At 57.5% G+C, this 52988-nt stretch carries 47 protein-coding genes; 35 read left to right on the top strand and 12 right to left on the bottom strand.

What is annotated here, in order from left to right; all coding sequences use genetic code 11:
* From BF12_RS22240 to BF12_RS0113335, 5 genes are all read left to right on the top strand, one after another.
* Positions 1 to 1575 (top strand): Ig-like domain-containing protein (locus BF12_RS22240; RefSeq protein ID WP_035160148.1); only part of this gene is annotated, 1575 nt, incomplete at its 5' end.
* The gene (locus BF12_RS23205) at positions 1572 to 3842 is read left to right on the top strand and encodes a calcium-binding protein (RefSeq protein ID WP_024952710.1); all 2271 of its coding nucleotides are present in this window, start codon (positions 1572 to 1574) and stop codon (positions 3840 to 3842) included. The genes BF12_RS22240 and BF12_RS23205, both read left to right, overlap by 4 nt.
* A gap of 122 nt (positions 3843 to 3964) precedes the next feature.
* Positions 3965 to 5332: a TolC family protein gene (locus BF12_RS0113345; RefSeq protein WP_084488118.1), complete on the top strand. Its 1368-nt coding sequence runs from the start codon at positions 3965 to 3967 to the stop codon at positions 5330 to 5332.
* Entirely contained in the window at positions 5329 to 7593 is a 2265-nt protein-coding gene (locus BF12_RS0113340; RefSeq protein WP_024952708.1) for a type I secretion system permease/ATPase, read from the top strand. The genes BF12_RS0113345 and BF12_RS0113340 overlap by 4 nt, the downstream gene beginning before the upstream one ends.
* Positions 7590 to 8777 (top strand): beta-barrel domain-containing protein, encoded by a 1188-nt coding sequence (locus BF12_RS0113335; protein ID WP_024952707.1) that lies wholly within the window; start codon positions 7590 to 7592, stop codon positions 8775 to 8777. Before BF12_RS0113340 ends, BF12_RS0113335 begins: the two co-directional genes overlap by 4 nt.
* A gap of 29 nt (positions 8778 to 8806) precedes the next feature.
* Here BF12_RS0113335 and BF12_RS0113330 read toward each other — a convergent pair whose 3' ends face one another.
* Complete coding sequence (locus BF12_RS0113330) at positions 8807 to 9418, bottom strand: ACP phosphodiesterase (protein ID WP_024952706.1); 612 nt, start codon at positions 9416 to 9418, stop codon at positions 8807 to 8809.
* Positions 9419 to 9707: 289 nt separating this feature from the next.
* Between BF12_RS0113330 and selD the strand changes: the two genes are divergently transcribed.
* Complete coding sequence (gene selD / locus BF12_RS20130; RefSeq protein ID WP_282705506.1) at positions 9708 to 11954, top strand: selenide, water dikinase SelD; 2247 nt, start codon at positions 9708 to 9710, stop codon at positions 11952 to 11954.
* Positions 11955 to 12097: 143 nt separating this feature from the next.
* Here selD and BF12_RS0113320 read toward each other — a convergent pair whose 3' ends face one another.
* Complete coding sequence (locus tag BF12_RS0113320; RefSeq protein WP_024952705.1) at positions 12098 to 12820, bottom strand: DUF3581 family protein; 723 nt, start codon at positions 12818 to 12820, stop codon at positions 12098 to 12100.
* Positions 12821 to 13222: 402 nt separating this feature from the next.
* Here BF12_RS0113320 and puuE point away from each other — a divergent pair, with 402 nt between their 5' ends.
* Positions 13223 to 14182 carry an allantoinase PuuE gene (gene puuE, locus BF12_RS0113315; RefSeq protein WP_024952704.1) on the top strand — a complete coding sequence of 320 codons (960 nt, stop codon included), beginning with the start codon at positions 13223 to 13225 and terminating at the stop codon, positions 14180 to 14182.
* Positions 14183 to 14223: 41 nt separating this feature from the next.
* On the opposite strand, the gene BF12_RS0113310 is transcribed toward puuE, so the two are convergent.
* From BF12_RS0113310 to BF12_RS0113280, 8 genes are all read right to left on the bottom strand, one after another.
* Positions 14224 to 15453, bottom strand: a complete 1230-nt coding sequence (locus BF12_RS0113310) for an amidase family protein (RefSeq protein WP_024952703.1) — start codon at positions 15451 to 15453, stop codon at positions 14224 to 14226.
* A 276-nt stretch (positions 15454 to 15729) separates the two neighbouring features.
* The gene (locus tag BF12_RS20125; RefSeq protein WP_248623716.1) at positions 15730 to 16875 is read right to left on the bottom strand and encodes a helix-hairpin-helix domain-containing protein; all 1146 of its coding nucleotides are present in this window, start codon (positions 16873 to 16875) and stop codon (positions 15730 to 15732) included.
* Entirely contained in the window at positions 16764 to 17225 is a 462-nt protein-coding gene (locus BF12_RS22950) for a hypothetical protein (protein ID WP_248623715.1), read from the bottom strand. Before BF12_RS22950 ends, BF12_RS20125 begins: the two co-directional genes overlap by 112 nt.
* A complete protein-coding gene (locus tag BF12_RS0113300; protein ID WP_024952702.1) occupies positions 17218 to 19065 on the bottom strand; it encodes a PP2C family serine/threonine-protein phosphatase in 1848 nt (615 codons plus the stop codon). The genes BF12_RS22950 and BF12_RS0113300 overlap by 8 nt, the downstream gene beginning before the upstream one ends.
* Complete coding sequence (locus tag BF12_RS0113295) at positions 19062 to 20123, bottom strand: TerY-C metal binding domain-containing protein (RefSeq protein ID WP_024952701.1); 1062 nt, start codon at positions 20121 to 20123, stop codon at positions 19062 to 19064. Before BF12_RS0113295 ends, BF12_RS0113300 begins: the two co-directional genes overlap by 4 nt.
* A 41-nt stretch (positions 20124 to 20164) precedes the next feature.
* Positions 20165 to 20812 carry a vWA domain-containing protein gene (locus tag BF12_RS0113290; protein ID WP_024952700.1) on the bottom strand — a complete coding sequence of 216 codons (648 nt, stop codon included), beginning with the start codon at positions 20810 to 20812 and terminating at the stop codon, positions 20165 to 20167.
* Between the two features lie 11 nt (positions 20813 to 20823).
* Positions 20824 to 21468, bottom strand: coding sequence for a vWA domain-containing protein (locus BF12_RS0113285; protein ID WP_024952699.1), 645 nt, complete (start codon positions 21466 to 21468; stop codon positions 20824 to 20826).
* A gap of 155 nt (positions 21469 to 21623) precedes the next feature.
* Positions 21624 to 22847 (bottom strand): TerD family protein, encoded by a 1224-nt coding sequence (locus BF12_RS0113280; RefSeq protein ID WP_024952698.1) that lies wholly within the window; start codon positions 22845 to 22847, stop codon positions 21624 to 21626.
* 341 nt (positions 22848 to 23188) lie between these two features.
* Between BF12_RS0113280 and BF12_RS0113275 the strand changes: the two genes are divergently transcribed.
* From BF12_RS0113275 to BF12_RS0113205, 14 genes are all read left to right on the top strand, one after another.
* Positions 23189 to 23653, top strand: coding sequence for a tellurite resistance TerB family protein (locus tag BF12_RS0113275; RefSeq protein ID WP_024952697.1), 465 nt, complete (start codon positions 23189 to 23191; stop codon positions 23651 to 23653).
* 14 nt (positions 23654 to 23667) lie between these two features.
* Positions 23668 to 24672 carry a TerC/Alx family metal homeostasis membrane protein gene (locus BF12_RS0113270; protein WP_024952696.1) on the top strand — a complete coding sequence of 335 codons (1005 nt, stop codon included), beginning with the start codon at positions 23668 to 23670 and terminating at the stop codon, positions 24670 to 24672.
* Positions 24673 to 24771: 99 nt separating this feature from the next.
* Positions 24772 to 25344, top strand: a complete 573-nt coding sequence (locus tag BF12_RS0113265) for a TerD family protein (protein ID WP_035160145.1) — start codon at positions 24772 to 24774, stop codon at positions 25342 to 25344.
* 91 nt (positions 25345 to 25435) lie between these two features.
* Entirely contained in the window at positions 25436 to 26014 is a 579-nt protein-coding gene (locus BF12_RS0113260) for a TerD family protein (protein ID WP_024952694.1), read from the top strand.
* A gap of 56 nt (positions 26015 to 26070) precedes the next feature.
* A complete protein-coding gene (locus BF12_RS0113255) occupies positions 26071 to 26499 on the top strand; it encodes a hypothetical protein (RefSeq protein WP_024952693.1) in 429 nt (142 codons plus the stop codon).
* Complete coding sequence (locus BF12_RS20120; protein WP_024952692.1) at positions 26496 to 27695, top strand: phosphoribosyltransferase domain-containing protein; 1200 nt, start codon at positions 26496 to 26498, stop codon at positions 27693 to 27695. Before BF12_RS0113255 ends, BF12_RS20120 begins: the two co-directional genes overlap by 4 nt.
* Positions 27692 to 28447 (top strand): hypothetical protein, encoded by a 756-nt coding sequence (locus BF12_RS0113245; protein WP_156941180.1) that lies wholly within the window; start codon positions 27692 to 27694, stop codon positions 28445 to 28447. The genes BF12_RS20120 and BF12_RS0113245 overlap by 4 nt, the downstream gene beginning before the upstream one ends.
* Positions 28444 to 29598 (top strand): cysteine protease StiP family protein, encoded by a 1155-nt coding sequence (locus tag BF12_RS0113240; RefSeq protein WP_024952690.1) that lies wholly within the window; start codon positions 28444 to 28446, stop codon positions 29596 to 29598. Before BF12_RS0113245 ends, BF12_RS0113240 begins: the two co-directional genes overlap by 4 nt.
* Positions 29595 to 30470, top strand: coding sequence for an aldolase/citrate lyase family protein (locus BF12_RS0113235; RefSeq protein WP_024952689.1), 876 nt, complete (start codon positions 29595 to 29597; stop codon positions 30468 to 30470). Before BF12_RS0113240 ends, BF12_RS0113235 begins: the two co-directional genes overlap by 4 nt.
* A 17-nt stretch (positions 30471 to 30487) precedes the next feature.
* Entirely contained in the window at positions 30488 to 31219 is a 732-nt protein-coding gene (locus BF12_RS0113230) for a hypothetical protein (RefSeq protein ID WP_024952688.1), read from the top strand.
* A 77-nt stretch (positions 31220 to 31296) separates the two neighbouring features.
* Entirely contained in the window at positions 31297 to 31911 is a 615-nt protein-coding gene (locus BF12_RS0113225; RefSeq protein WP_024952687.1) for a TerD family protein, read from the top strand.
* An 84-nt stretch (positions 31912 to 31995) separates the two neighbouring features.
* Positions 31996 to 32358 (top strand): hypothetical protein, encoded by a 363-nt coding sequence (locus BF12_RS0113220; RefSeq protein WP_141103648.1) that lies wholly within the window; start codon positions 31996 to 31998, stop codon positions 32356 to 32358.
* 744 nt (positions 32359 to 33102) lie between these two features.
* Positions 33103 to 33459 carry a hypothetical protein gene (locus tag BF12_RS0113210; protein ID WP_024952684.1) on the top strand — a complete coding sequence of 119 codons (357 nt, stop codon included), beginning with the start codon at positions 33103 to 33105 and terminating at the stop codon, positions 33457 to 33459.
* Complete coding sequence (locus BF12_RS0113205) at positions 33456 to 34031, top strand: hypothetical protein (protein WP_024952683.1); 576 nt, start codon at positions 33456 to 33458, stop codon at positions 34029 to 34031. Before BF12_RS0113210 ends, BF12_RS0113205 begins: the two co-directional genes overlap by 4 nt.
* 92 nt (positions 34032 to 34123) lie before the next feature.
* Here the strand turns inward: BF12_RS0113205 and BF12_RS0113200 are convergent, their stop codons facing one another.
* The gene (locus BF12_RS0113200) at positions 34124 to 34807 is read right to left on the bottom strand and encodes a TetR family transcriptional regulator C-terminal domain-containing protein (protein WP_024952682.1); all 684 of its coding nucleotides are present in this window, start codon (positions 34805 to 34807) and stop codon (positions 34124 to 34126) included.
* Positions 34808 to 35121: 314 nt separating this feature from the next.
* On the opposite strand from BF12_RS0113200, the gene BF12_RS0113195 reads away from it, so the two are divergent.
* The 8 genes from BF12_RS0113195 (at position 35122) to BF12_RS0113160 (ending at position 45226) form a co-directional block, all read left to right on the top strand.
* Positions 35122 to 36681 carry a xanthine dehydrogenase small subunit gene (locus tag BF12_RS0113195; protein ID WP_024952681.1) on the top strand — a complete coding sequence of 520 codons (1560 nt, stop codon included), beginning with the start codon at positions 35122 to 35124 and terminating at the stop codon, positions 36679 to 36681.
* Entirely contained in the window at positions 36659 to 39133 is a 2475-nt protein-coding gene (xdhB, locus tag BF12_RS0113190; protein ID WP_024952680.1) for a xanthine dehydrogenase molybdopterin binding subunit, read from the top strand. The genes BF12_RS0113195 and xdhB overlap by 23 nt, the downstream gene beginning before the upstream one ends.
* Entirely contained in the window at positions 39130 to 40119 is a 990-nt protein-coding gene (gene xdhC / locus BF12_RS0113185) for a xanthine dehydrogenase accessory protein XdhC (protein WP_024952679.1), read from the top strand. Before xdhB ends, xdhC begins: the two co-directional genes overlap by 4 nt.
* Positions 40116 to 41705 (top strand): guanine deaminase, encoded by a 1590-nt coding sequence (gene guaD, locus BF12_RS0113180; protein WP_024952678.1) that lies wholly within the window; start codon positions 40116 to 40118, stop codon positions 41703 to 41705. Before xdhC ends, guaD begins: the two co-directional genes overlap by 4 nt.
* A gap of 202 nt (positions 41706 to 41907) precedes the next feature.
* Positions 41908 to 42567, top strand: coding sequence for an oxygen-insensitive NAD(P)H nitroreductase (gene nfsB, locus BF12_RS0113175; protein ID WP_024952677.1), 660 nt, complete (start codon positions 41908 to 41910; stop codon positions 42565 to 42567).
* Between the two features lie 127 nt (positions 42568 to 42694).
* Positions 42695 to 43006 carry a putative quinol monooxygenase gene (locus BF12_RS20110; RefSeq protein ID WP_024952676.1) on the top strand — a complete coding sequence of 104 codons (312 nt, stop codon included), beginning with the start codon at positions 42695 to 42697 and terminating at the stop codon, positions 43004 to 43006.
* A gap of 259 nt (positions 43007 to 43265) precedes the next feature.
* Positions 43266 to 44684 carry a uracil-xanthine permease family protein gene (locus BF12_RS0113165; protein ID WP_024952675.1) on the top strand — a complete coding sequence of 473 codons (1419 nt, stop codon included), beginning with the start codon at positions 43266 to 43268 and terminating at the stop codon, positions 44682 to 44684.
* Between the two features lie 89 nt (positions 44685 to 44773).
* Positions 44774 to 45226: an Lrp/AsnC family transcriptional regulator gene (locus tag BF12_RS0113160; protein WP_024952674.1), complete on the top strand. Its 453-nt coding sequence runs from the start codon at positions 44774 to 44776 to the stop codon at positions 45224 to 45226.
* Here the strand turns inward: BF12_RS0113160 and BF12_RS0113155 are convergent.
* Positions 45195 to 46106, bottom strand: a complete 912-nt coding sequence (locus BF12_RS0113155) for a hypothetical protein (protein ID WP_156941179.1) — start codon at positions 46104 to 46106, stop codon at positions 45195 to 45197. The genes BF12_RS0113160 and BF12_RS0113155 overlap by 32 nt on opposite strands.
* Before the next feature lie 740 nt (positions 46107 to 46846).
* Here BF12_RS0113155 and BF12_RS0113150 point away from each other — a divergent pair.
* From BF12_RS0113150 to BF12_RS22070, 6 genes are all read left to right on the top strand, one after another.
* Entirely contained in the window at positions 46847 to 47938 is a 1092-nt protein-coding gene (locus BF12_RS0113150) for a TRAP transporter substrate-binding protein (RefSeq protein ID WP_024952672.1), read from the top strand.
* A 90-nt stretch (positions 47939 to 48028) separates the two neighbouring features.
* Positions 48029 to 48556, top strand: coding sequence for a TRAP transporter small permease subunit (locus BF12_RS0113145; protein ID WP_024952671.1), 528 nt, complete (start codon positions 48029 to 48031; stop codon positions 48554 to 48556).
* A complete protein-coding gene (locus tag BF12_RS0113140; RefSeq protein WP_024952670.1) occupies positions 48553 to 49881 on the top strand; it encodes a TRAP transporter large permease in 1329 nt (442 codons plus the stop codon). Before BF12_RS0113145 ends, BF12_RS0113140 begins: the two co-directional genes overlap by 4 nt.
* Positions 49882 to 50054: 173 nt before the next feature.
* A complete protein-coding gene (locus BF12_RS0113135) occupies positions 50055 to 50894 on the top strand; it encodes a sulfite exporter TauE/SafE family protein (RefSeq protein ID WP_024952669.1) in 840 nt (279 codons plus the stop codon).
* A 105-nt stretch (positions 50895 to 50999) separates the two neighbouring features.
* Positions 51000 to 52709, top strand: coding sequence for a gamma-glutamyltransferase family protein (locus BF12_RS0113130; RefSeq protein ID WP_024952668.1), 1710 nt, complete (start codon positions 51000 to 51002; stop codon positions 52707 to 52709).
* A 120-nt stretch (positions 52710 to 52829) separates the two neighbouring features.
* A complete protein-coding gene (locus BF12_RS22070) occupies positions 52830 to 52988 on the top strand; it encodes a hypothetical protein (RefSeq protein ID WP_156941178.1) in 159 nt (52 codons plus the stop codon).

The raw sequence follows: 52988 nt of genomic DNA, 5'->3' as shown, positions 1-52988 counted from the left end.
GTCCAGATTCGTCAGACCGATGTCGCCGGCAACGTCAGCGATGAGGTCAGCCTCGGGCCGGTGACCGTCGATGTAACCATTGCGAACCCGACCCTGGAACTCACCACGGATACCGCGATCAACGATGACGGCATCACCAGCAATGGTGAGGTCACCGTATCGGGCCTCGAAACCGATGCGACATGGGAATACACCGTCGATGGCGAGATCTGGCTCGACGGCACCGGCACCACCTTCTCTCTTGATGAGGGCATCTACGCCGAAGGTGATGTCCAGATTCGTCAGACCGATGTCGCCGGCAACGTCAGCAATGAAATCAGCCTCGGGCCGGTGACAGTGGATATGACCGCACCGGCCGCGCCAGTCATCGTCAGCATTATTGATGATGTCGAGACATCGACTGGCCCTCTTACCGATGGTGATAGCACCAATGACACAATTCCTCTCATTGGGGGTACAGCGGAAGCCAACAGCACTCTGACTCTCTACAATGGGTCAGATGTGGTGGATATTATAAGTGTCGATGACCGTGGTAACTGGACATTCATGCCAGATGAGGCACTCGCCGATGGTGACTATACCTTCAGCGCTGTTACAACCGATATGGCTGGTAACGTCAGCAATTCCTCAAATACGTTCTCAATTACAGTGAGTACAATACCCTTCGTGGAGTCTGGGAGTTCAGCGGTAACAGAAGATGGTATTGGAGCAGCCCCTGCTGCAGGAAGGATGTTCAGAAGCTTTGCTATCGCACCTGCATCTGATAGCGATTCAGATATTACTTCTGCTACTGATAGTGGTGTATTGTCTTTCGGCAATGTATCGACCGGTGCTACTTTCACACTAGTGAAGCCTACAACAGTTGATATTGAGGCAAAAAGCCAGCTACTTATCTGGAGCCTGTCTGCGGATAGCAAGACTCTGCAGGCGATTTATACCGATGAAGATACCGGTATTGAATCTGCTTTCATCACAATCACTATCGATGATAACGGCAACTACACAACGACTATCCAGCAAGGAATTGATCATCAACTCGAAGGTGCTGATAGCCTTACCTTTGACGTTGGCGTCCAACTGGACGATGGGGCCACTAGTCTCTCCAGCAATATCAACATCAAGGTTGTGGATGATATCCCAACGGTTAAAGCGAACCAGTTCGTTGTCGTATCTGCTCTCAGTACTGACTATGACGGCTCAGCCCTCGGTGATGATGGTGGATTCGGTGCGGATGGTGGTTATGTTCAGCAGACCACTATTCATGGTGTCACCTTCACTGTATCCGATGACCTATCAAGCGCCACTGTGAGTGGTAGCTCTGAGCTCATAGATATCGATGTCAGTAATACGATTGCTATCACCGATGGTATTCTGACGATAGAAACGGTGCTTGGTGAGACTCTCACGATCAACGTCGAGACAGGTGCCTACACCTATAACAATAGTGGTAGCTCCACTATTGCCGATAGTCCGAATAGCGCACCAGAAGCTACGATAAGTGGCCAAGGCGGCTTGCTGGGCATCGTCGATATTGAAGCGCTAGGCTTATTGACCTGGCAGGCACTCAAGACTTGAGTGTCAGTGACGCCAACAATAACATCACTGAAGTCGTGATCGAGAAATCCGCACTTCTTGGACTCAACGTATTGTCACCCAATGTGACACTCGGCTATTCACAGGAGCTTGCCGACGAACTTGGACTCATGGTCACGCTTGATACCACAGGTATCGAACTTGATCTTGGGATCGGTTCTATTACTTTAATTGGAGCCTCTACCCTAACGATAAATAAAGTGGGTGGCGGGATAATTGATCAGCAGGTGCTCAATGAATTCTTGGCTACTGTTGTCATAACGTCAGATGGTACCATAGACGTTGATGCACTTGGCGAAACAACTCTCACAGTCAAGGATAGTGGTGGGCTCAGTGACACTGCCGATGTCAGTGGTTTGCTTGGCTTGAGTGTTTTAGGCGGTAGCAACAGCACCACTGCTACTGTCATTGAAGATACTGAGAGTACAGGAGAACTGACTGCAGCCTCAGAAACCGGCAGTGCCCGTCTCTATGGCTTCGCTGGCGACGATGAGATCACCGGCAGCGCACAGGCAGATATTCTCCGCGGTGGAGAAGGAAATGACATACTCAATGGCGGTGGTGGTAGTGATCTGATCATCGGTGGAACAGGTGACGATACACTTACCGGCGGCGCTGGGGTTGACGTCTTCCGCTGGGAAGCAGGCGATGAAATCACCAGCGATGGCAGCATCGAGACCGACACCATCACCGATTTTGATACCAGCCTGCCCCTGAGTGGAGCCGGCGGCGATATCATCGACCTTTCCGGCATGTTGCAAGGAGAGTGGCGTCTCGGCAATGCTGCCAATAACCTCACCAGCTTCTTGCACATCACTTACGATGCTGGCCTGGATAAGACCATTATCGCCATCAGTACCGGCGGTGGATTCTCTTCTGGGTACGATGCAAGCCAAGTCAATCATTACATTGACTTGGCAGGAGTGGACCTTGTTGCCGACAGCACCACTGATGAAGAAATCATTGCTGGTTTGCTTGAGCAAGGCAAGCTAATCGTTGATGAGGCCAACTCCTCTACGGTCTTTGGTGATATCAGCTCCGATGTAAACTTCACGGTCACTGATGGCGACGGTGATACCGCTAGCAGCAAGGTCACCTTCAATGGCCAAGGTGGTACAGAGCCGGACACAACGACAAACTCTGCACCTGAAGTCACCGCCAGTAGCAGCAAGTTACTTGGACTTGTTGGGCTCGAAGCGCTTGGGCTCATCGATTTCTCACAGAACGATGTATTCGTCACGGATGCTGACGGAAATCTGGCATCTGTCACGATCACCTTCGAGCCATTGTTGAGTGTCGAGGTGGGGAGCACATTACTTACCGGCCCAGAATTTACGGCTAACAGCGAACTCGCTGCAGAATTGGGACTGCAGTTCACAACCACGAGTCGTGCGGGACTACTGGGGCTGGTGGCTCCCGAAGCCAGCATCACCATCACAGCCGTGGACGGTGGCGATATCGACAATCTCGCCATCAATGAACTGCTATCGACAATAGCGCTAAACGATGGCATCGCTAATGTGGAGGTGCTCAACTCCATCACCATCACTGCCACTGATTCCGATGGCGCCAGCACAACACAAAGCCTGGCATCTCTGGCTGACATTGGAGTGCTGGACGGTAATGATGACTCAGTCTTTGATGGCGATACGACCGGCAATACCATCGATCAAAGCTCTGCCTTGATTGATGTGCAGCTCTACGGCTATGCCGGCGATGACACTCTCACAGGTGGGAGCGGCAATGACCTTCTCCGAGGTGGGGACGGTGACGATACCTTGATCGGCAATCAAGGTAATGACCTGCTGTTCGGTGGCGATGGTCGCAATATCTTCACCGGTGGCGAGGGAGACGATGTCATCGTGACCTCCACTCTCGAGTTTGAAATTGATGGAGGAGTAGGTACAGACGCCGTGCGCTTCGATAATACCGGTGAGAGTATCGACCTGACGACACTGCTGGTCGCCGGTGTCGATGCCAACCTGATGACCAACATCGAAGTACTGGATATCAGTGCTAGCAGTGATACCGGTACCACCTTGACTATCGATGAAGCAACGGTGCTCAACCTCACCGATGTTGACGATATCCTGCGTATCGAAGGTGATGATGACGATACCGTAGCGGCTGACGGTGCGACATCAACAGGGGCGGAAGTCGTCAACGGCACGACCTATGATACTTATGAACTAGGAAGCGCCACCTTGTATATCGACCAAGACATTACCGTTAACACCAGTAACGGTTAAGCCCTGTAATGCGCCTCTTCGGAGGCGCATTCTATTGGTCGGGTCATATGAAACACGAACCACATAATGAAGCGTCAGGACGACGCATCTTCAGGGCTTGATCCCTGGGGCCAAGGAGCTACATGATGCCCACCCTTTTCAGTCATCGACCTTCAGCGAGGTCGGGGCCTCCTCGCTATCCGCGGCTTTCTGCACTCACGCTCTCCATCTCCGTTACTGTCATGGTGGCAGGTTTTACAACACCTCTATCAGCTAACGAACAAGCCTCACGTTCTTTGGCACAAGTACTTGAGAACGTTATCGAGCAAGACCCTCGTCTGGCCTCGGCACGCGCTAACATCCGCACTGCGAATACTGAAATTGATATTGCTGAAGATGGATATCTCCCGCGTCTCGAGGCCAATGCCGGTACCGAAGACAACTTCAGTGGTAGTGGTTATCAAATCACTCTCAGTCAGATGCTCTATGACTGGGGACAGGTGGAGGCTGAAGTCAATCAGCGCGAAGCCGAGCGAGACCTCGAACATGAACGGCTGGATCAAACGCGTATGGAAGTCGCGCAAAAAGCCATCGCCGCCTATATCAACCTCGGTGCCAGTCGCGCCATGATTCGTCGCGTACGTGATTACATCACCTCACTGGAAGATTTGGAGCGATTAGCCAATGACCGTACTTTCTCTGGCTACGGTGATCGGGTTGAGCTTGATCGTGCCGCTGTTGATCTCGCTAGCGCTCGCGAATGGCTAGCGCGTATCAGAGGAGACGCTGATACCGCCAAGCAAGAGCTCGAGATACTCAGTGGTCGCTCCTTCGATGACGTGCCGCTTAAAGCCCCTGATGCACTACCTATCGTGGCTGACTTGGAACGCGATCCCACCATTACGGATACTGCCATCACCAATGCACCGGCCTATCGAAGCAACGCCAGTCAGCAGACAGCAGCAAGACATGCCTTGTCGCTGTCTGAAGCCGAACGTTGGCCCGAGTTGCGGCTAGAAGCCTCAACGGCCCGCCGTGAAGTCGACGATGAGATCGTGACGGATAACAGTATCGGGCTACGCATCGAGGCTCCGATTTTCCAAGGCCTCACCCCCCTGCGTCAGCCTGATGCCGCCCGTGCACGCCTGCTGGCTGCAGAGTTTGAAACTGCTGCCACTGGCCGAGAGCTTCGCCGCCAGATCAAGCGCCTATCTGCCAGCCAACCTGCCGTAGAGGCCCGCATCAAGGCGCTTGATCAACAGGCCCGCAGCGGTGGTCAGCTACGCAGTAGCTATCGCGATCAGTTCATCACCGGCACGCGCAATATCGAGGACTTGCTGACCATCGAGAAGGAAATCTTCACCGCACGCCGCCAGATGATTGAGCTCAATACACAGCTGCTGATTGATCAATACGACCTTGCCAGCCAACTCGGTGCATTGCCGTTGGTCAATGGTTCAACTGCACGACACGACGCCAACGTGAAGATCAATGCAGGAGTCAGTCCATGACAGTCACTGCGCAGACATCATCAACAGCACGGGTCACCGATGCGCCAGACTCTCTTCTCGAAAGCGTCAGGCAGCTGCTGCGCATGCAGGGTCACGGCATCGATATCGAACGGCTCTGCCACGGCATGCCGCTCACTGGTGGACGGCTAGCGCCACAGAACCTCGAACAAGCGCTCTCACGTCAGGGAATTGCTGCCCGCCTGAGCACCGCGCCACTCGAAGAGATTCCCGGCAGCCTGCTGCCGTGTGTCATCTTGATGGAAGACGGCAGCAGTCGCGTACTGCTCGCCCACGACGAAAAGCATCAATTCGACAAGCCCGAAACGCCACAGGATCCCGATGATGCACATTCGCCTCGAGTAGACGACGGCGAGACTCCAACGCCTGCATCGAGCACTGGCCCTGCCCTCAAGCTATTGGACCCATTCTCGGGAGGCGAGTATTGGGAGCCCTTGAGCAAGCTGACCTCACATTACGCTGGCATGGCACTCTTTGCCCATGGCGAGATCTCGTTGGATCGTGCCGAAGGCTATAGCCAAGCAACTCAGGGCCACTGGCTGACCTCACGCCTCAAAAGGCACTGGCGCGTATTTGTCGAGGTGGCGCTGTCATCGTCGCTCGCCGCGCTACTCGCCGTCGCGACCGCCCTGTTCGCCATGCAGGTCTATGATCGTGTCGTACCAACAGGCGCTGTCGATACCCTGTGGGCACTGGCCATCGGCGTCATGCTGGCCATTGGACTGGAGGCGTTGCTGCGTGCGCTACGCGCCCAATTGATCGAGAACTCCGGCAAACAGATCGATCTCGAGCTCAACGATCATATCTTCCGTCATACCGTGCAGATGCGGCTGGCCTCCAAGCCACGCTCTACCGGTGCAATGACCAGCCAGATTCGCGACTTCGATGCGATTCGTGAATTCTTCACCGCCTCGACTCTCGGGGCCTGTGGTGACCTCCCCTTTGCCCTGCTGTTTCTTGGGCTGATCGCCCTGCTGGGCGGGCCGGTGGTTTGGGTGCCGATCGTCGCCATTGTACTGATGCTGATCCCGGTCTTGCTGGCCCAGCCGTGGCTAGCGCGCCTGTCGCGGGAAGGCATGCGTGAATCGGCGGTCAAGAATGGCGTGCTGCTGGAGACGTTGGACAATCTCGAGAATCTGAAGGCTTGCCGAGCAGAGGGTCATGCCACCCGTCAGTGGCAACGCCTCACTTCAGAGCAGACACATCGCGGCGTCACCTTCCGCCATGCCGTGGCCTGGCTGACCAGTTGGGGCACCGGCATGCAGCAGCTAGCTTACGTGGGTGTGATCATTGGCGGTGTCTATCTGATCATGGCCGGCGAGTTGAGTGTCGGTGCCTTGATCGCCTGCTCCATCCTTTCGTCCCGTGCTATCGGCCCGACTCTTCAGATCAGCGCACTCCTGAGTCGCTGGCAGCACGTCAAGGTAGCCAAGGAGGGACTCGACAACTTGATAGACACGGATATCGAGCGTCCGGCTGACCGACGTTTTGCGCGTCTGGCCAATGCCCATGGCCGTTATCAGGCCGAGAACGTGCATTGGCGTTATGACGAGGAAGCGCCTGAAGCATTGGCGCTGGATCGTCTGAACATCGCGGCCGGCGAACACATCGCGCTGCTGGGCGGCAACGGTGCTGGCAAGAGTACCTTGCTGAGGTTACTGGCGGGTTACTTCACCCCGACCGCTGGTGAGCTGACGCTGGACAATCTGTCTCTGACGCAGATTGATCCGGTCGACCGCCAGCGCGCCATCGGTTATCTCCCACAGGACATCAGCCTGTTCAGTGGCACCCTGCGCGACAATCTGTGCATCGATGGTCGAGATATCAGTGATAGTCGCCTGCTTGAAGTCATCGAGATGACCGGCCTGGGCGACCACGTCCGCCGCCATCCGTTGGGCCTCGACATGATGCTGCACGATCGCTACAGCCTCTCCGGCGGCCAGCGTCAGAGCCTTGGCCTCGCACGGCTGGTGCTGCAAGACCCGAGCGTGGTGCTGATGGACGAACCCACCGCCTCGCTTGATCAAGCCACTGAACTGCACGTCATCAAGACTCTCGCACCGTGGCTTGAAGGACGCACGCTGGTGCTTGCCACACATCGCAAGGCATTGCTGAGTTGGGTCGGCCGCGCCGTCGTATTACGTCACGGTAAACGCATCATGGATGGCCCGCTGGATCAAATCATGGCCAAGCAGCAATCTGCTGACGCCAAGCCCTCCGCTTCTCGTCAGGAGGCCTCATGAGCCAGCGCTTCGATCCTGAACAACTCAAACGTGAACTGGGCACACCTGATCAGCGTCTCGAGAGTCACTGGTCACGCCCACTGCTATGGGCCAGCTTACTGGTCATCGCACTCTTTGTCGGCTGGGCCAGCTGGGCCGAGGTCAACGAGGTTGCACGCGGTGAGGCCAAGGTCATCCCCTCCTCCCGCCAGCAGACCATCCAGAGCCTCGAAGGCGGCATTCTCGATGAGATACGCGTCAATGAAGGCGAAATCGTCGAGGCAGGCCAGATGCTGGCACTCATCGATGAGACGCGCTTCCGCTCGGCTTATATGGAATCACTCAGCCAGGCACAGGCCCTGCGAGCGACCATCGGCCGACTGGAAGCCGAGGTGCTGGACAAATCGAATATCGAGTTTTCTGAGCAGGTCAGAGAAAATACTGCACTAACAACTACTGAGCGTGAACTGTTCACCGCCCGCCGCAAACGTCGCGATAGCGCTCTGGATGCTGTCAGCAAGGAAATCAATGCTGCCCAGCGTCAGCTCGCCGTGATTCGTCCCCTCGTGAAACGTCGCGCCGTCGGCGAGATGGAAATGCTCAAGCTGGATCGTGAGATCGCCGAGCTCAAGGGACGCCAGGCCGAGATCCGCAATACCTACCTGCAGGACGCCTACGCTGAGCTTGCCGACAAGAAGTCAGAGTTGGCAGCGCTGGAGGAAACCACCGTGCAGCGACGCGACCAGCTGGACCGTACACGTCTGCTGTCGCCGGTGCGCGGTATCGTCAACAACATCTCGATCACCACCCGTGGCGGTGTCATCCCACCGGGTGAAGAGATCATGCAGATCACGCCGCTGGAAGACACCCTGGTCTTCGAGACGCGCATTCGTCCGCAGGATGTTGCCTTCATCGCGCCTGACATGCCGGCCACCATTCGCATCAGCGCCTATGACTATGCCGTCTACGGGACATTGAAAGGCAAGGTGGAGCGCATCAGCTCGGATACGCTGGAAGAAGAGACGCCACGCGGCGAGGAGAGCTACTACCGCGTACTGGTCAGCAGCAATACCAGCACGCTTGAGCACAATGGTGAAACACTGCCGATCAAGCCCGGCATGATCGCCACGGTAGATATCGAGACAGGTGAACGCAGTGTACTTTCCTACCTGCTGCGTCCGTTCACGCGTCTTGAACTACGTTGATCACGCGCGCCGCAAACCATTGTGAGACATCATGGAAGGGACGGCTGGCGCAATGCCAGCATGTCCGGCCACAACCGCGCGAAGCTGTCCTCCAGCAATACGCGGTTGTCTGCCAGCCATGGCGTCAGAGCCTCCAACGGATTGTCGAAACGTTCCGCAAAACCACCAATCTCTACCCTGTCATCACCGCGTTTTCGAGGATTGCGCGATAATCGTTTCCCCATGGTGGCGATGGTCGCTAGCGTAAACTCCAGCTCGCCATAACGCCTGAGCGCATCACGCACCTCAATCCACTCAATCAACTGCGCCAGGCGTGATGGCACATCCTCGCGGGCCAGCAATCGATAGAGTCGTGCAATCTCAGCGTCCTGCATGTCACCTGCCAGTAGGTGGTCCCACATCATGTCCAGCGCGATACCTGCCACACGGCGCGACGCAGAGGGCACCTGCGTCAGCAGCCAACGCGTCTCGGGATGCGCATCAATGACCGCATCACAGCGTCGATGAAATCGAATGCCCGCTTCTATCTCGGCTGGCCAGTCACTGAGATCACTACCACGCACGCCATCGGCAATCAGGTTGCCAAACAGGAAGTTATCGCTGCCCGTCAGACTCAAGCGAGCATGACCAAGAAAGTTCAAGTTGCTAGACTCCTGCCTCTGATACCGATTGCCATGCCTTTCCCCTGCTATCGAGACTTATGATGCCGTCTGCGTCCATGCCTGCTCAAGCACCCGTTGTGCGAGATATTGTCCTGATCGGCGGTGGTCATAGCCACGTCGGTGTGCTGATGCGCTTCGCCATGCAGCCAGAACCTGGCGTCCGCCTTACCGTCATCTGCCGTGATACTGACACGCCCTATTCTGGCATGCTGCCGGGCTATGTCGCGGGGCATTATTCGTTTGATGATGTGCATATTGACCTACGACGCTGTGCCAGTTCGCAGGCGCGCGTTTCTACCGCACGCATGTCACGGCCATTGATCGCGAGGAACAGCGCGTCATCTGTCACGCTCGCCCAGCGGTCGGCTACGACCTGCTATCAATCAACATCGGTTCTACCCCACGTCTTGATCATATCCAAGGAATCGGTGATCCCGAAGCCCTTGATGCCCCCGTCGTCGCAGTCAAGCCGATCAGTACCTTTCAGCAGCGCTGGCTGAATCTGCTTGAACGAGCGCGAGCAGCACAACATCCGCTGGAGATTGTGCTGGTCGGCGGTGGTGCCGGTGGGGTCGAGCTACTGCTGGCCATCCAGCAACGCCTGGCGCATGAGATGCCAGCCGGACTATTGCCTCGCCTGACGCTGATCACACGTGGCAAGCGCCTGCTACCGACGCACGCCACCGAGGTTGGTGACATGCTGGCTGCCACACTGCGTGAGCGCGGTATCACGGTGCACTTCGGTGAAGAGATCAATGCGGTCGAGTCCGCGACGGAGGCCTTGGCAGTCTCAACGCTTGGCTCCACGACACCCAGCTCTACGACACCCAGCTCTACGACACCCAGCGCCAGATCACAGCGCCTGTTGATCAGTACCTCCGGCAAGCACTATCCCGCGGACGAGGCCATCTGGGTGACGCGAGCCGGCGGAGCACGCTGGCTGGAGCAGACCGGATTGAGTCTGGATGATGATGGCTTTCTCAAGGTACGCGATACGCTACAGACACTGGATGACGCTGCCATCTTCGCGGCCGGCGACATCGCGCATCAGGTCAATCATCCACGCGAGAAAGCCGGTGTGTTCGCCGTACGTCAGTCACGCCCGCTGGCCGATAATCTACGCCGGGCAATACGGGGTGAGCCACTCAAGGACTACGTGCCACAAACCCGTTGGCTGGCCTTGATCAGCACGGGAGATCGAGCCGCGATTGCCTCACGCGGCAGACTCGGCGTGATTTCACCGCAATTGCGCCCATGGCTATGGCGCTGGAAAGACCATATTGATCACAAGTTCATGACACGCTTCAATGACCTGCCCAGCATGCAGAACGCTTCCGCCAATCGCGGCGGCCTGCTCGCACTGGCCGAGCGTTGCAGGAATGCCTGGCAGGCGCTGGCCGGTGCCAGCGGGCGACTGCACCCTCATCTGACCGCTGAGCTTGATGAGCAGGAAGCGCGCCAAGCGCTATCTGCATTGGCCATGCGGTGTGGCGGCTGTGGAGCCAAGGTTGGTGCCAATGTACTGTCACGCGCGTTGGCAAGCCTGAGCCCCTTGGAGAATGCTGATGTACTGGTAGGCCTACATGCCCCGGATGACGCAGCCATCGTGCGAGTACCGGACGGCCAGGCGTTGGTGCATAGCGTTGATTTCTTCCGGGCATTCATCGACGACCCCTATCTCTTCGGGCGCATTGCGGCTAACCATGCACTCGGCGACCTCTATGCCATGGGGGCTCGTCCTCATACCGCCACCGCCATTGCCACCGTGCCACAAGGTGTCGAGCGCAAGATAGAACCGCTGGTACGTGAGCTGATGCAGGGTGCCACTGACGTTCTCAATGCAGCGGGATGCAGTCTAGTCGGTGGGCATACCGGTGAGGGCCAGGAACTGGCACTAGGCTTTGCGCTGAACGGACTGGTCGATGAGAGCATGACGGATGTCACCTGCAAGGGCGGCATGCAACCCGGTGAGGTGCTGTTACTGACCAAGGCGCTGGGTACCGGTACGCTGTTGGCAGCTCATGCGCGATTGGAGGCACGCGGCCGCTGGATTGATGGCGCACTCGACAGCATGCAGCAGTCCAGTCAGCAGGCGGCCGATATCTTGCGTGCACACCATGCAAGTGCCTCCACCGATGTCACCGGTTTCGGCCTGTTAGGGCATCTGGTCGAGATGACACGCGCCAGCGGTGTCGATGCCGAACTCGATATCACTGCGCTCCCGATTCTGGACGGTGCCGAGGACTGTGTGGCACGTGGCGTGGTCAGCTCATTGCAACCCGCTAACCTGCGGCTGAAGCGCGCCCTGAAAGACCCGCAAACGCTGTTGGATCACCCGCGCTACCCATTGCTGTTTGACCCGCAGACGGCGGGTGGCCTGCTGGCCAGCGTACCGTTGGCTCATGCTGAGCCCTGTCTGGCTGCGCTCAAGGCAGCGGGGTACAGCGCCAGCGCCATCATTGGCCGCGTACGGGAGCAAGGTGATGCACTCGCGCCGATTAGTGTGACACGCTAATTCACGGACGGATCAAGCGCCGCGCCCAAATCACCAGAAACGCAAAACGCCCCACCTGAGAGTACTTCTCTCGGTGAGGCGTTTTTATCAGTCACGTTCCACTTTCAAGCATGCACCATGGGCTGAAGTTCACTCAGCAGCCTTCAAGCCTCAGCATTGCGCTTGAGCGCCTCGAATGACTCGACGAAAGCATCCATGGTCTCGGCACAATAATCACGCAGCCCACTGACAACCAACTTCTTGGAGCCACTGCCGATACACTCGGTGCCATCGTGAATCCCGAATTCCAGCAAGGTATCACCACGCTTGCCGTTTACCTCAAGCGAAGAGGCGACGAAATCGAGGTGCAAGTCGGCGATATCCAGACGCTCAAAACAAAAGCCCATACTGTCGTAGATCACCAGCGGGCGAGCAGGATTGAACATCACCCCCTTCTCCAGCATCAGCGGCTGCAGAAAATGCGGGAAGTTACGCCCGGAGAAGGCGATGTACTGACGAGTGAAGTTGGCCACGACGGCCTCGTCATGTGTCGTTTCACCGCTGCGTTCGACCGTCAGATAGACCTTGCCTGCCTCATCACGCACGCGCAACGACACGCCATTCTCATCGGGCACATCGAGCGCCTCGAACATCAGCGGAACATCATTTCCCACCATGCCGCAAAAGCGGATGGTCATGCACTGTGACAAACCGAATTTCGACAATAACAGGGCAAACAACAAGTCGCCGGGAACACAGAAACGTCGTGCATCCGGATCATGAATGGGGTTGTAGTCCCCTGCCATCTGCTTGGCGAATCGACTTGCCTGTTCTGCGGTAATCCGCACACGGCCGTCTTCGACCCGGTGAAACTGATCAAGAAACATGGACTGCCTTCCTGCCCTGCTTGAATGATGATCGATGGCCCGTCCTGAACCATCGCGGAAATGCCTCCATCGGGAGGAATCAACGGCCAGACATATATCAGTACACCGGCACATGACTGCTATTTTATCACTTGCAGACCAGCAGATGGTGACCTGAAGCACGCTTTACAAGGCATTGCAGCCGATTGAATGCCGACATACTGTCTATAACCTCATAGTAACGAGCCATTCTGCGCCATGTGGCACTGCTCACGTGGCGCGCTCCCCACGCTGACGAGCTGCCACGCTAATGGATGACGCCACACTGAGGCGTCTATCAAGTGATATGCGCTGCCATGGCACAATGCCTGCACGCCAATGCCTGATGACAACATCGATACCGCATTGCCAGGAGGTCATACCATGCCAGACAAGGACACTGCCCTGTGGGGTGAGGACTATCCGCGCGATCTGATCGGCTACGGGGGGACTCCGCCACACGCCAACTGGCCTGGCGGTGCGCAAATCGCCGTGCAATTCGTCCTGAATTACGAAGAAGGCAGTGAGAACTGTCTGCTGCACGGCGACAACGAGAGTGAGAAATTCCTCTCCGAAATCATCGGTGCCGAAGCCTTCCCAACACGTCACATGAGCATGGAATCGATGTACGAATATGGCTCACGCAGTGGCGTATGGCGCATTCTCGATGAATTCAAACGCCGTGATCTACCACTGACGGTGTTTGGCGTGGGTATGGCGATGGAACGCCACCCGGCATTGGTGCAACGCTTTCTGGAAGACGGTCATGAGATCGCCAGTCATGGTTGGCGCTGGGTGCATTATCAGCATATGGATGAGGCGCATGAGCGCGCCCACCTGGAACGCGCGGTGGAAAGCTATCGCGAATTGGTCGGCCATGCCCCGCAAGGCTGGTATACCGGTCGTGACAGCCCGAATACGCGGCGCCTGGTCGTCGAGCACGGTGGCTTTCGCTATGACAGCGACGACTACAGCGACGATCTACCGCTGTGGAAGATAGTCACCACCACTGATGGCGAGCAGGTTCCACACCTCGTGGTGCCCTATACGCTGGACACCAATGACATGCGCTTTGTCAGTGCCCAGGGTTTCAATACTGGCGAGGACTTCTTCACTTATCTACGCGATGCCTTTGACGTGCTCTACGCCGAAGGTGAGTCCGCGCCCAAGATGCTATCCATCGGATTGCACTGCCGTATCGCCGGACGCCCGGGACGCTTCGCTGCACTGAAGCGCTTTCTCGATTACGTGCAATCGCATGACAAGGTATGGATCACCCGGCGCATCGACATCGCCGAACATTGGCACCGCGAGCATCCTTACACCCTCTCCACGTCAGGTTGACCTGCCGACCCGCCAGCGTACAAGAATCAAGACTCGTGCGATCAAGCCTCCAGCAAACGCGCCAAGGCCAGCAGACTTTCATCACGCCCCGGCAGGCCGAGCAATGACACTCCCCATGGAGGAGGCATCAGTTCACCTGATACACGCGCTGCAGAATCATGCAGCCATGGCAAGCTGATCTGTGGCGCACCATTCAGCCCCGCCAACGCTGTCAGTCCCATCAGGTGATGCCGATAGACTTCCATTGCCTGATGGCTTTCTTTGCATAACGGAGACGCCCCCGGTGTCGTCGGCAGCAGGAACATCGCTTCGCTCTCTTTAGCTTCGCCCTCCTTGCCTGCCAGTTGCTGGCGATACCAACGTCGCACACTGCCAGCCCGTGCCTCTGCCGCCTGCTCATCCGCGTCGCTCAATGTCATGCACCATGTGAGACGCGCCGCGATATCGGCATTCAGGGTTGGCCATCGTGATTCAGGACCGTGTTCTGGCGTGCTCAACCACGTCTGATGCGTGCGGCGGATCTCACAGCCCTGCAGAATTCGAAAAGCCTCGCTGGCACGTCGCATGAAAGACTGCGTCAGCAGGCGTCGCTCACATGCAAATCCCAGTGCCTCAAGGCGCCGTGACAGCAGACCCAGCAGACGCTGATATGGCCCTGCCATCAGGCCTTCAGGAATCAACATGATCACGCGTGCCGGCATGCGGGTAGCAGTGCTGTCCGTCAGCAGTACCTGGCTTGCCTCAGTGAGCGTGGCGAGATCACGTGTCAGCCAACCCACGGTGTCAAAGCGCGGCGCCAGTGGCTTGAGCCCTGTCATTGCCACACGTCCATGCGTCGGTCGCAGCCCGTAGAGTCCGCAGTAGCTGGCCGGCACACGGATTGAACCACCGGTATCGGTACCCAGGCCAATCTCGGCCTCACCACGTGCCACTGCAACGGCAGAGCCGACACTCGACCCGCCGGGCAACCTCAGTGGCGCCCGTGGATTTTCGGGGGTGCCGTAATGACCATTGGTGCCATTGAGACTGTAAGCCAGCTCATCGGTGGTGGTACGAGCACGATAGTTCGCCCCTGCCTGTTGCAGAGCGAGCACTACAGTCGCCGTTGTCGTTTCTCTCGGAGCCTGCGCCAGAAGGTCAGGATTGCCCTGCCCGGTGCGCTCACCACGCACTGCAAACAGATCCTTGACCACCAGACGTTTGCCATTGAGTACACCGTCACCGCGAGGGCCTGAGTAACGGGCCGGTGCTACATAGATGCGCTTGTCCACGGCGTCCAACTCCCTTGGCGGAATGAGAGGGAGAGATGCTCTGCATGATATTGGTCAACGACATGCCTCTCCCTTTTCATTCACTGCAACCCATGTGCCAAGCACACGAGTTGCAATATCACCCTCGCACATTGGACAGGAGGGTGAGCACGGCGACACATCCATGAGCAGATGAGATCGCCAACAAGGCATTACTGGTGCAAACAAGCCCACGGGTGCGCCATCACGAGGCAATGCCGCCTGTCACGACTCTGTGCGGTAGAGGCGAGTGTAATATCAGCCATTGACCATCTGAACGTGAAACAGGCGACTGCCCGGATCTTTGCCCGTGATGAGCTGCAGGCCCTCCTTTAGCTCTATCTGACTGCCGATCGGCAGGTCTTCGCCAGTCTGGGCGTTACGCAGTGCTGGCATGCGCTCATTGACCAGAAACCAGCGCCCTTGATGCTGGACGAAGTAACCAACGCGTGAGCGCTGATCGACCGCCAGGCGTTCATTGGGCGTGATCGTACGATCGACATGCCACGCGAACAGGCTCTGATTGGAGTACACCATCAGGCGATGGTTATCCGGCCGAAAGCTGTCCCCGCGTTGGGAATACAGATTGAGAATCGGTAGCTCACCCGTATAGGGCGTCGCGCAGAAGGGGCACTGTGGCGCGGTAGTATTGGCAAACACATACCAGCCTTGAGCACAGTCATTGTTCTGACATGGCTGGATGAGATCGACGGTCTTGATCAATGCCGCTTCCCATTCATCGGCACTCGGACGCTTGCGTGGCGCTTGCAGCCCTTCCATGAAGGCACGATCAAACAACTCTTTCAGATAAGGGCCGGTAATCGTGTAGGGCAATGCTTCGGGATCTTTCCACGGCAGCTCAGTGGGCTTGGCTTCAGCAGGACTGAGGCGATTGCTGGCATCAGCAGGATGCTCAATGAAGAGCGCCTCGCGTCCCATGGTCAACCGCTCGTCCTCCCCGGGGTCTTCGGCATGCACCTTCCTGCCCCGAAGCGGATGACGTAGCAACAATAGCGTGTAAATCATCACCGCCAGCGCATGTCGGTCCGTCGTGATACTGGGGAGCGCGCGATTCGGATCCGTCTTCTCAAGGTGACTGGAGGCCACCACTTCCGGCGCAATGAAGTCCGGGGTGCCGACGACCTCTGGTGGAAAGCGTTCAGGCACCACCAGCCCATCCACATCGATGATGCACACCTGACCGGTCGTCGGCGAGAGCAGCACATTCTTGTAACTGAGATCACTATGCGCCAGGCCGGCCGCATGCAGTCTGCGCACGGCGCGCGACAATCTCAGGCATAGCTGGAGATAGGACAGCCAATTGCCTCGCTCGCGCTCATCCAGAAACTTGAACTGATTGTTCGGAGCGGCAAACCACTTGCCTTCCTTGTCCTTGCCGCGAATCTTGAGCATGTCGTTGTTGAACGAACCGTGCTCAAAGAAAAAATGGTCTTGATAAAATGGCGCCACCACACCGACACGGCCTCATGTTCGACCGTCGCCGTTGGCCAGCAAAACATCTGGTGCCAATAATCACCGCTGGCTTCACTGAAGATACGTTCACGGTACGGGCCAGTGATCATCTGCAGGCGCTGGCGGGAAGCATCATCCAGCTCGGCTCGGTAGAAGGCCACTACGTAGGTCTTGTCCGGCGAGGCGTAAACATCCTTCATTCCGCCTTGCGCGATGATCTTGTCGCGAAACTGGACTTGCTCACCATTGGAGGCCGTCAAGGTGATGATGGATTCACTCATGATTGGCCCCCTCTTCCTGCGTCGTTTCGCTCCCGGTATGCGGTCGGAGCAATACTGCCAGCGTACGATCGTCGTGGTGTCCGGGCGTGAAGAAGTCGAGGTAGCGCACCAATGGGTCATCTACTGGCCCACTGACAGCGTCGGCTGCCGAGTCCTCTGCCAGTGCGCCCGTGGCTTGCGGGCCATTCAGTGACGGTGCAAGGTCATCGAACATGCGCCACCAGCTCTCGCCCATCTGCAGATCATTGTCCGACTCAAACATCGGATCGGTAATACCGTCGGTAGCCAATACCAACGCCTCCAGTGCCGTGAAGCGCTGGATACGAATACGCGGATAGAAATCCTGCTCGGCATTACTGAACACGGCGCCATCCAGGAAACGGGTCTGTCCGGCATGAGCTCCCGCATCGACGTGGTTCATCAGTGTGGCAACGCGGCCTGTCTCCAATACTGCAATGCCACCATCGCCAATTCCGAAGGTGATCACCAGATCTCCCTGTGGCGAGGGTTTGTGCAGTGCCAGCAACAACGTGGTGGAAAACGCTTTCACCGGCTGATTCGACGCTTGGGCCTCTTCACAGATAGCCTTGTAGCCCTGATGCAGTGAGGTGAACACGCTGTGATAGAGCGCATCGATCCATGCCTTGGGCGGCGTCTTGAGGGTGGACTGCTGTTCGAAATACTCGAGAACGACGCCCTCAAGAGTGCCTTCATCTGCTTCAAGATAGGCCGCCAAGCCTTCAACAGTACGGGTGCTGGCCAGTAGGCTTCCTTGACGAGACAGCACGCAGGAGCCTGCCCCGTCCGCCACTGCCAGAATATTCCAGCCGGCACTGGTCGTTTGGATCACCCCGTGGTCATCACGCTGACCACCACGATGAGCATGTGAACGCCCTCGCTGCGACGCCATGAACATCTGCCAGCCAGCCGGGCTAGTCTCACGCGCAACGTCGCAATCTGCCTTGGCATACAGGGCTTGTGCATCCGAGGGCAACGTCTTCCAGAGATCGCGCGGGTTGGCGATGATAGCGAGCCGGAGCGTCCAGCGTGCGAGGCAAGTGCCATCATCAGCGCACCCCGTTACCACCAGCTGGAAATTACCGGCGGCCGCAAGCTCACCGATCAGCTGATGGCCTTCAATCACCAACCCCGTACCGCCATCATCCACCAGAGTGATATCAGTCACCGCGGATGACGCTGCCGATAGCAGCGCGCCAAGGTCATGCTGATAATACTGACCTGATCTGCCATTGGGGATATTGCGGGTCACTTCACTCACGGACGGCTCCTTGGGGGCTGCCGAGGGGGCAGGAACGTCACCAGGCGACAGCGTTGTCTCCTGCACGTCGATTGGCTCGCGTATCTCATGCGGCGACACTGACGACTCAAGAGATGCTTCATGTCGCTCAGAGGATTCAGAGGGCTGAGTGGATTCAGAGGGCTGGGAGGATTCAGGAACCAAAACCGTCTTCTCGACAGGTTCAGCATCATCTCTCCCAGGAGCGACTGCTTGCGGAGTGGCCGACGGTGCCTCCTCGAGTGCCGTTAGCGTGATGGGCTCTGGCGTGATCATGTCAGGTGTTGGCATCTCAGGCATCGTCGTTGCCGGCAGCGGCATTTGCACGGGAACTGATGCGCAGTCTTCTCTCGTCGTATCCGCCGTATCACCAGGCGAGGACTCGGTCACGTGCGCCTGGAATAGCTCGGTGAAATCATCGACCAGCGCCACAGCCTCGGTGTTAGCCATCAGCGCGTCCACCACTTCAGGACGGTAATAGCCACGCTTACCCGTCATCAACAGCATGAAGATCTGCGCGTAGTAGTCGTGGGTATGCTTCATCCGAGTCCTCGTCCGACATCAAAGGCATCATTGCTGCCCGGGCCAAAGTTCACCGCCGCGTCACACCACGGGCAGGTCTGCTCACCCGGACCATCGCAGCACATGAGGTGATCGCAGCCGCCCAGCGCAAAGGTGGTTGCCGCGCCACAATGCGGGCATGGCGCAACACCTTCCAGCTGATCGGTGCTGACAGGGGTCGCTGGCGCCGTTCGCTGAGCCGTCCAGTCGAAGTAATCTTCCTCCAACCCGTAACAGCCCTCCAGCCCATAGATTCCTGTCGGCGAGGTACCGCCGAAATTACCGAGCACATCCGGCATCGCGAGCGCCTGATACTTGAGCAAGTAAGGCTTGCGATTGCGCGAGCAGCGACCCGTCAGTACCACGACCTGGTCGTCCTGAGGTGTCGATTCATCGCCCGGCTTGACCAGCGTGATGCCTGCGTCGCCGGCCTTGGCGAGCGAAATACCCGGCGCGGCACGCCCGGCATCCAACGCCTGACTCTGAGCGGCAACAGACGCCGTCACCCACTGGGCGAAGCGTGCAAGCTCCTCACCACCTTCTTCTTCCAACATCAGCACATCATCGGTGAGCTGCTTGAGAATCCGTGTGTCCGCGCCCTTACCCAACGTGACGGCAATCAGATGCGCGCGGCTGGAAAATGTCTTGCGCCACCGCCGAATGGCATCCGCGGTCCGATCAGTCGGACGGCCATCGGTGAGTAGATAGACGATGGGTTCCCAATCACCACGCTGATTTGGTGTTGTCTTCTTCACGTCGACTTCAATACGCACCATCAATTCATCGAGCGCTTCACCCAACGCCGTGCCTCCGCCCAGCGGCAAGCGTGGAGGATAGAAGGACATCAGCTCCACCAGTGGCACGACCATCCCGGCCCGCCCGGCGAAGGCGATCACCGAGATATACACGGTTTCCAGTGCATTGGGGTCTTGGCGTAGTTGTTCGACGATGCTCTCCATCGCCTTATGCAGCCGCATCAGTGGCTCGCCAGCCATGGATTCAGACACATCGAGTACAAAGAAAATCGGTAGGCGTCTCATGACGGCTCCTTCAGAACGGCCTGCATTTCTTGCTAATTAGGTTACAGAACGACCTGTACTTCAGCCGGCGGCGGCGGCAGTGTGATGTCTTCCGGCGCGCCCCCTGCTTGCTGGCCACTGGCAGTCGCGGCAATCGAGGCGGACACCCATTGGAAGTAAGTGGCAAAACTTGAGCTATCCATGGTTTCAAGACTTACCGTCTGAGAGGCAAATTTCTGCAGATGCTCCGTCTTGGCCTTGGGGCCCGCCGCACACGCGATGATCTCGGAGAACTTCATGCCCTTGATACGCTTCACGGCACTCTCGAATTCCATGAGATCCGAGGGGGAGCCATCGGTCATCACGAACAGCATCGGGCGGAAGTCACCCTTCTGGTCCGCCGTCGAGGTCATGACGTCGCGCTCCACGCAGTCACAGACGTGATTGAGCGCCTCGCCCATATGAGTGGCCCCCGAGCGTGGCAGCTCGATGTCCTCGACCTGCGCCGTCTCGAGCGGCTGCAGCGGGACAAGGTCGGTAATCTTGTGATCAAAGGTGATGATCGACAGATGTACCGTTTCCAGTGCGTAAGGGTCCTGACGCAGCGCTGTCAGCATGGCTGAAAGGCCTACGTTCACGGACTGTATCGGTTCACCACGCATGGAGCCGGAGGAATCGATCAGCAAATAGATAGGGAGACGACGTTGCATGGTGCCCTCGCTCAGTCTTTGGATAGGTTGATGACCTGGATTTCCTTCGGCGGTGGCGGTAATTCACCACCCGCATCACCGCCGCCACCTTCAATATTCTGACTGGTCATGGACACGCTCGCCGAGACCCAGGCGAAGAAAGCACGAATGGACTCGGCGCTATTGCTATCCAGTTGCACCACATCAGTGGCAAACGACTTCAGGTCTTCGACGTCCGCGTCCTTACCCGCGGCACAACCAATCAGTTTGGCCAGGCTGACACCTTTGATGGCAGCGATGCCCTTGGACATGTCGTCGGTCGCGGCACCGTCAGTGAAGACAAAGACCAGCGGACGCCAATCGCCCTTGGTATCCGCCGTCGTCTGCTTGACTTCAGCCTTGATACGCTCGGCGGTGAGCATCAGCGCCGCGCCTAGTCCCGTCATGCCGTCCGGCTTGATGGCAGGTGTCTGGAACGTCATCAGATCGGTCAAAGGAATGGTCTGGATCGGCTCCGAGCTGAACTCAATCACCGACAGATAGACGGTTTCCAGCGCATGAGGATCCTGACGCAGCATGTCAACGAGGCTCTGCAGTCCTTGATTGACGGCGTTAATGGGCTCCCCTGACATGGAGTAGGACTTGTCGAGCACGAGATAAACGGGAAGACGACGCATGATGAACCTCTATATGGGCGGAGACGGCCACCCGTAGGGAGCCGTCTGGCAGGGAGGGAGTTCAGCAATGAAAACACCACGACCATTCACTCTAAAGAATGTCCGTGGGTCGGCGCAAAACTGACCATGGGAACCCGTCGAGAAAATAACGGGGATTACTTGCTCCCACGGCCCCAGCTGAAGCCGAACCCATAATGGGTATCCGCTTGCTTATGACCCGCAAAGTAATTCACTTCCTTGGAGACCTTCAGCGCGCCATTGTCATTCTCAAGCATCGCCACCACGCAGAACTTCTTGCCGCTATCCGTGGCATCCAGACGAACTTCAACCTCAGGTTGATCGGGCGTCTTGAACAGAATCCGACCGTTAGCCTGTCCCCAGTTGGCAGCACCTTCATAGATGAAGGCAAAGATCATGACACGCTTGATATCAGTCCAGTGATGGCCATTGAGATAAAGGTTCTCACCATTGCTGGCGGCGCCGGAACGGTCATCTCCGTCCAGGAAGATGTACGGCGCCTGCTCCATGGAACCAAACTGCTTGCCCAGCGCCTGAATCACGCCCGCCTTGCCATCGCGCAATTCGTACATGCAACCCAGATCAAGATCGATCTTGCCATCCCCGCCGCCTCCCATCAGCCCGCTCAGGAAGCCGCCGCTCTTGCTCTTCCCCGTCCCCTGCTCCCAGTTCAGATTGACGTGAATCTTGCCAAAGGAGTTGGACTTCTTCTCAAGTGAAATGGTCTGGCCTTTCTTCTCGAGCGTGATCTTGCTCAAATTGATTGGCTTTGTTTCAGGCGTTGGGGCTGGCGCCGGCTTGGAGGCAGGTACAGCAGTCGGCGGTGTCGGAGTAGGGGCAGACTGAGTGGTTGACGCTGGCTTGCCGCCCACGGCAACGCCAAAGTGCTCTGCCAAGGGGGCCATGCCACCCACAAACCCCTGGTCTACCGCCTTCGCCTTCCACTCGCCGTTACGACGATAGAGATCCATCAAGATCAATGACTTCTCAGCACGCCCAGTACCACTTCCTGAGAAGTTTATTTCCTGACCTTCACCTCCCAACGTAAATCCGTAGCCACTGGTGAGAGCCGATAACCCCTGCTCTACCGTAAATACAAAAGCCACGCGCTCAACGTGATCAGGCAAGCGGCTGAGGTCTACGTCAAAACGCCCACCAGACACTTGGTTCACCGCACCACTGGGGTGCTTAGGCTGGTTATAGAAGACGAAATCCACATCTCCCTGCACTCGCCCCGTGCTGCCCAGCAACAAAGCACTGGCATCCAGGGTGACGTGTTCTGCCTCCGGCACCTGCAAGTCAAGTGTGTAGCGAGTTCCACTGAGACGCGTATTCTGGCCCGCGACGAGTAATGTTCCCATATGAACACTCCATGAAAAATACGTTAATGATGGATTTATAACTACTCATAACCATTATATTCAGCAACTAGTGCCTTACCATACAGCCTTATAAAAACGACTTGTATCGAAAAAAATGTTCGAAAATCAGTATACGCTTTCCAACATATTCGGTCGGATCTTACAGACTCGTTAATGTTGCATTCATTATTAAAAGTAGTTCATGCGCCATACAGGTAAAAGTTTGCACGATAACAGATCGATTTACCCGTCCTGAAGGTGCCTTTCTTATTGCCTCACCTGTTTTTTAAGGTACGCTGTAGCTGTCACCGTGAGTCACACGCTAACCGCGAGGAAATATCATGCTCAACTCAATCGTGTCGAAAGCAAGAGAATCTTTTAACTCACTCAAGACCGAAGCGAAAAAGTACAAATCCGAAAGCTTCCTGAATGCCGCGATGGCCGCCAGTGCCATGATCGCTGTAGCAGATGGGGAAATTTCTCGCGATGAAAAGCAAAAGACCATCGCGTTTGTCCGTAACCACGAGGCACTCAGCGTATTCGATCCTTCCGAGGTCGCTCGCAAGTTCAAGAGTTATCTGGACTCTCTCGATCCGCAGAACCCGGATACTGATGCCGACCTCGCTGAGATCACGGCACTGAACGACATCGGCAAGGTCAAGAAGAACGACGACCAGGCACGCATGGTGGTGCGTCTTGCCATTGCCATTGGTGGGGCTGATGGTGATTTCGACGAAGCAGAAAAAGCCAAAGCATCAGTCATCGCCCGTGAACTGGGGCTCGACCCTGCAGACTTCGGTCTATAAAGGAGCAGGACTACATGGACTTTGGATTCCCGATAGAAGCAGTCACCGTGCTAGTGGTGGTGGTCATTGCTTCTGTATGGCTTGACCTGTTTGCGCATCGCAACGCGGAAGAAGTGACGTTCAAGAATGCGCTTGGTTGGTCAGTTTTCTGGGTTGCGTTGGCGATGGCATTTTATGGCTACCTGCATATTCGCTACTCAGAAGAGTCCGCCAGTCTGTTTCTGTCGGGATATGTTCTTGAGAAGGCGTTGTCAATCGACAACATGATGGTGTTTGTCGCCATCTTTGCCAGCTTCAACATCAAGGGTATTCTGCAGCACCGCATTCTTTACTACGGCATTGCAGGGGCACTCATCTTCCGCGCCATCTTTGTGGCTGCAGGAACGGCCCTGTTTGGTATGTCGCAGTGGGTCGAACTGCTGTTCGCGGCGATCGTGCTATGGACAGGTATCAAGATGTTTGGCGGTAGCGGTGATGAAGAGACTTCTGAAGACTATTCCGAGCATTGGTCGGTACGTCTGACTCAGAAATTCATGCCGGTATTCCCACGCATGGCAGGAAAGCGCTTTGTCTTGAGTGGCAAGGAAGCTGAAGCCATCGCTGAACGTGAAGGCTTCACGCTGCCTCAGCGTGCACGCTTCTACGCCACGCCTGTGCTGTTGTGCCTGATCTGCATCGAGATCTCGGACATTATCTTCAGTTTCGACAGCGTTCCGGCCATCGTGGCAATCACTCAGGAGCCCTTCCTGGTGTACGCCTCAGTGATATTTGCCATCCTCGGCCTACGTAACCTGTACTTCATGCTCGCGGCAGCAGCCAAGCTTTTGGTACATCTCGAAAAGGCCGTCGCACTGGTACTGGTCTTCATTGCGATTAAACTCGGAACGTCGGCGCTTGATATCTACCATATCGACCACCAAGTCAGTCTATTCGTCGTCCTTGGACTCATCCTCGGTGGAGTCCTGGCAAGCCTGGTCTTCCCGGGCAAGGAGACACCGCACACCGACAATCAATCCTGATCGTCCCGGTATCCCCGCGAGGGGGTACTGGCAAGCGCCCAAGGGGGTGTTTGCCAGTGCCTCACCACCGGCACTGACCCCAATCACAGGAGTTTATTCATGATCGACCTTAGCAAAGGCAGTCGTATCAATCTCGCCAAGGAAGCACAGGGCGCGACCAAGTTCACTCTGGGTATGGGCTGGGATGCACGCATCACCGATGGCGCCGACTTTGACCTCGATGCCTCCGCCCTCATGCTGGATGACGCTGGCAAGCCGGTGGGCGCCGACAAGTCATTGGTCTTCTACGGAAACCTGAAATCCCCGTGTGGCGGCGTCTCCTCTACCGGTGACAATCTGACCGGCGAAGGCGAAGGCGATGACGAAAGCATCATCGTCGACACTACCAAAATCGATGCGTCCGTCGCGAAGATCGTGGTCGTGGTCACCATTCATGAAGCCGAGTCTCGTGGCCAGAACTTCGGTATGGTCGACAACGCTTACATCCGTATCCTTCAGGATGGCAAGGAAGAAGCCGTCGCACGCTACGATCTGACGGAAGACTATTCTGCTGAAACCGCCGTCATCTTTGGCGAGCTGTACAAGAAAGACGGCGATTGGCGCTTCGTCGCCAAGGGCGATGGCTTTGCCGGCGGCCTCGCTGCCTTCCTGAAAGGCTATGGCCTGCAGTAAGCCCTGCGACAAGGCTTAAGACAGGCTCGGCTTTCGGGTCTGCTTACTCGATATAATCTGAACATTCACCAGCGACAGGACGTTCACAGCGATGGCTATTTCTCTTTCCAAAGGCAGCAATATCTCCCTGAGCAAGGAATCGCCGGGGATTCGCAAAATTCATATCGGTCTGGGCTGGGACAATCGCGTCACTACCGGCGCCGAATTCGACCTGGATGCCAGTGTTTTCCTGCTCAACAGCGAAGGCAAGTGCCGCCAGGACAAGGACTTCATCTTTTACGGCAATCTGAAGTCCACCGATGGTTCTGTTGAGCATACCGGTGACAACCTCACCGGCGAAGGTGATGGCGACGACGAAGTCATCATCGTCGATCTGGAGAAAGTGCCGGCCGATGTCGAAAAACTGGCAGTGACCGTGACCATCCACGAAGCCGAGTCACGCGGCCAGAACTTCGGTGGTATCGAAAACGCGTTCGCGCGCATCGTCAATCTCGAGTCCAGCCAGGAAGTCGTTCGTTACGATCTGTCTGAAGACTACTCCGTCGAGAACTCGATGATCTTCTGTGAAGTGTATCGTCACAACGGTGAATGGAAATTCAAAGCCATTGGTCAAGGCTTCTCCAATGGCCTGGCCGGACTGGCAGGCAAGTATGGTCTGAGCGCAAGTTAAGCGCTGGCTGTACTGATGGCGGGGGCTACGGCCCCCGCCCCTATCTCGGAGTCTCAATGTCTACACGTTCAAAACTGCGTGCCGATTTCATCGGTGCAGTAGAAGGCGCTTTCTGGCTTGTCATTACCTGGAGCAGCTTTTGGCTTGGATTCCAGCAGCAGCCGTTGTGGTGCCTGGTCCCCATTACGCTGGGATCTATCACCATCGCAGTGACTTTTCTCTATCGCCCATGGGCTCTCGCACTTAGTCGATATCGTGTACGCCTCAGTCGCGTAGAAATGCTCTGGCATGTACTCGTTATCCCCTCACTGCTGGCAATGCCCCTCTGGATGATTCTGGAAAGATTGTTTGGTCCGATAACGCCTGAATATCAACTCAGTCTGGTGGCTGTACTGAGCCTCTCTGGCTGGTGCGTCTACGTACTGACTCAGTTGATCAAGCGGTCTTTCCAGAGTCTCCGCCTCAACAGGAAGCCTGCCGCATGACAGCTCAGACCCTCACACAGCACATTACCGCCGGTCGACTGGATCTTACACTGACCGAGGGTACTGAACGGCTCGATGAGCTGCTCACCTTTGCTTCTCGCCTCAATCCCCGCCGCGGCTATCTATTCGTCTCGCGCGTTCTTGGCAAACATGTTCCTGTCGATCCGCGCAAGATGGACCAAGTCCATGCCGAGTTAGCCCAGAAGATAACGCTGGCCGGTGACAGCGCCTATGTCGTCGGCATGGCAGAAACAGCCGTAGGACTCGGCGCTGGCGTGGCACGCCATCTTGGTCGCCTCCACTGTGACTGTATCTACCAGCACACCACCCGTTTTCTCGTACCCAAGCCCTGGTTGCGCATCCGCGAGGCCCACTCGCATGCCGACACCATGCACATGGCCCACCTGAGCCAAGAAGCAGCAGCCAATGTCGCAAAGGCGACTGATCTGGTGTTGGTCGACGATGAAATCTCGACCGGCCTCACGCTGGCACAGTTGGCGAGTGAGCTGGTCGGTCAGGAAGTGTTGGCAAACATCACTCGCCTGCACATCGTCTCGCTGGTCAGCTGGCTGACAGACGACGCACGCGCGCGCCTGTTGGAAGCACTGCCGGGGCATCTCGAGGTTCACTTTGTTCAACTGATGGCAGGTACCTTCACCTTCACGCCAGACCCCGGATACCACGCTGTACTGCCGGCCGATGTCGATACCGATTTCTGTGATGTGCTGATACGCGAGCATCGATCAACCTCGACCATGCCGCTTGAGCAAGATGGCCTGTTCGGCAAGCGCATGAATCACGACGCCGACCCACTCCCTGAGGCACTGCAGACACGACTGGCACAATGTGGCGACCCCGCCACCACGGGCCCTGTCGTGATCTATGGCATGGGCGAATTCCTGGATGCGCCCTTTCGTCTGGCACTCGCCATGTCCCACGCTGGGCATGACGTGCGCTTCCAAAGTTCGACCCGCTCCCCCATTGCCATCGGTGATGGCATCGCAAGCCACCTTGAGATACCTGCACTGGGGCAGCCAGAGAAACGCCACTTTCTCTACAATGCCGATGCGACGCGCCATCCGATGGCGTTCGAGGGCGTCGAGGCGCCTCGCTATTCGGTTGCACTGGAAGATGCTCATCTCGCGCAGCCTCAGCAGGCTGATACCGCCCACCTCCCTACGGAGACGGTGTGGTGACAGGGCGACTGATTCTGCTGACCGATCTCGATGACACCCTGTTCGCCAGTGAGCGCTCTCTCCCGGACGGCGCAACGCGCGCGCACATGGCAGCCGTGGATGGCGATGGACAGCCACTGTCGTACCAGACGCCACAGCAACAGCGTATATGGTCGTTATTCAGCGAGCAGGCTGACATTATCGTGCCAGTGACAGGCCGTACCAGTTATGCCCTTGATCGCGTGAATCTCACTTTCAAGGCCGACTATGCAGTGGTCAGTCACGGCGCACTTCTCCTGCACAATGGGCAGTTGCTACCGGCATGGCAGGAACATTTGGCTCCGCAACAAGCTGCCGCTCAGGCCAACATTACTCAAGCGCGCCGCGCACTGACAGAAATCCTCGAATATCAATTCCCGGGCGTGGTCCTGTCACTGCGTGAGCTGAGTGATCTCGAAGTCCCCGTCTATCTGTCAATCAAGGCACCGGAATCCCTGCCTCACGGACTCCATCAGGCGTTACATGACGTCGCGGCTGCACATGACCTCACGCTTCATATGAATCGCCGCAATGCTGCACTGCGTCCGGCATATACCTGCAAGGCTGCCACCTGTGACTATCTGCTGAAACAGGTGATCAACCGTCAGCCCGAGGACACCGTGATCGCACTGGGTGACAGTCTCTCCGACCTGAAATTCATGGCCGCCAGTGACATGACCGTCATCCCGACACGCAGCCAGATCTGGCACCAACTCAAGGGACATGCCCAATGACCACGATGGTCGCGACGGCGACGCTTCATGGCTCTTATCAGCCAGACGATTGCCGCTTCCTGTTGACCCCGATTGAGGGTCAGTTTCTCAGTATCGAGGAGAAGGAACGCCGTATTCAGTCGGGTGAAGCACACTACAGCGAAATGATTCACCGTGAGCCCGCGCCAAGCGCTGAGTATCTGACGCTCTTCGATACTCTATGTACGCGCTACGCACCGCGACTGGCGAGAGAAGTTCGCCAGCTGGCACGCCAGTTACTGCTGGAATACGGTCGCAGTGAAGCGCCACTGGTATTGATAAGCCTGGTACGTGCCGGTACACCGGTCGGCGCACTCCTGCGCCGGGCACTGGTCGATCATGAAGAGCAGACTGCTGCACATTACAGCGTGTCTATCATTCGGGATCGCGGTATCGACCGTGCGGCACTGGACTATCTGCTCGATGACGTCGGTGTTTCACCGAGCCGCATCGTATTCGTGGATGCCTGGACCGCCAAAGGCGTCATTACCGGCGAACTGAAGCGCGACCTCAATCACTACAACGCAGCGCGCCGTAGTCGCCAGCAATCCGAAGTCCCCGTGCGCCTGGCCGTCATCTCCGATATCGGCGGCACTGCAGATTACGCCGCTACCTATGAAGATTACGCCATTCCTTCCGGCATATTGAATGCTACCGTGTCGGGACTGGTGTCACGCTCGGTCTTGAATGATCAGGTGCCACAAGGCGCCTTCCATGGTTGTGTCATCTATGACGAGCTGGCCGAGCACGATCAGTCGCAGGCTTTCATCGAGCGCGTCGCGGCTCACCTGGGCGATAGCGCGGCTATCCGTGATGTCGTCACCCGGGATGACGACCGCCTGCGTCAACAGGCATTGATGCGCGAAATGCTGAGTCAGATTCGCAAGGACTATGCGGTTGAGGACATCAATCACATCAAGCCGGGGATCGCCGAGGCGACTCGCGTCATGCTCCGCCGCGTACCTGCGCTGCTCATGGTGCGCGACCGTGAACATCCCGATGTTGAGCACCTGCTGCTGCTGGCTGAAGAGAAAGAGGTTCCGGTGATCGTGAACGACGACATGCCGTTTCATGCCTGTGCACTGATCAAGGCACTGGAGCGTGATGGACGACGCGACGAGGCCACCCAATGAATGAACTTTATGGGCATCTGGGCGCCTCGCTGTACGTGCCAGCCACGCATAAATCACTGGACAGCATCCTGAGTGAAGGCTGCCACACGGCACGGTCACTGATCATCTGCACTGAAGATGCCGTCATCGACAGTGAAGTGACGTGGGCCGTTCGGCGACTGATCAAGGCACTCAAGACCGCACCGCTGGACGTGCCCTTCCTGCGCTTCGTGCGCCCGCGCTCTCCCCTTGTGCTGCAACAGATAATTGCATCGCCCGAGGCAATGGCACGCATCGATGGCGTGGTCGTACCGAAATTCGATGCTGAGACGGCACCGGCGTGGCAGGTCGTGCTTGAAATGGCACCAACGCTTGCCATCATGCCAACGCTTGAGACGCTCGCTCTGTTTAGAGACTCCACCACAGATGCGCTGCTGGAGGCCATTCAAGCACTGTCCAATCCCGTGATTGCCTTGCGTATCGGGGCAAATGATCTGCTGGGGACTATCGGTCTCAAACGTCAATCCGGGCAGACCATCTATGACACGCCATTGCGCGGCACGCTGGAACGCATCATCACCACCTTCCGGCCTGCAGGCTATGAGCTAGCGGCACCTGTTTGTGACTTGATCGATGAAACGGACACGCTATCTCGTGAGATCACACAGGACATCGCGTGGGGCTTCTATGCCAAGACCTGTATTCATCCGAGCCAGATTGATGTCGTCGAAGCGCATTTCGCTCATGCGCTGTCACGCCAGAAGGCGCAGGCAGACGCTTTGCTCCACTCAGATACTGCCGTATTCCGGCACGATGGACAGATGATGGAACAAACCTGTCATGCCACCTGGGCACGCCGCATCTCCAGCTTGAACGTCAACGCGACCTCGTGAATCAAGGAGAGAACCACATGATCAACCTCAACAAGCCGGACCAGACCGCCACTATCGACCTGACCAAAGGCAGCAGTGATTTATTGGTTCGCGCGCAGTGGGTCGACAACGGCGATGACAAGGATAATGACGATCTGGATCTACGCTGTTCGATTCTGATGCCAGACGAGCAGATGTACCTGATCGATGGCGCCTACCCTTGCAGTCTTGATGATGTGCCGTACGCGCGTCATCACGGTGACGTTCAAGGTGCCAGTACCGAAATGCCTGGTGAAGAGCAGATTACGGTTGCCCGTGACATCGCCAAGCGCATGGGCGGTCCGGTGGCACTGTGCTTCAGCGTCTACTCCGCTGTCGCCAATGGTGCGGTCGCTGTCGCCACGCTGAAGCCGCGCATGAAAATGAGCTTTGGCAGCCAGGAGGTGGTCTGCGATTACGACTTCACCCAGAACGCCGATGCCAATGTCGATGGCGTGTACACCTACATCATCGGCTATGCCATCGTGACTGAGGATGAAGTCATCCTTGCGCCGTCAGGCAAGACATCACGTCCCGGCCAGGAAGAAACCGCCTGGCTGGCATGGCACGGTACCTCCATCGACGTCGATATCTCCGGCCCTGCCGTGTTCAAGGGCGCTCAGGCTAATTACGCTGCCAAGTACAACGCCAAGAAACGCATTGAGCGCCACTTTGCCAATGTTCCGCAGCAGGCCACCAAGAAAGGCCTCTTCGGCAAACTGTTCAGCTGACGTATTCGGGCCATCCAACAATGGCCCACTCCCACTCTCTGCCGGGGCTCCGGCGCGCAACAAGGAAGCACATAACAATGGCTATCAATCTGTCCAAAGGTCAGCGCATCAGTCTCGCCAAGGATGATGGTTCCAAGCTGGATTACATCGAAATCGGTGTAAACTGGGGCGCCATCGAGAAAAAGAAACTGTTTGGCGGTGTGAAACATCAAGCCGTCGATCTGGATGCTTCCATCGGCATGTTCGATGACAGCGGCAAGATCATCGACATCATTTATTTTGGCCAGCTCACGTCCAAGTGTTCTTCCATCAAGCACAGCGGTGATGACCGTGTCGGTGATACCGGTGGCGATGACGGGCAGGATAACGAGGTCATTCAGATCAATCTCAACAAGGTGCCCAGCAACGTCACTCAACTAGCACTGGTCTTGAATTCCTTTAGCCAGCAGAACTTTGGCGAGATTCCTTTCGCTAGTGCGCGCATCCACAACGGCCGTGCCGGTCAGGGTGAAGTCTTTGCAACATTCGACGTGGCCAATGACGCGTCCTTCTCTGGCCGCGTCAGCATGATTCTGGGCAGTGTCTATCGTCACGGTGCCGAGTGGAAATTCCGCTCCATCGGTGTCGCCGTCGAAGCTCGCGACCTGAAAACAACGCTGGCTTCGTTTGCTCAGGACTACATCAGCGCGTAATCATCATGCCTCGGGAGGATGGGTCGGCCGCTAACGCCGGCCCTCTCGCTTATGAACAAGACTGCGCCCCCTCAGGATGAGGTCGTGTTATATGTTCGGTATTTTCTGGGGCAGGCTGCTTGTGAGAGCAAGATTCAACCCCGGGCCGAACTGATCAAGATCCGTGATGCCCAGAGCCTGATTGCATGGGCAGATACATGGGCCAGCGATGATGAGTGGCGACGTGCACGTGACAATGTAAGGTCACATCGCTACAAGTCACGACACCATCTGGCACGAACCAATATCGATCAGGCTACCAAGGAAGCGTTAGAACAGCGCGCCAGGGTGCGCGGACTTCCTCTGTGGCGATATGTGCAACAACTCGGGCTGACCGAGGAGAAACTGGAGCACCTGGAGCAGCTCTACAGCACCAGTAGCGCCCGAGCCAGCCTCGGTGAGCCATGAAGAGTAACGTCCTGGGGCCAGCTGTCCCAGGTCTACGTACGCCACGAGACATGCCCTCGACACACACCATCTTTATATCTGTATAGAAACAAGCGACACTGAAACGAGGCATATGCAATATTGACAGTGATTGTGCTTAGTAATTCTCATCACATTTATATATCAATCAACACTACTATTAAAACTCCCCGCTATATATTTAATCTCTACACAGTCTCTTCCATGACATTATATTAAATTATTTATATCACCATTATTACATTGCTAGTCATGATATACGACGTACCCTTCGCCCATGTCGATATGCCATTATTCTGCTTCATATCATGATGATGACACCCTATTCCTCGCTCCCCTAACGCATCCAGCACACCCACGATATCGGCGACAGGCCGTATCTCGCTACGCCCCTCAATCAGGCAGTACTGCAATAGGTATCTCTTGCCTCTATTGATGACAAAAGTGTGATGACAATGTCTTTGGCTCCGACATGCCTCATGACAGTGCAATCGCTAGGCCGGCTGTCCGCCGACAGTGCATCGAAGACCGATGTTCGCGCACATCAACCGTCAACATATCCGTCATTTTGTGTCCTGCCGGAGGGAACATCGCCCTCAAGCCGCTGTTTTACTTACATGGCTATCTCTCTCGGCATGCTATGCGCTTTACCTATCCCGGGCAGTCACTCACATCCTGGCTGCAATATTCCCGATAAAGCGCTCGCGATGAGCAAGGAGCTTTCTCATGGCCACCACTCCGATGACAACTCTTTTCGATACCTGCCGGGCCATGACTGCCAAGGTCACCACGCAGAAATTCACGCGGTTATCTCAGCAAGCGAACATGACAGTCGAGGCGCCACAGACATCGTCTCATCAACTGCTCGACATGATGGCCATGGGCTACCAGGCTCCACCGCATCGCACGCGAACATTGCCTGAACTTCCAGTGCACGATACACGCAATTCCAGTGAGACCAGCGCATCTCTTGTCGCCCAGCAACAGGCAGTATTCCATCCCGAAATCAATCATAGAGTGCAGGCTGACTGGGAAACATTACATCGCCATCAAGCAATCACGCGCCGCGGTATGCTGGCATGAGCATCTATACCATTGGCATGGAATGCGGCATGCACATCCCACTGGAAAATAGCCTGACAGTGGGTACTCCAGACGTGCGCGTACAGCTCAAGCTGATCAGCGGGCAGTACACTGGAGAGAACCTGAGTCTTGCAAATGGGGCGATCCAACCGCTGACCGATAGCGATAATGTGTTGCTGACAAGCCTTGAGCGACAACTCCCTCGCCGCAGCCTGATCTGGACAACACGCGGCATCATGGAGATCGGTCGCGGTTGGCGCTGGCAAGCCTCCCCCGCGCATCCTCAGGCCCCGTGGCTAGATGCCGTTCATCATAGCTGGCCAAGTCATGCGCCACGTTGGCTACTCAAGGCACCAGTAGTGGTAATCACCGCGGATGCCCTGCCGCTTGCCAATCGCGCCCGTCATCAACGGGACCTGACCCGTCTATGGCTGAGGGCAGATACCGCCCTGATTTATCTCGCGACAGAGGCACGTGATTGCTGGCAGATGCATCAACATTGCGAGCCCCTTCAACTCGCCGGCGCTCAGCTGAGCGGGCCCCCTCTCGCGGCGCTGGAATTGGCCAGCTGACATTTGCATCATGCAGCGACGTTCAGCAACGACAATGCCCGCCTCGATTTTCGGGGCGGGCATTGTCGTTAGTCGCAGGAGCATTCAGAAAGTCATGCCTGACGCGGACATAACCCATCACACAAGGTACTGGAGACGAAGTCTGCCAATCGCTCCCAGTCTTCATCGGTCTGCGGGGCTCCGCCGAGATAATCGATCTGTGCTGCAAAATCAGCGTAGTGCTGCGTAGTAGACCAGATCAGATAGATCACCCACATCGGCTCAGCCTCGCGCAGCTTGCCCGCGACCATCCAAGCCTTCATCACGTCACAGCGCACCTGCACCCAGTCACGCAGCGCGCCGCTGAGATATTCGCGCAGAAAAGGCGCGCCACTGATGACCTCTGCCGCAAATAACCGTGACGCCTGCGGGGCCTGACGCGCCAATTTCAACTTGGTACGTACCAGCGCCTCCAACACATCTCGCGGCTCATCCTCGGGCGAAATATCTTCAAGCGATGCATTCCAACGTGTCAGCGTCTGCTCAAGCAAATGCACATAGAGTTTTTCCTTGGAACCAAAGTAATACAGCAAATTCGCCTTGGGCAGCTCTGCGACATCCGCAATCTGCTTCAAGGTGCTGCCACGATAGCCATGGCAGGCGAACACACACTCGGCAGCTTCAAGAATACGACTCTCCGCCTGCTCACGGGGAGAGCTGGCAGGAGCCGCGCTAAATTCCGCACTACGAGAACGTCGGACTTCAGCATACAGAGAAGAAGGGGGATCCGCGGGCATCGGCATCACTCATCAGGTCGGAAATAATCTTACGAACACACTCGCAACAGCACTCTCGGCAATCAGAATTGAGAGACACTCTTGGAAAAATACTCGCGTGACGGCGAGCTGGGTTCCCCCATACGCCTTGTCGGAGACAAAAATAACACATCAAGGGCTGACCAGTTGGTCAGATTGTAGCTGGAAATACAGAATGGCAGGGGTAAACTGATGATTAGACGCCGTAAATGCTCAATGCTGGCCATCGTCGCCGCATGCGCGCGTCCTTGAGTACAAGGCACCACAATGACAATACGACCTGACAGGATGCCCGCATGATCGACTTCACCTTGAATGGCCGCGCGTGTCGTCTGCCCTCGCCCCCCCCAGGCACCACCGTGCTGGAGGTACTGCGCGATTCACTGGGGCATGATGGCACCAAGGAGGGCTGCGCTTCTGGCGATTGCGGTGCTTGCACGATAGCGTTGCAGACACCGGGCCAATCTCTCACTACCGCCAATGCCTGCTTGATGCCAGCGCACCAACTGGAGGGCTGCGAGCTGATCACCGTAGAGGGATTAGCATCGCCTGATAGCAAGACACCTGCACTGTCTCCCGTACAGCAGGCGCTGGTCGCCACGCATGCCAGCCAGTGCGGGTTTTGCACGCCAGGTATCGCCATCAGTCTGGCCGTACTGCATGCCAGTCACCAGCAGCATGTGAGCCAGGGCAACGTCTTTGATGACCGCCAGCGTGATACGTTGATAGACCACGCACTCGGCGGAAATCTCTGCCGCTGTACCGGCTATCGTCCCATTCGCGAGGCTGCCCACCGACTACTGGCAGGTGAGTTTGGCACTGCCAACCTATCTGCCCACTCATCGTTACTGCTGGCGTCAGTGCCAGAGACCATCGTTACACCAACCATCGACAGCCACTATCATCGTCCCCGTACATTGGCCGCACTACTGGCATTACGCACCGCACAGCCTGATATGCCACTGATTGCCGGAGGGACGGACCTGATGCTGGAGCACACCCAGCGCCTGCGCGACTTTCCCGCACTCCTCGACGTGACTCAGGTAACAGAGCTGTGCCGTATCGATGAGGGTGAGCATGCTGGCCAATCCGGCTGGTGGCTGGGAGCGGCGGTCACCTATCGCCAACTGATGCCATTATTGCGTGAACACTATCCGGAGGCAGCGGACCTCCTCAATCGCTTGGGCAGTGAGCAAATCCGTAATCGCGGCACACTCGGCGGCAACATCGGCAATGCCTCACCCATTGGTGACATGCCACCGCTACTGATCGCCCTTGAAGCCTATGTTCAGCTGATGAATCAGCGCGGTGAACGCATTCTCAAGCTCGAAGACTTCTTCCTCGACTACAAGCGCACTCAGCTGATGCCCGACGAGATCATCCACTCGGTTTTCCTGCCGCGTCCAGTCAAGAGTCAACGACTGGCTGCCTATAAGCTATCCAAACGTCGCGACGATGATATCTCTACCTTGCTGGGGGTCTTCGCCTGGCGCCGTGATGCTGATGGAGGGGCACAACATTGGCGAATCGCCTTCGGCGGCATGGCTAGTATTCCCGCGCGCGCTTTCCACCTGGAAGCGCTGCTCGATGAGATACCTCTCGAATCTCTCACGCCGGCCACACTCAACCGCCAGACACTAGGCATGATAGAGCAGGCTACTGGTGCCGATTTCTCACCATTGTCAGATGTACGCGGCTCACGTGAATATCGCCTCAAGGCCGCCAGTCATTTGATTCCCCGCGTGGCTCAGCGGATTCTCAATGAGCAAGCAGCACACTCGGCCGCCCATCATACTGCCAACACCTCTTCATCTCAGCCGCCGGAGAGCCTCGATGCGTACCTTGCACAGTCTTGATTCCGATCACGCCCACGCTCTCGAGCGCACGGCGAAGGACAGCCCCACGGGCCAGCGACATGCTCAGAAACACGAAAGTGCCGAGCGTCATGTCAGCGGTACAGCGCGTTACGTCGATGACCTGCCGCTGCCCAAAGGCGCGCTGCATCTGGCGATCGGCATGAGTGAGGTGGCTCACGGCACGCTCGACACGCTCGATCTGAATGCCGTGCGGGCCGCGCCCGGCGTGGTCTGTGTGCTCAGCGCTACCGATATTCCAGGCCATCAAGATGTCGGCCCCGTCTTCCCCGGCGACCCGCTATTGGTCAGCAATGTCATCAGTCACTACGGACAGGCGCTCTTCGTGGTCGCCGCTGACAGTGAGCGCGCCGCGCGACAGGCTACCCGTCTGGCCAAGATGAGTGTCACGCCATTACCCATCACACTGGATCCACGCGTTGCCGCCCAGCAAGGGGATCTGGTACGTCCCACCCATACCCAGGCGCGCTTGAGCAATGGCCGTCCGGCTGATCTGGAGAGCGTAACGAAAGCACTCGGAAGATCCGCCTGGCAGGTGGAAGGCGAGCTTGAGAGTGGCGGGCAGGAGCATTTCTATCTGGAAAGTCAGGCTGCACTTGCACTGCCTGGCGAAGACGATGAAATACTGGTGCACAGCTCAAGCCAGCACCCTAGTGAAGTTCAAAAACTGATTGCCGAAGTGCTGGGCGTCCCTTTCCATGCGGTGACGGTCGAGACACGTCGCATGGGCGGCGGCTTCGGTGGCAAGGAAACCCAGGCCGCGCCGGTCGCGTGTCTGGCCGCGATGATTGCTCGCCATACCGGCCGCGCCGCTCGGCTGCGCTTGCCGCGTGGCGATGACATGCATCTGACCGGCAAGCGCCACCCCTTCCACCATCGCTACCAATTCGGCGTTGATGACAGTGGGCGCGTCGAAACGGCCATCATCACGCTCACTGGTGACTGTGGGCACTCGCCGGACCTGTCAGATGCCATTGTCGATCGCGCCATGTTCCATGCCGACAATGCCTATTTCCTGGGCAACGCCTATGTGCGTGGTATTCGCGCCCGTACCAACGTGGCATCGAATACTGCCTTTCGTGGCTTTGGTGGCCCACAAGGGATGCTGGCAGTAGAGGCAGCGATGGAGAATATCGCACGCCAGCTAGGACGTGACCCGCTCGAGATTCGCAAACGAAACCTCTACTGCGAAGGCCGTGACACCACACACTATGGCCAGCACGTCAATCAGCATCCACTGCTGGCAACGTTGATCGAGCAGCTCGAGGAAGAGGGGCATTACTGGCAGCGACGCGCCGAGATTCGCGCTTTCAATGCAAAAAGCCCAGTGGTCAAGAAAGGACTCGCACTGACACCGGTCAAGTTCGGCATCTCGTTTACCGCCAAGCATCTCAACCAGGCCGGCGCGCTGGTGCATATCTATACTGACGGCAGCGTACAGGTGAACCACGGCGGTACCGAGATGGGCCAAGGACTACACACCAAGATGATCCAGGTCGCGGCGCGCGAACTGGGCCTCTCGGTGGACAAGGTCCGCATCACGGCGACCCGTACCGACAAGGTCCCCAATACCTCACCCACCGCAGCAAGTTCCGGCGCGGACCTCAACGGCATGGCGACGCGCGATGCCTGCCTGCGTCTCAAGGCACGACTGTTGGACTTCGCCGCCGAGCACCTTGCGCAACCTCGTACAAGCCTGACACTAGAGGCGGGGGAACTCCTGAGCGCCGGCAGCGTACTGATGACATGGGGTGAGCTGGTACAGGCAGCCTATATCGAGCGCATCTCGCTATCCGAGAAAGGCTTCTACGCCACGCCCGATATTCATTACGACCGTGAGCGCGGTACTGGCCATCCTTTCTACTACTACGCCTTCGGTGCAGCACTCTGCGAAGTCGTCGTGGACACTCTGAGCGGTGAATACCGTCTCGAAGGCGCTGACATCCTGCATGATGTCGGTGACTCGCTGAACCCGGCCATCGATATTGGTCAGATCGAAGGTGGCTTCGTGCAAGGCATGGGCTGGCTGACCAGCGAGGAACTCAAGTGGAACGAAGATGGCCGCCTGCTCACTGATGGCCCTGCCACTTACAAGATCCCCGCAATCAGTGACGTACCAGCAGGGGCGCTCAGAGTACAGTTACTGGAAGGCCATCCCAACTCAGCGGCCAGCATCTACCGCTCCAAGGCCGTCGGTGAGCCTCCTCTCATGCTAGCAATGAGTGTCTGGGCAGCACTACGTGATGCACTCGCTTCGATCAGCGATTACCGCCACGCAGTACGCCTCGATACGCCTGCCACACCAGAACGCGTAATGCTGGCCGCCAGCGTGCAGCGTGAATGGCTGAATGAATGGCTGAGTGAGCAATCCTTGCATGATCAGACCTCACAGAGTCAGCCACCACACGTGCAACCGCATCAGGTGACACCATGACGCACAGCCCTCCATCAACCGCTCTGCGTTGGTATCAGGCGTTGGAGCAAGCGCAGGCCGCATTGGCACCGCATGCATTGGCCACGGTCGTCACCGTGGCAGGCTCTGCACCGCGCGGCGCCGGCACCAAAATGTTGATTACACCAGCGGCACTACACGATAGCCTCGGCGGCGGGCGTCTCGAACAGCTGGTGGCGATACGTGCGCGCGCGCTGCTCAGCGCAGGTCATAGCGGCTGTCACCTTGAAGAGGTCGCGCTCGGTGCACATGCTCAACAGTGCTGTGGCGGCCATGTACAGGTGCTGATCGAAGTCTTCCCAGCCGTGGCACCACGGCTGGCACTTTTTGGTGCGGGCCATGTGGGACAAGCCATCGTCGCCCTGCTCGCGCCGCTGGGCTGGCAAATTGACTGGCTGGATTCGCGTGAACAGCAGCTAGCCTCAGCGCACAGACCCCGTGGCTGCGAGCCTCATTTGCACTGTTCCACCTTCAATATTCTAATGCGTGACGATGCCGTGCATCCGCTACCGGTAGCAGCTGACAGCCATGTGCTGGTGCTGACGCACGATCACGTTGAAGATCAAGCGCTGGTGGCCGCGCTAGCGGTACGTAGCGACCTCGCTTCGCTGGGGCTGATCGGTTCCAGCAGCAAGTGGGCACGCTTTCATCAGCGCCTGCGCGCACACCTTGCCGCCAATGAGCTGGCACGCATTCGCTGCCCGATCGGTGTGCCCGGCATTCCTGGCAAGCGCCCCGAGGAAATTGCGATTGGTGTGGTCGCCGAACTATTGCAGCTGGAGGCCCTCCGTCACGCCAGCATCAGCGAAAGCTCACGGGCTGACCCCACAGCAGCGTCGACACTTGATCAGTGCGGCCTATCACGTAAAGAGGCCCGCCAGCTGCGAACGCACTTTACCGCACCGGATTATCGGCAGTCCTCATCCGCTGTCACATCAGACTCGACGACCGACAGGACTGCCTCATGAATGACCGCCCCTCCCATGAACACCCCCGTCACGAGCAAGCCGCCTATCATCTCGACGCTGGCCGGCTGACTCAGGCGCTAAGGGATGCCGCAACAGGTGCTGAGAATGTCAGCCTACTGCGGGGTGCCTTGCTGCACTTCGTGAATGACCCTGGTGAGTGCATGGAAAGTGACATGTCGGCCAACGAGCGCGCCGCCATCGAGTACTATCCGGACGCACTGCTGGTGATGCATGCCGGACACGTCGTGGCCGTCGGCAACTATCAGGCGTTAGCCTCTGACAGGACAGTCACACCGACCCCCTGTGCCGAGCTGGTGTGTCTGAGTCCGCCGCGCAAGGTCAGCGGCCTGATGATGCCGGGATTCATCGACACCCATGTCCACTTTCCGCAGTTGGATATCATCGCAAGCTACGGTCACTGCCTGATCGACTGGCTGAACACTTACACTTTCCCCGCTGAGCAACGCTTCGTGGACTCCGCATATGCCGCAGAGGTTGCTGACGTGTTCCTCGATGAGTTGCTGCGTCACGGCTCCACCAGCGCACAGGTATTTGCCACATCGCACGCTGGCAGTGCTGATGCCCTGTTCTCGGCAGCGCGTACACGCGGCATGCGCCTGCACGCCGGACGCGTGATGATGGACCGCAATGCACCCGCCTCACTGCTCGATAAAGGCCCGGCGGCCCTCAAGGATGATGAACGCCTGATCGCCGATTGGCATGGCCGTGATCGTCTCGGCTATGTGCTGACACCGCGCTTTGCCCCCACCTCAACACCAGCGCAATTGAAGGCCGCCGGTGAGCTGCTCAAGAGCCAGCCGGACCTTCACCTGCAGACGCACCTGGCCGAGAATCTCGATGAGCTCAAATGGGTCGCGGAGCTGTTTCCCGATAGCCGTGACTATCTGGCGGTGTATGAAGAGGTCGGGCTCAGTCATGAGCGCACCACCTTTGCCCACGGCATTCATCTTGATGACGCCATGCGTGCGCGGATTGCCGAACGTGGTGCCAGCATCGCCTTCTGCCCGACGTCCAATCTATTTTTGGGCAGCGGTCTGTTTGATCGTGACAGTGCACGCAGGCTCGGTATGAACATCAGCATTGCCACCGATGTGGGCGGCGGCTCAAGCCTATGCCAGCTGGAGAGCCTCAAGGCAGCCTATCAGGTCGGCCAGCTGCACGGTGCCGTCGCACATGATGCCGACGGACTGGCGGCGCGTGCCAATCAGCCACTGACTCCATGGCAGGGCTTCTATCAGCTGACGCTGGGCAATGCGCGCGCCATGCGTCTCGAGGATAGTATCGGCAATCTGCGTCCGGGCATGGAGGCGGATGTCATTGTGCTCGAACCTACGGCTACGCCGCTGTTGGCACGCCGTACTCGCTGGGGACAAGCGGATCAGGTCGCACTGGAAGAGATACTGTTTGCGCTGATGATGCTGGGCGATGACCGAGCCATTCGCGAGGTGCATGTGGCGGGGCGTTGTCGGAAATACAGCGGCATATTGATGGCAGAGCACGAGACAACAGGAGTTACGTCGACACCTCCTTCATCTGAATCTCCTGTCACAGCATTAATGCCATAAGCGCATCACGATAATGACAACTCACTGACAAAAGACGATAAACCTCGCCATTGATGCCGAAAATTCACCATAAAGGTGCGCGAGGCGAGGATATTCAACGCAAAGTATACCCATTATGATGGCGCCATCCTCTACCAAGGTCGCAGGCAGTCCAGCATTACTACGCAAGGCACCTGCCCCTGAGAATTCAAGGAGCGTCATCATGACTCCCACCGCTATCATGCAGCAGCGTTACTCCACCAAGAACTTCGATCCGGCCCGCAAGATCAGCGCCGAAGACTGGAATGAGCTTGAGCAGGTATTGCGCTTCAGCGCGTCCAGCGTCAACTCCCAGCCGTGGCATTTCCTGGTACTGGAATCTGAAGAGGCCAAGGAGCGTTTCGCTCGTGCTGGCACTCGTGAGAAGTACGACTTCAACACGCCCAAGATCCTCAATGGCTCTCACGTCGTTCTGTTCTGCACCCGCAGCACTCTCGACGACCAGTACCTGGATCATGTATTGGAAAGCGAAGCCACCGATGGTCGCTTCACTCTGGGTGACCAGTTCAGCGACATGATGGATGGCGCGCGTCGCCTGTTCATTGATCTGCATCGTCACGAGTACAAGGACATGCAGCACTGGATGGACAAGCAGGTTTATCTGAATGCCGGTAGCCTCTTGTACGCTGCCTCCAGTATGGGCATCGATGCAGTGCCGCTTGAAGGTATCGATCCGGTCGGGCTGGACGCCGAATTCGGCCTGCGTGACAAAGGCTTCAATGCCTTGGTCGCCATCAGTCTCGGCTATCGCACCGACGACGACTTCAATGCCGGCCTGCCGAAATCACGTTTACCCGCAGACGAGTTGTTCACTCGCCTGTAAGACGTACCTGGCGTCGCGTTGCTGATCAAGTTCTTTGCTTTGATACCCGATAGTCAGCAGCGCATTGCACCCTCTTCGCGAACGTGACACCTTTTCCCTCACACTCGCTCACGACAGGATTTCCGTCATGTCCCTCAAACTTATCGCTACCCTGACCTTCCCCGCCGACCAGCAAGACAAGGCCCAAGAAGTACTTGTCGAACTGATCGAGAAGAGCCAGGCCGATCAGGGCTGTCTGCAGTACGAGTGCTTTGCGGTCGACAAGAATGTCGCGGAAGGTGAGCCCGTACCGGAAGGCGACTTCGTCGTACTGGAAGAATGGTGGGATGAAGAAGCACTCGACGTGCATGTCGCATCTGAACATTTCCAGGCCTTCCTGGGTGCCTTTGCAGAAGGCGAGATTGGCTTGAAGATTCAGCGACTCAACAAACTCGACTGAACACTCAGCACCAGGACATTCGCGACTGAGGCTTTTACGGCCAGAGATGCATCATCAGCTTGCGCTGAAAACGCCAGATCCGCTCCAACGGGTCTGGCGTTTTTTGTTGTCGCCATCGGCCCTCACTCCAAACACCCATCAAACAGAGAAATCACCTGAACATGGTGTGCTTCTTGCTTATAATTGCTGACCCTACGATGGCTGCTCAGTGCCTTCCGCCCTCTTCGTCACTCCGCACATACGGACAAGGAACGTTTCCATGGCCACTCCCAGCCAACTCGACACGCCACTCATTGGTTTGGAAGAGCAACCGTCCGCTCCACTGTCGGCACTCGCGGGTGCTCAGCACCTACTCGCCAGCCTGGCCGGCATCATTGCGCCCACGCTGATCATTACCAGCGCCCTGTCCCTTGGCGCCTATACTGCCAGCCTGTTGTCGATGGCTCTGGTGATGTCCGGTATCGCGACCTGGATTCAATCCCAGCGCGTCGGCCCGTTCGGTTCGGGCCTGTTGAGCATTCAGGGCACTAGCTTCAGCTTTGTCGCCGCACTCATTACCGCCGGCCTGATTGCCCGCGCCCAAGGCGCCACGGATGAGCAGGTGCTCGCGATATTATTTGGTACCTGCCTAGCTGGGAGTCTGATCGAGATGGTGCTCGGCACTATCTTGCCGTGGCTCAAGCGAGTCATCACACCAGTCGTGACGGGAGTCGTAGTCATGCTGATCGGCCTGAGCCTGATCGAAGTCGGCATGACCGATATCGGTGGTGGCTTCGGTGCAGAAGACTTCGGTGCACCGGTCAATCTTGCACTGGCAGGCTGTGTGCTGATCACGGTACTGAGCTGTCAGGTCTCGCGCTATCCGTGGCTCAGAATCGCCTCGATTTTCCTCGGCATGGCAGTAGGCTGCACCATCGCTGCCATCGCTGGACTCTACGATGCCCCGCAGTTGGCCGATGCAGCACTGATCGCCCTACCGATGCCGGCCACGCTGAGCTCTGGCTTTGACTTCTCGTTGCCCGCCTTCTTGCCGGTCGCGTTCATCTTCATGATCACGGCCATTGAGACGGTGGGTGACCTCACCGGTAGCGCGCGCGCCTCGGGACTACCAGTCAATGATGATGTGCACCAGAAGCGTCTACGCGGTGGCGTGCTCGCCGATGGCCTCAACTCAGCGCTAGCAGCGCTGGCCGGTACCTTCCCAAATACTACCTTCAGCCAGAACACCGGCGTGATTCAGCTCACTGGCATCGCCAGTCGTCATGTCGGCCGCTATGTGGCGGGCTTCCTGCTGCTGCTTGGCCTGTCACCCTTTATCGCCACCCTGCTGACACAGATGCCACGCCCAGTGCTCGGCGCGACCACCACCTTGATGTTCGCGCTGATTGCCGTCTCCGGCATTCGTATCCTGATGGCACAGACCATTGGCCGTCGCGAGATGATGATCATTGCACTGTCACTCGGGCTGGGCTTGGGTGTCGGCATGGTGCCAGAAGTGCTGTCTGCCCTGCCGCACGCTTACTCTGATGCACTGCGTTCGCCGATCACCATGGGGGGCCTGACTGCCATCATCGCCGAACTGCTGCTGCCGCAGATCGATGACAGCGAGACGCTGCCTGCCACGTCATATTCCGGCGAGGTGCCTGATACCATCAAGGCCGATCAGGAACATGCTTAAACACTCATATCCAAGCCTCTAATCACCGGGTCATCGGGCATCAGTGTCGATAAAAGCATCAGTGCCCGATGCCCTACCGAGATATCACCATGCACCTCAATCGCACCGACAGTGAGCTGCTCAATCTGCTGATCAAGGACGGCCGCATGTCGTATGCCGACATCGCCCGCAAGCTCGGCATCTCACGCGCCCATGCCCGTACCCGCGTTCAGGCGTTGGTCGAAAGCGGCGTGATCGAACAGTTCACTGCCGTCATCAATCCCGACAAGCTGGGCAAGGGCATCTCGACCTTCGTGGACCTGACCGTCGCACCCAGTGCCATCGAGCACATTGCCGAGGAGCTATCCGGCTGCGTTGAGGTCGTCAGCCTCTACATCATGAGCGACCTCAAGAGTCTGCACATCCATACCCTCACCGACAGCTACGATGCCTTTGATACCTTCGTGCGCGAACGCATCTTCAACCGCGACGAAATTCTCTCGGTCGACTGCAAGTCACTGATGACGCGCGTCAAACATCGCCGAGGCGGCGCACGCCTCTAGGCACGCCCTGCAGACGACCAAGACCGTGCACCACGCGCAGTCCAAGCCACAGGAATCCGAGCGGAAACAGCACCGTCTGGGTGATGAACAACATGGTGAGATCAATCACCTTGTCAGTCATCGCATCAAAACCTTGCGTCACAGTGGAGATCGGGCCACCAGCCCAACCTTCCATGCTGCCCTTGAACTGTTGCCACCAACTGCGCTCTTCGTGGTCACCGCCAACCTGTTGGTCCGCCGCCTCTGCCAGCTGTTGCTGCGTGATGCTGAGCTGCGCCATCTGGGTATCACGGCTGTCGTCGAGAAACGCCTGGCCTGCCGCACCACTGGCCAATGCCACGCTGAGCACCGCAAATCGCAGCACAATCCCCAGCAATGCCAACCGCAACAGGCCTGCCGTCAACAGTGACGTCATCGGACTGAGGCCTTCATCATTACCCATGCCACGGCCGTCATCAGCGCCACGCATGAGCCCCATCAGCACCATCAACCCCGCCAGTCCACAGGTGATGCTTGCTACTGCCTTGATAATCAGTGAGCCGGAAATACCCAGCAGCAATTTCTGAAGCGCAAGTGATCCTGTCGCAGCGAACATCACCCACGAAAAGCGTTCGATCATGTCATTGGCGGGATCCAGTGCTTCTCCGGGCGACACCTGGAAGACCTGAAGATCAATCGTCGATGACTGCAGCACTGAGATGGTGGCGTTCAACCCCTTGGCGATCGCAAAGGCACTGAAAGCCTGCCCCAGTGTTTCATCAAGAAACTCAAGCGCCCAGCGCTGCGGTGTCTCCCACCAGGCAAGCCCTGCCATGACGAATAACACCACGACCAACAGCCCGCGAGCGATCATCGGTGTGCGCGCTCGCGGGGCTGACATAGTGGTGAAGCTCGTCTGCGACTGGCTGTCTTGGGCGTGCGCCACAGCCGAGGTGGCAGGAGCAGACGGGCGAAAGGATGACGCGTCAGGATCGTGCGAGGACATGGACAGGCTCCGTCAGTGCAAAGGCGCATGATGCCATTACCGTTCAAGGCTGTCGCACCAGTGCCTGTTCTCGTCAGCGCTGATCTCACCAACCTTATTTCTCCTCTCTTTACCTCATTACATTGCACTATCAGGAAGCACCTGCACCATCTCGTGCCACACATGACATTTGTACATCACCGCCCCACATCCGAAAGACAGATGACTATCAATGGCACATCTATCACGCACAAATGCACGCTATGCGCGAAAAATGCGCCGTTTGTCAGTCATGAAAGACGACAATTACGCAACACTGCGCGCCGTTCAGTGCAATCAATGACGCATTGAGGTAGTAATAAATTAGTTTTCCGCCACATAAAACTATTATAACCAATTGAATATAAACAATTTTACCATAATTACTTGAGATGGCACACGCTTTGCAATGTCTAGGACGTAGCAGCGTGACGAATGAAAGCCCTCAAGATGACAAATGATATCCACTCGTCTCTCTGCTGCCGGCAATACCTCTACAACAAGATCGCTGGCCATGATGTCAGCGCGCCGTTCAGGCACTCCCTTGTGACCTCGCACCCCGCCGGTGGAGGGACGCCAAGGGCACTACCGGTCATCCGTCCGCAGGAGATCTCCCCATGACATTCGATCGTCGCAAGTTTCTCGGTGCCGCACTGGCCACCTCTACCGCTGGCCTGGTCATGGCCGCACCCGCCATCGTGCGCGCCGATACCAAGAAGACCTATCACTGGAAGATGACCAACGCTTACGGACCAGGCTCCCCTTTCTATGTGGAAGGCCCCGGAAGTCCGACCGACTTCTGCCGCAAGGTCGAAGAAATGTCTGGCGGACGCATGAAGATCCAGCACTTTGCCGCCGGTGAATTGATCCCCGCGCTTGAAGGTTTCAATGCCGTCGCCAGTGGTGTGGTGGAAATGAATGCCGGCAACGCCTATTTCTGGGCGGGCAAGATTCCTGCAGCGCAGTACTTCACTACCGTGCCCTTCGGCATGAATACCCAAGGCATGAATGCCTGGCTGTATCACGGTGGCGGTCTGGAGCTATGGCATGAGCTTTACGCGCCCAAGGGATTGATCGCCTTCCCGATGGGTAACACCGGCGTACAGATGACTGGCTGGTTCCGCAAGCCGATCAACACGGTCGAGGACTTGAAAGGTCTCAAGATGCGCATCCCGGGGCTTGCCGGCAAGGTCTACGCCGAGCTTGGCGTTGCCGTACGTCTGCTGCCGGGCGGCGAGATATTCCCGGCGCTGGAGCGTGGCGTCATCGACGCTGCCGAATTCGTCGGCCCTTATCAAGACCGTCGTCTGGGGCTTCAGAAAGCCGCCAAGTACTACTACACCACTGGCTGGCACGAGCCGACCAATGTCACCGAGCTGATGATCAACAAGTCCGCCTGGGAAAGCCTGCCGGAAGACCTGCAAGCCATCGTCAAGGCTGCGGCCGCGGCCTGCAATGTCGAAAGTCAGGCCTGGTGTGAATCGGTAAACGCCGAGGCACTGACAGATCTCGTCGAGAATGAAGGTGTCATCGCACAACCACTGCCTGATGACGTCGTTGCCCGCCTCAAGGAAGTGACCGAGAAGACACTGACCGACATGGCAGCGGCTGACCCGGATACCGCCCGCGTACATGAATCCTTCATGGCATTCCGTGAGCAACACAAGGCATGGGCTGCCATCAGCGAGAAAACCTTCCTGTCGCTCTAAAAACGCCGTATTGACTGCTGTTCCTGCGGTTCATCACTTCGCCCTGTCTGCGCCACGGCCTGTCCCGCCGTGGCGCCTGTGAGGATTGCCATGCTGCGTATCATCAATTTCCTCGAAGCCATCATCGAGCGGCTGGGCATCGTCGCCCGCTACTCGCTGCTGGCGCTCGTGCTGCTGGTCGCAAGTAACGTGCTGTTGCGTTACTTCTTCAGCATCAGCCCCGTTCCTCTCCAGGAATTGGAGTGGCACCTGATTTCCCCCATCGCGTTGCTGGGCATTTCCTATGCCCTCAAGCATCGCGCCGACGTACGCGTCGATGTCTTCTATGATCGCTTTTCCGCCAAGGGCCGCTGCCTCGTGGATCTGCTGGGGGCAGTGATGACCATCGCCATTGGCGCTGCCATTGCCTGGCTGGGCCTGGCATACACCGAACAATCCTGGCAGCTGATGGAAGGTTCACCGGATCCCGGCGGACTGCCCTATCGCTATCTTCTCAAGGCGTTCATTCCGTTGGGCTTCGCGGCACTCGCCATACAAGGCGTCGCGGACTGTCTACGTGCCTTGATGGGGCTGATGGCGCCTACCAAACCCTCTGAAGGCCACGAGGTGCGCTCATGAGCCCCAATGAATGGATCGCAATGGGCATGATCGGGGGCTTCCTTGTTTTGATGCTGATCGGGATTCCGGTCGCGATTTCTCTGGCGGTGGCAGGTTTCGTCGCTGGTCTCGCGGGCTTCGGTCCGCTGCTGTTCAGCCTGATGCCATCACGCCTTTATGGCGTGGTCACCAACTACACCCTGCTGGCGATCCCCCTTTTTGTCTTCATGGGGGTCATGCTGGAGAAATCGCGGGTCGCCGAAGACATGTTGGAGACCATCGGCCGCGCAATGGGCGGCGTGAATGGCGGCATGGGTATCGCGATCATTCTGGTGGGTGTGCTGATGGGTGCATCCACCGGTATCGTCGGTGCGACCGTCGTCACCGTGGGCATGCTGACACTGCCGACACTGCTGCGTCGCGGGTATCACCCGGGGGTGGCATCGGCCACCATCTGTGCGTCCGGCACCCTCGGGCAGATCATTCCACCGAGTCTGGTACTGATTCTGCTGTCAGAAATTCTCGGCGAATCCGTCGGCACCCTGTTCGCAGCGGCCTTCATCCCTGGCCTTGCGATTGCCATCATCTATATCGCCTATCTGCTGGTGCTGGGCTGGTGGAAGCCAGAGCTTGTGCCTGCCATTCCCAAGGCTGAGCGTGACGCTGCGGGTGGCATGAAAGAGTTGCTGCGTGATCTCGCGCGCAGCGTCATTCCTCCGTTGCTGCTCGTCTTCGCGGTACTGGGCTCGATTCTCGGCGGTGTAGCAGCGCCCACGGAAGCAGCCTCGATGGGGGCATTGGGGAGTCTGTTGATCGCGTTGCTGTCGCGTCGTCTCAATTTCACGATGCTCAAGGCATGTCTGCACTCAACCCTGACCATCACCGCAATGGTGTATTTCATCCTGCTGTGCGCGCAGCCGTTCTCACTGGCCTTCCGAGGGCTCGGCGGCGAAAACATGGTGCACGATCTGTTCAACCTGCTGCCGGGTGGCGAACTGGGCGCGCTCATCTTCTTGATGGTGGTGCTGTTCGTGCTTGGTTTCTTCCTCGAGTGGATCGAGATCAGCTACATTGCGTTGCCGATGTTCCTGCCGATCTTCATCGGCTATGGCACTGACATGGTATGGCTAGGCGTACTGGTGGCAATGAACCTGCAGATGTCATTCCTGACGCCGCCCTTTGGTTGGGCGCTGTTCTTCCTCAAAGGCGTCGCGCCACCCGAAGTCACCACGCGTCATCTGTATCTGGGCGTACTGCCCTTCGTAGGTCTGCAAGCCATGGCAGTGGTACTGCTGTTCTGCTTCCCCGGACTTGCCACCTGGCTGCCCGAGGCTATCGGCTGGTAGGAAAGCCATCGCCTGTCCCCCGCGATACCTGAAGAGGGGGGACACTCATCGTGGTTGTCTAATATCATGCACAACCGGATGACATCTACTCTCCTCACCTGCGAGGAGTCGCCAAAGCGCATCATCCTTCATGCCGGCACTCGGTACGGTGATGCGTCTCACAAGGAAACGCCATGGAACTGTTCTCAGCCTATCCGCTGCATTGGATCATCGGATTGATCGTCGCACTCATCGTCACCGGCATGATTGCCGGCGTGATGGCAGGGTTGTTGGGGGTCGGCGGCGGTATCGTCATCGTCCCCGTCCTCTTCCATCTGTTCAGCCTGTTGGGTGTCGATGAAGCCGTGCGCATGCATCAGGCCGTCGGCACCTCGCTGGCCACCATCATTCCCACCTCGATCATGTCGGCCAGGGCGCACTACGCCAAGGGCAGTCTTGATCCCTCGATTCTCAAGCGGCTACTGCCCGGCGTCATCCTCGGTGTCATCATCGGTGGCCTGCTGTCCAGTCTTTTCAGCGGTGCCGTCCTGATGGGACTGTTTGCCACCATCGCCTTGCTGGTCGCCCTCAACATGTTCCGCCGTCAATCCAAGGTACTGGGCAAGGGCTTGCCGGGACCGTTGGGCAGCGGTGTACTGGGTACCTTCATCGGCGGTGTCTCGACGCTGATGGGAATTGGCGGTGGCACCTTGAGCGTGCCGACCTTGAGCACCCTGGGCACGCCGATGCATCTTGCGGTCGGTACCGGTGCGGCGCTCGGCTTGGTCATCAGTCTGCCGGGCACCGTGAGCTTCCTGCTCAGCGGGCTGGGTGAGCCCAATCTTCTGCCGGGTTCCATCGGTTACGTCAATCTGCTTGGATTTGCGGCCATCGTTCCCGCGACCATGCTCTGTGCACCAGTGGGCGCAAGGCTTGCCCACTCGATGGATGCCTCGAAACTCAAGAAGATCTTCGCCATCTTCCTGCTCTTCACTGCGCTGCGCATGTTCTATGACCTCTTCACCGGTAGCTGATCTGCGGCCGTATTGATCACTTGAGACATCACCACACGTGCCGAGCCCTTATCTCGGTACGTGTGCCAGCACAGCAATGAACAATAACAACAGGAGCACGACGCCATGATTCATACCCGACGTGGATTTGGTGGCGCCTGCGCCGCGCCACATCATCTGGCGGCAGAAGCAGGACGCGATATCTTGCGTGACGGCGGCAATGCGATAGAAGCCATGGTCGCCATGGCAGCAACCATCGCCGTCGTCTATCCGCACATGAATGGCATTGGCGGCGATGGCTTCTGGCTGATCAAACGCCCCGGCCAGGCGCCGATCGCGATCGATGCCTGTGGCGCTGCCGCAGAACATGCCAGCCGTGAGTTCTATGCCGATCTCGGCTATGGCTATGCCACTTCTCTTGGGGAGGTACCTGCCGCGCCCTTGGCAAAAGGCAACAGTATCCCGACGCGCGGACCACTGGCGGCATTGACGGTCGCGGGCACCATTGGCGGCTGGCAGGAAGCTCTCGCGTACTCGACAGAGACTTCTGCTCCAGAGCACACACCCCTACCGCTGACACAACTGCTGGCCACCGCCATCCGTCTCGGCAATGACGGGATCGCCGTGAGCGCGAGTCAGCAAGCCTTGAGTGAAAAACACCTCGCCACCCTCTCTCAGCAGCCTGTTTTCGCCGAGCGCTATCTTGGCCAGAGCGAGACAGGCGATGCCATTGCATTGCAGGAAGGCGCGCGTCTGCGTCAGCCAGAACTGGCGGCCACATTGGCGCATCTCGCCGATGCCGGTCTCGATGACTTTTATCGTGGCGAACTGGCCACACACATGGCAACGGAGTTGGAGGACGCTGGCAGTCCGCTGCGTCTGTCAGACCTCAATCACTATCAGGCTCAGCGCGTCACTCCTCTCAAAGTACGCCTGCATGATGGTGACATCTACAACCTGCCCGCACCGACTCAGGGACTGGCGACGTTGATGATCATCGGTCTCTACGATGCACTGAGCGCAACACATGGCATCAGCGAAGCGGAGGGCAATACACCGCGTCACCTGCATGCGCTGATAGAGGCCACCAAACGCGCCTTCCTGGTGCGTGACAGCCTGATCACCTCACCGGATGCCATGGAAGGCGGTCTGGAAGGATACGTGGCGGCCCAGCAAGCGCATCTTGAAACATCAGCCTTGGCTGAAGAGGCCGAAAAGATCGACATGCAGTCGGCGCTGACCTGGCCCTACGAACCCGCCGAAGGCGACACCATCTGGATGGGCGCCACCGACAACGACGGCACTACCGTCAGCTTCATCCAGAGCGTCTACTGGGAATTCGGCAGCGGCGTGGTACTGCCTGGCAGTGGCGTGATGTGGCAGAACCGCGGGCTGGCATTTGATCTCGCCCCGAATTCACTGCGTAGCCTCGCGCCGGGTCGCAAGCCCTTTCACACTCTCAACCCGTCATTGGCCTGTTTCGATGATGGCCGCGTGATGGCCTTCGGCACCATGGGCGGTGAAGGTCAGCCACAGACACAGGCCGCTATCTTCACGCGTATCGCTCGTCACGGCATGTCACTCCAGACTGCCATCAGCACCCCACGCTGGCTGCTCGGCCGCACCTGGGGCGATGTCAGCACCAGCCTGAAACTTGAGTCACGTCTCGACGGTGACATGGCAGATGCCCTAAGGGAGCTCGGACATGAAGTAGAGGTTCTGGAAGACGCCTACAGCGATACTCTGGGTCATGCCGGTGCCGTGATGCGTCATCCGGATGGCACTGTCGAAGCCGCACACGACCCGCGCAGTGATGGTGGTGCGGCATTCACCTGATGAGATAGTGGCGTGTATTGTCCTCCAGGCATATCCCGATGCACGCACTTGGTTTGCTTGGCACTCATTTCCCATGACAACGATAAAGAGCGACACACCACAATGATGAAAGAACACTTCATGACTCCCCGACGTCTCGTTGCTGCCATCTCGATTGCCGCCTGCTCCTTGGCCTATGGCGTACAGGCGAGCGCCGTGGAACTCCCGGGCGTGAAAATCTATGCCACGGGCGGCACGATTGCCGGTAGCTCAGCCTCCTCCCCCCCACTGTCACGCTAG

Source organism: Cobetia crustatorum, assembly GCF_000591415.1.
In the GTDB taxonomy this organism is placed as follows: Bacteria; Pseudomonadota; Gammaproteobacteria; order Pseudomonadales; family Halomonadaceae; genus Cobetia; species Cobetia crustatorum.
The sequence above is the reverse complement of the archived record's forward strand: the minus strand, read 5'-3'. Positions and strand labels throughout refer to the sequence as shown.

Bases quoted from the DNA above. Each gene is read 5' to 3' on its own strand.
- BF12_RS0113345 (WP_084488118.1), top strand. From the start codon at position 3,965: ATGATGCCCACCCTTTTCAGTCATCGACCTTCAGCGAGGTCGGGGCCT.
- BF12_RS0113340 (WP_024952708.1), top strand. From the start codon at position 5,329: ATGACAGTCACTGCGCAGACATCATCAACAGCACGGGTCACCGATGCG.
- BF12_RS0113335 (WP_024952707.1), top strand. From the start codon at position 7,590: ATGAGCCAGCGCTTCGATCCTGAACAACTCAAACGTGAACTGGGCACA.
- BF12_RS0113320 (WP_024952705.1), bottom strand. From the start codon at position 12,820: ATGTTTCTTGATCAGTTTCACCGGGTCGAAGACGGCCGTGTGCGGATT.
- puuE (WP_024952704.1), top strand. From the start codon at position 13,223: ATGCCAGACAAGGACACTGCCCTGTGGGGTGAGGACTATCCGCGCGAT.
- BF12_RS22950 (WP_248623715.1), bottom strand. From the start codon at position 17,225: ATGAGTGAATCCATCATCACCTTGACGGCCTCCAATGGTGAGCAAGTC.
- BF12_RS0113300 (WP_024952702.1), bottom strand. From the start codon at position 19,065: ATGAAGCATACCCACGACTACTACGCGCAGATCTTCATGCTGTTGATG.
- BF12_RS0113295 (WP_024952701.1), bottom strand. From the start codon at position 20,123: ATGAGACGCCTACCGATTTTCTTTGTACTCGATGTGTCTGAATCCATG.
- BF12_RS0113290 (WP_024952700.1), bottom strand. From the start codon at position 20,812: ATGCAACGTCGTCTCCCTATCTATTTGCTGATCGATTCCTCCGGCTCC.
- BF12_RS0113285 (WP_024952699.1), bottom strand. From the start codon at position 21,468: ATGCGTCGTCTTCCCGTTTATCTCGTGCTCGACAAGTCCTACTCCATG.
- BF12_RS0113280 (WP_024952698.1), bottom strand. From the start codon at position 22,847: ATGGGAACATTACTCGTCGCGGGCCAGAATACGCGTCTCAGTGGAACT.
- BF12_RS0113275 (WP_024952697.1), top strand. From the start codon at position 23,189: ATGCTCAACTCAATCGTGTCGAAAGCAAGAGAATCTTTTAACTCACTC.
- BF12_RS0113270 (WP_024952696.1), top strand. From the start codon at position 23,668: ATGGACTTTGGATTCCCGATAGAAGCAGTCACCGTGCTAGTGGTGGTG.
- BF12_RS0113265 (WP_035160145.1), top strand. From the start codon at position 24,772: ATGATCGACCTTAGCAAAGGCAGTCGTATCAATCTCGCCAAGGAAGCA.
- BF12_RS0113260 (WP_024952694.1), top strand. From the start codon at position 25,436: ATGGCTATTTCTCTTTCCAAAGGCAGCAATATCTCCCTGAGCAAGGAA.
- BF12_RS0113255 (WP_024952693.1), top strand. From the start codon at position 26,071: ATGTCTACACGTTCAAAACTGCGTGCCGATTTCATCGGTGCAGTAGAA.
- BF12_RS20120 (WP_024952692.1), top strand. From the start codon at position 26,496: ATGACAGCTCAGACCCTCACACAGCACATTACCGCCGGTCGACTGGAT.
- BF12_RS0113240 (WP_024952690.1), top strand. From the start codon at position 28,444: ATGACCACGATGGTCGCGACGGCGACGCTTCATGGCTCTTATCAGCCA.
- BF12_RS0113235 (WP_024952689.1), top strand. From the start codon at position 29,595: ATGAATGAACTTTATGGGCATCTGGGCGCCTCGCTGTACGTGCCAGCC.
- BF12_RS0113230 (WP_024952688.1), top strand. From the start codon at position 30,488: ATGATCAACCTCAACAAGCCGGACCAGACCGCCACTATCGACCTGACC.
- BF12_RS0113225 (WP_024952687.1), top strand. From the start codon at position 31,297: ATGGCTATCAATCTGTCCAAAGGTCAGCGCATCAGTCTCGCCAAGGAT.
- BF12_RS0113210 (WP_024952684.1), top strand. From the start codon at position 33,103: ATGGCCACCACTCCGATGACAACTCTTTTCGATACCTGCCGGGCCATG.
- BF12_RS0113205 (WP_024952683.1), top strand. From the start codon at position 33,456: ATGAGCATCTATACCATTGGCATGGAATGCGGCATGCACATCCCACTG.
- BF12_RS0113200 (WP_024952682.1), bottom strand. From the start codon at position 34,807: ATGCCCGCGGATCCCCCTTCTTCTCTGTATGCTGAAGTCCGACGTTCT.
- BF12_RS0113195 (WP_024952681.1), top strand. From the start codon at position 35,122: ATGATCGACTTCACCTTGAATGGCCGCGCGTGTCGTCTGCCCTCGCCC.
- xdhB (WP_024952680.1), top strand. From the start codon at position 36,659: ATGCGTACCTTGCACAGTCTTGATTCCGATCACGCCCACGCTCTCGAG.
- xdhC (WP_024952679.1), top strand. From the start codon at position 39,130: ATGACGCACAGCCCTCCATCAACCGCTCTGCGTTGGTATCAGGCGTTG.
- guaD (WP_024952678.1), top strand. From the start codon at position 40,116: ATGAATGACCGCCCCTCCCATGAACACCCCCGTCACGAGCAAGCCGCC.
- nfsB (WP_024952677.1), top strand. From the start codon at position 41,908: ATGACTCCCACCGCTATCATGCAGCAGCGTTACTCCACCAAGAACTTC.
- BF12_RS20110 (WP_024952676.1), top strand. From the start codon at position 42,695: ATGTCCCTCAAACTTATCGCTACCCTGACCTTCCCCGCCGACCAGCAA.
- BF12_RS0113165 (WP_024952675.1), top strand. From the start codon at position 43,266: ATGGCCACTCCCAGCCAACTCGACACGCCACTCATTGGTTTGGAAGAG.
- BF12_RS0113160 (WP_024952674.1), top strand. From the start codon at position 44,774: ATGCACCTCAATCGCACCGACAGTGAGCTGCTCAATCTGCTGATCAAG.
- BF12_RS0113155 (WP_156941179.1), bottom strand. From the start codon at position 46,106: ATGTCAGCCCCGCGAGCGCGCACACCGATGATCGCTCGCGGGCTGTTG.
- BF12_RS0113150 (WP_024952672.1), top strand. From the start codon at position 46,847: ATGACATTCGATCGTCGCAAGTTTCTCGGTGCCGCACTGGCCACCTCT.
- BF12_RS0113145 (WP_024952671.1), top strand. From the start codon at position 48,029: ATGCTGCGTATCATCAATTTCCTCGAAGCCATCATCGAGCGGCTGGGC.
- BF12_RS0113140 (WP_024952670.1), top strand. From the start codon at position 48,553: ATGAGCCCCAATGAATGGATCGCAATGGGCATGATCGGGGGCTTCCTT.
- BF12_RS0113135 (WP_024952669.1), top strand. From the start codon at position 50,055: ATGGAACTGTTCTCAGCCTATCCGCTGCATTGGATCATCGGATTGATC.
- BF12_RS0113130 (WP_024952668.1), top strand. From the start codon at position 51,000: ATGATTCATACCCGACGTGGATTTGGTGGCGCCTGCGCCGCGCCACAT.
- BF12_RS22070 (WP_156941178.1), top strand. From the start codon at position 52,830: ATGACTCCCCGACGTCTCGTTGCTGCCATCTCGATTGCCGCCTGCTCC.